This is a genomic window from Methanobrevibacter millerae, from assembly GCF_900103415.1.
GTDB lineage: Archaea > Methanobacteriota > Methanobacteria > Methanobacteriales > Methanobacteriaceae > Methanocatella > Methanocatella millerae.
Window position 1 is genome coordinate 1 of sequence record NZ_FMXB01000006.1, and the last position, 57,671, is coordinate 57,671.

Sequence of the window (57,671 nt, forward strand, 5' to 3'; positions counted from 1 at the left end):
TTTAAAAAGAATAAAACAAAAATAAAGGACAACTTGATAATTAAATAGAAAAAATAAGTAAAATAATCAAATTATGGATTTATTGACAAACCCCTTAAAATTTGCAACTTTTTAAATAGTTTATTGACATTTATATTGCCATTAATATTTTATTAAATTATACTATTTAAATTAATATCAGATAGCATTTAAAAAGAAAAAATTATATTAAAAAAATCATTGAACATTCAAAAATTGTGAAATTCATCTCCTGCATTAAGACACAGGAGCATTATTTCACATCTCAGACAGATTTATGCATGAATGGTAAAGCCGTATTGGACGAAAACATCCTTAGCTTCTTTTGTTTGCAGGAAGTCCAGGAATGCTTGTGCAGCATCAGGATGTTCTGAACCGTTTACCATAGCTACAGGATAGATTACAGGAGTTTTTAAAGCACCATCAGGAGCTTCACAAACTACTTTAACACCATCATTGGATTTTGCATCAGTGGAGTATACAATACCACAATCAGCGGATCCTTGAGCCACTTGGTTCAATACAGCAGTTACATCAGTACCAAGAGACAATTTTCCTTGAATTGCATCCCAAATGCCAAGGTTGGTTAGCGCTTCTTTAGCGTATTGACCTGCAGGTACGGATTCGGGATCACCAATAGCAATAGTGCCGTTTACATTTTTCAAGTCATCAAATGAAGATATGTTGGCGGTTGAGTCTTTAGGCACAATCAATACAACTTTGTTTTCTAATAATTGAACGTTAGTCTTGTTATCAACCAAACTTTCATTAATCAAAGCATTCATCTGTTTATTAGCAGCAGACATGAATACATCTGCTTTTAAACCGTTTTCAATCTGAGATTGCAAATCTCCACTTGAAGCATAAGTAGGAACAACTTTTACTCCAGGATATTGTTTTTCAAACATTGGAATTAAATCTTTATCAAATGCATTTTTTAAACTAGCTGCAGCAGCCAGATCAACTTCTTGTCCATTTAAGCTACTGTTGGTAGCAGTGCTGTTAGAGCCACCGCCAAGGAAGTCAAATAAACCTGCGGAACAGGTACCTACACCAACAATTACTACTAACGCCAAAATAGCGGCGAATAACAATTTTTTTGTAGATTTCATAGTTTTTCTCCTTTTGAAAAATTTTAACAAATAACACAATCAAACATCAAAAGCAATATCGAAGATTAATAAAAAGATACGAATGATTCTATACTACACATCAACTGAAAAAGATTTTTTCTCTCTTCGTTTCTCAATATTAAATCATAATCGAATTATCTTGATGAGTGATTATAATTTATATTTAATATGATATATAAACTTATTCATATTGAATTTTTATATTCTTTAAAAAAATCGTTGAATTTATTTATTATTAATTATTATATCTTAATAATATAAATTTAAAATAATTATAATTTAAAAATCTTATTGATTAATTTATTATCATTTTTATATACTTTAAAAATATTTTATTGAAGATAAATAATTTTCTATTGATACGATATTCATGCTTTCATGACGATTCATTAATTAATTTGAAGTAAGAAAAGACACGTTTCAAACAAATTAAAATAAAGTTACTTATTGTCAATCACTTCACATCGCAATTTATCCATAAAAACAAAATTTATATTAATTATTAAGTCATTATAATTTAAATGATGGTGATATAATGTCAGACATTCAAAAAGTAGATGATTTCATAACTGAAGCAGGAGTATTCTTCCTTGCCAGCGTAGATGGCGACCAGCCAAAATGCAGACCATTAGGTTTCCACATGATTGTTGAAGACAAAATATACTTTGGAGTAGGAACATTCAAAGAAGTCTGGAAACAGATGCAGGAAAATCCTAAAATAGAAATTGTAGCATTAAGCCCTGAAAAAGATAAATTCCTAAGATATTACGGAACTGCAACAGCAGACGACAACCCAGAACTTGTCGAAAAGACCTTTGAAATAATGCCCGAAATCGGTGCGGCCTACAAAGAAAACGGCTGGGAAATGGGAATGTTCTATCTGGATGATGCTACAGCAGAATTCAGAAACATGTTCGCAGTCGAAGAAACATTAAAATTTAAATATTAATGCTTTTAAGCATTAATATTCATTTATTATCGCCAACGCATTCAGCGTTCTTGGAAAGCCTATATACGGCAAGAGAATGGTTAATGCATCAATCAATACCTCTTTATCATTGCCGACATTTAAATTGGCCGCAACATGAGCTCTCAACTGATTTTCACAACCGCCCAACGTAGCCAAAACGCAGAAGGTAATCATTTCACGGTCCTTATCATCCAGAGCGTCTCTTGTGTAGAAATCACCGAAACAGTAACCTGAAAGGAAATCATTGAACCTTTCCTGGCCTTCAGGAGCATTATCAATCATTGACTGAATAACCTCATCGCCAAAATACCTTTTCTGAATCTCCAAACCCTTTTCATGACGGTTTTCCTTATTTACGGTCGATATGCTTTTTAAAGGCAATTCAACACCATTTTTAGCCAGAACATCATTGGTGACTTCAAAGAGTTCGAATGTCTTTCCAATGCCGACATATGCAACTGACTGATAGAGCACTTCCTTGATTTCAATCGGACTCATTACCTCAAGTGCGTCACGAACTGCAATTGCATATTTCTCTTTAGACGTGTTGGCAATCAATGTGGCCAGAGTGATTATGAATCTGGTCCTTTTTGATATTGATACGTATTCCAGAATTTCTCTGTTGTTGAAACTGTTGAAAATTTCAAAAAAATCAGGATCGTTTTTTCTTAACTTCAAAATCATTCCCCCTTGTTAACATTTTACTTTCTCAATGCATAAATACAAATCGGTAGGGCAAGCAGCGTGATGAATGAAGCCACGTAATATAACGGAGCATATCCCGTTGATGCGGAAACGAACATGCCCAGTAATGCAGGCCCAAAGCCTATTGTGGCGTCACAGAAAATAAAGAAGGTTGAAAGGGCATATGGGCGTCTGGTTTCTGAGGAATTTCTCGTTACGATTGTAGTGCAGGCAGAATTCAACGTACCGAAACCCAATGAAAGACATATTGCGCAGATGAATATCGTGACATATGAAGGTGCAATAGCTATTAGAAAAATACCTGCACTTTGTGCGATGATTCCTGTTACGCAGATTATCATGTCTCCATGATTGTCCTGGATTTTGCCTGCAAGAGGTCTTGTCAATACAAGACAGATTGAATATATTATAAAGAACCAGGAAAATGCCTGAGTCAAGTTGATTTCAGCGGCATAGAGCCTGTAAAATGAGAGAATTGAAACATATCCTAAAGCTGTCAATGCAGTAAAAAGGGAAACCGGAATAGCCTTTATCTCAAAGACCTTTTCAATTAATGAATAGCTGTCCTTTTCAGATTTATTATTATTCGGATTGTTCTTGCTCGGATCATACTTGTTGATATCAATTAATGACATGCAGACAAGGGCGATTCCGCAAAAAAGGGTTGCGGCCGCAAAACAGCCGAAAGATGAGAAATTGTCATAAAGGAATCCTCCGATATAGGGCCCCAGACCGACAGCTATCGTTGTTCCGAGCATAAAGTAGCCGAAAGCTTCACCGAATCGTTTTTTGGGAAGTATTGCTGAAGCTATTGTAACGATTGCATTTGCCGATGCGCCGAAGCCGATACCATGTATGAAGCGGACAATCAAAAGAAAAGTCACGTCATTTACAAAGAAATATAAAAAACAGGCAAAAAAGTGAATGCTCATGAAAGTAAGGGCGATTTTTCTCCAGCCTACCCTGTCCAAAGCATTTCCGGAGTATATTCTTGAGCATAACCCGCCAAATACATATATTCCAGATACAAGCCCTGCAATGGTGGCTGTGGAGCCCATGGCTGTAGCATGCTCAGTTACCGTTGACATGAGCGCATACATTACCAGAGCAGTGAACAATAACGCCCCGAATATTAAGAAAAAGGATTTTGTAAATATCTTTTCGTTTTCATCAGCGTTCATTAATTATATACTTTAACATTAATGATATTTAATATTTAATTGAAAAAAAAGAAAAATAAATAAAGAAGAGTTCAATCTCCTTTATTCCAGTTTACAATACCATAAACAACACATAAGAGCGTGGATAAGATAATTCCAACGTATACTCCCCAAATCCATGGGTCTTCAATTCCAAAAACCATCATTATGCTTCACTCCCCTTATTGTCAATGTCCTTGAATGCTTCGTTAATGACTTCCTCTGCAGGAGGTTTGGTAAGTAAACTTACGACAATAGTAAATAATGCGGATACAGGAACTGCAATCAGCATAACGTCAATGAACGGCCATGGTGCAGCAGGTAGGATTGTTTCAGTGCCCAGTAATGCCATACATATTCCGAGACCCTTTGCGGTTTTTGCAAATACGAATATTAACCAGAACAGGCTTACAATGGTTCCGGATACAATTCCTGCAATAGCTCCAAGTCTTGTAGTTCCTTTCCAGTAAAGAGCACCTAAAAATACCGGCAGGAAGGCTGCAGCACAGATTTCAAAGAAGAGGCTTGTTCCGAGCGCAACCACACTTCCCGGAAGTGAAAAAGCCATAACCAATGCCAGTATGATAGCTAGTAGGATACCGACTCTTGAAATCGTGACCTGATCCATTTTCTGTTTGGTTTTATTCCTGATTGTACCGTAGATGTCCACACCGAATGCTGTTCCCTGCGTATGGAGCTGGGAGGATATCGTAGACATTGCTGCTGCAATCAATGATAATAAAAAGATGTATACGAACCATTCAGGCAATGCTGAGGTAATGAATGTCGGAATAATCTTGTCGATGTTTCCTCCGACGACATCAACTGCAATCTTTCCTAACGTATTGTAGAAATAGACGTTTGAAAGGGATCCTACGATATAGGCGGTTGTAGGCATGATTGCGATGAATATACCACCAATCAATACTGACCTGTTAAGTTCCTTATCGGATTTTACGGTCATGAACCTTACAATCAATGAAGGCTGTGCCAGCACACCGATACCCACTCCGATAAGGGTTGATGATACTAAAGACCACCAGAATGGCGTTCCCAACGTTGGGAAGCTCGTCCATCCCGTTCCCCCTGTCGCTATGGCATCTGCAGGATACAGATTAACCATACCAGAAAGTGCTGAATTTGCAGTATCAATACCGCCAAGCAGCCAATATACGAACACAAGCAAGAATACCATAGCTACAACCATAATGGTACCCTGCAATGCGTCGGTATACATTACACCACGGATTCCTCCGAACAGCACGTAAAACGTGATAATTATTGATAAGATTAAAAGCGCAATGCTGAAATCAATTAACAGTGAAGATTCCAAAAATCTTGCAGCTCCGATTAATACAACCGCAGCATATAAAGGCATTGCACAGAAAATGATTAATCCTGAGAAATAATGAATAAATTTGGAGTCAAATCTTTTGCCCAGAAACTCCGGAAATGTCAAGGAGCCCAAGGCGTGACCCATTCTACGAGTTCTTTTTCCTAAAAATACAAATGCGATGAATACTCCGATAATGATGTTCAAAAATGCCAGCCATAAGACACTCATACCATATTCACCTGCAACTCCGCCGAAACCTACGATAGCTGCCGTTGAAATGAAAGTAGCTCCATAACTCATTGCCATGATAAATGGATGCGTATCCTTACCAGCTATCATAAAGTCTTCAGAGGATTTAGTTTTCTTGTATGCATAATAACCTACAAAAACCAGTGCAAATATGTAGATTATAAATACAATAGCTAAAATCATTACGTCCATAATTAAAACCTCTAAATAATAAAAAATATTATATAATATTATTTATCATACACTTTATTTAAAGATTATCATTAAAAATACATTAATGTACAAAAAAGTACAATGATTAAAAGGTATGGAAAATACATTTATTTAATTAAAGGTAATGATTATGTAATTAATTGTTCATTTAAACATTGCACACAATTGTACTATTAAAAAAAGCTTATAATATATGAAAAACTAATAATTAAACGAGAAAAAATTAAAAATAGGGATAAATATGTATTGGGATGAAAAAGCCGAATGTATGACAAAGGAAGAGAAAGAAAAGGTTCAGCTTGAAAGACTTAAAAAAACCGTTAAGCTGGCCTATGAAAACGTGGAATTCTATAAAAAGAGATTTGATGAAATAGGATTGAAACCTGAGGACATAAAAACCTTAAAGGACATTGAAAAAATACCGTTCACGACAAAAAGCGACCTGAGACAGGCCTACCCTCTCGGACTTCTGGCCGTTCCCAGAGAGGAGATTGTTGAAATCCACGCGTCATCCGGAACAACCGGAAAGCCTACCGTGACCGCATACACCCAAAACGACCTTGAAATATGGGGAGAATGCATTGCGCGAGGATTGAAAATGGCCGGTGCCGAAAAGGACTACATCATTCAAAACGCATACGGATATGGACTCTTCACAGGAGGATTCGGAATTCACCATGGCGGAAACAAGATGGGTGCAATTACAATACCGATTTCAGCCGGAAACACCCAAAGGCAGCTGGATACCATGGTTGACTTTCAAAGCGACATATTGACATGTACCCCATCTTACGCAATGTATCTGGGCGAATCCAGAGAAAAGGCCGGAATCGCTTTGGAAGACATTAATTTAAAAATTGGAATCCACGGAGCCGAAATGTGGACAAATGAAATGAGAAAAAGAATCGAAGCATCCCTTGGAATCAAAACCCACAACATCTATGGATTGACTGAAGTAATGGGGCCTGGAGTTGCACAGGAATGCGATGAACAGAACGGAATGCACATCCAGGACGATCATTTTTATCCTGAAATCATAAATCCCGACACCGGAGAAACCCTGGAAGCCGGCGAAAGCGGCGAACTGGTATTGACATCCCTTACGAAAACTGGAATGCCAATCTTAAGATTCAGAACTAAGGATTTGACATCATTGATTGATGAAAAATGTGAATGCGGAAGGACAACCGTCAGAATGACAAGAATCACTGGAAGAAGCGATGACATGCTCAAAATCAAAGGAGTTATGGTTTTCCCATCACAAATCGAAAAGGCATTGCTTAAGGTTAGTGGAATCAGCCCAAACTACCTGATACACGTCACAAGACCAGACATTCTTGATGAAGTGGAAGTTAAAGTCGAGGCGTCAAAGGAACTGTTCTCAGACGAAATAAGAAAAATGGAACAAGTGGAAAAGCAGATTCAGGCATCAATCAGATCAGAAACCGGATTGAGAGTGGATGTTACATTATGTGAACCTGAATCCCTCCCAAGAAGTGAAGGAAAAGCTGTTCGTGTAATCGATGAAAGAGAGTTATAAGGTGATAAAATGGCAATTCAAATTTCAGTATTTATCGAAAACAAGGAAGGAAGAATAAGAAAAGCTATCGATACGTTGGCAAAAGCCGGCATTAACATACGCGCATTATCCGTTGCGGACACATCAAAATACGGAATTCTAAGATTGATAGTGTCCGATAACGAAAAAGCAACAAAGGCACTTGAAAAAGACGGATTTATCGTTAAGGAAAACGAAGTTATTGTAGTGACCGTTCCGGACGAACCAAACGGACTGAACTCAACTCTGACAGTATTGGATGACGCCGACATCAATATAGAATACATTTACGCATTTGTAGGCAACGAGCCTGGCGAAGCAATTGTTGCCATAAAAGTAGAAGATACTCAAAAGGCAATTGAAGTGTTTGAAAAAAATAATGCGAAAATACTTAAAAAAGAAGATATAGAAAAGATTTAATTCTTTTCTACTAATTTTTTATTAAAAAACAAAATCATTTAGAATTCTTTCAATAATTTAGCTATATCCTCTTTAGAATAACCTAAACGAGGAAGCAAAGATTTAATAGGTTCCGTTTCCGGAATAACACCAAGTTCTCTCCAACTTTTAAAATCATTATTCATGATACTGTTAATTAAAAGTTGAATCGTAATCAAATCATCACTTTTAACTGCAATGAATGCATCTTCATCTTGAAAATTGCCTTCCGGGTCAATTAATGTTAATTTCCCAGTCCTATCCTTTTTTACTATAGCGTTGTCTATTTGGTAAGCCATAAAATCCCCACTATTATAATCTAATTAATGATTTACTCTTAATGATATTTAAATTTTTAACCCTTGATTGATTTATATCCATTCTCAATAGCTTTTAGATTCAAATCATGGAACCTTTCATGCAGATTGTTTTTCATTGCATCGATGACCGCATCTTTGGATAACGGGAATTTGTCATCTGCAGTTACCGCTCCCAAAAGAACCATGTTCAATGACAGGATATTTCCAGCATCCAAGGCCAGTTTCGTAGCATCAATAGGTAAAACATGAGTAAAGTTCTCTTTCAAGGCACTTGTAATGCCTGAAATGCTCGGATAGCTCATGTCACTTGAAGACGGCACAATCGGATGAGTATTGTAAACGATTTTGCTGTCCTTATTAACCTTGTGCAATCCCCTTATCGTTTCGATAGGTTCAAAGGACAATAGCATGTCTGCGGTTGTGTCCGGAATGATTGAACTGTTGAATTCACCTATCTTTAACTCGGTTGAAACGGATCCGCCTCTCTGGGACATTCCGTGAATTTCACTCATTACCACATCTAAACCCTGATTCATTGCGGCTTCTCCGATAATTACTGAGGTTTTAATAATTCCCTGGCCTCCTACGCCACAGATGTAAATAGTATAGCTCATTTTCCCACCTCCAGTGCACCATATTTACAGACCTGAATACATACTCCGCATCCGTCACACATTGACTCATCAATTTGGATTTTGCCGTCCATTTTTGAAATTGCAGGACATGCAAGTTCGCTTACGCATTTATCACAGTGATTGCAGTTTGATTCAACCAGTTTAACCGGAGGCTTTTTGGTCAGTCCCTTAATTAATGTACATGGAGCTTTTGAAATGATTACTGCAGTGTCATCACGTTCAAATGCTTCCTTATATGTTTTGACAACCTGGTCCAGGTTGAACGGATTGATAACGCGCACATAATCAACTCCGCAGGCCAATGCCAACTTACGGATTGATATTTCAGGGGCTTCATCGCCCATTCCGTCAACTGGAATGCCCGGATTCGGCTGACCGCCCGTCATGGCCGTAATCCTGTTGTCAAGAACAGTTAATACGAAATTATGCTTATTGTGAACTGCATTAATCAATGGAGAAATTCCGCTGTGGAAAAACGTTGAATCACCGATGAAGCTTGCCACTTTCTGGTCTGTGGAAACTGAAAATCCGCAGCCGTCCCCAACGCTTGAACCCATTGACAATAGATAATCGGCAGCATTGTACGGCGGATTGATACCTAAAGTATAGCATCCGATATCTGATGCGAATACAACGTCTGAAGTCTTTAAGCCTAATTCTGCGATAGCTATGTTTATTCCGTAATACATTGCCCTGTGAGGACATCCAGCACACAATACGGGAGCCCTTGAAGGTATCTTTTCTGCCAATCCATTTAAGCTGTCAGTAAAGGTAATTTCATCTTTATTAAGGAAGTCCAATACCTTATCAAAGCCTTCGGCAACAATGTCTGAGTTGAATTCATAGCATTCAGGCAATGTTCCGTCCAGTTTTCCGTGAACGGTAACGTTTAAGTTTTCACGCCCGATTAAAGCCAGCACCTCTTTTTCCATTATAGGGTCGACCTCTTCAACGATGAAAACCTCATCCAAGTCATTTAAAAATTCAATGACTTTTTTATCAGGGAATGGATATGAAAATGCGATTTTTAAAATGTCCATGTCCAAGTCATTGTATTTTATGACATCAAAGGCATAGTTGAATGCGCTTCCGGATGAAATCACACCGTATTTCTTTTCATCTGAAAATGAAGTAATCCTATTAAATTCTGATTTGTTCGTTAAATCATTTATTTTAGAAATTTTATCGCACAGCCTTTCATGCATCTTGCCTGCAAAGACGGGAACAGGCACGTATTTTGAAGGGTCTTTGTCAAAATGTCCTCTCTTCCAGTGATTATCGTTATTTGATGAGTTGTCATTAACGTCACCGAATTCCACAACGCCCCTCATGTGGGATACACGAGTGGTTGTTCTAACGATGACAGGCAGTTTATACTCTTGTGAAACTTCAAAGGCATATTTGACCATGTCCTTTACTTCCTGACAGTTTGAAGGTTCAAAAACGGGAACGTTAGCCAGGCGTGCATAATTACGCGTATCCTGCTCATTCTGTGATGAAAAGAGTGAAGGATCGTCAGCGACCAGTATAACCATTCCTCCATTTACGCCGGTATATGCGGTTGTCATGAATGAGTCGCTGGCCACATTCATGCCGACATGCTTCATGAAAGTAAATGAACGAAGTCCTGAAGCGGCAGCCGTTGCTGCAACCTCCATTGCGACCTTTTCATTGGTTGAAAATTCAAAATAAATGTTTGCATCCTTAGCAAGGACAGATAATATATTTCCAATCTCTGATGAAGGAGTTCCAGGGTATGTTGCAGCTATGGAGACACCTGCCTCTATTACGCCTCTTACCGCCGCTTCATTACCTAGCAAAAACCCTTTTTCACCAGACTTTCCAGTAACTAATTCTTTTAGATTCATTATTTTTATTCCTTAAAGATTATTTATAAATAGATAATATATTATAATAATAAGTTCAAAATATAATATAAATTTATAGATATTTTGACTTAGTTTAAAAAAGAGGGATGATGATGATTAAGGTTTATGTCTCCAGGTTCGACGCAAAAAAGGATAGCGAACCTCACATGGAGTGTTATGAAATTGAAAAAACCCCACAGATGAAGGTTTTGGATGCACTGCAGGCAATCAACGACAAGTATGATGCCGACATCAGCTTCAGAAGTTCCTGTAGGGCAGGACAATGCGGATCCTGTGGAATACTGTTTAACGGCAATGGCGCTCTTGCATGTCAAAAGGAAATAAAGGACAATGCAAGAATAGAGCCTTTAAGAATGCCCGTTATCAAGGATTTGATTGTCGAGAGAAGCGAAATAGAAAATAAGGTTAAAGACCTGGAATTAAATTTGCACGCTAAAGACAATGACGAACTGGACGAAAGCATAACGAAAGCAGAAACCGCCGATACCAAAAAGCTTAGAAGCTGCATTGAGTGCTATTCATGTCTTTCAAGCTGTCCTGTCGTTAACTTTGCAACTGCCGAGTTTGGCGGACCATACATAATGAGATACATATCCAAATTTGAATCAGACCCTCGTGAAGACTTTAATCGCTTGAAAGAAAGTTTGGATGAAGGATTATACAACTGTACCAGCTGCGGAAAATGTCTGGCGGTTTGTCCTAAAAACATTAATACCTTCGGCGATGCAATCGAAAAGATGAGAGCTATTGCATGCTCCCAAAATCAGGGCCCTCTGCCTGAACACGTTGCATTCCATGACAATATCAAGGAAACCGGAAGGTCCGTTTCAGTTGACGGTGAAAGCTTCATAAGTCAGGTTGACAACTACAACGGCTCGAAGGTTGCTTTGTTTACCGGCTGTATGCTGGATAATAAACTGCAGAAAATCGGCCACAGTTTACTGAAAGTTCTTGAAGCAAATGACATTAAAATTGATATTCCCGAAGGCCAGGTCTGCTGCGGTTCTCCGCTTTTAAGGACCGGACAGACTGAGCTTGTTCAGGGTTTGGTTGACAAAAACAAGGAAGTATTTAAAGATTATGATGCCGTTATCACCTTATGTTCCGGCTGCGGAGCAACCCTCAAGAACAATCATCCTCAATTCGGTTCAAAGCTCAACGTGATGGACATAAGCGAATTCCTTGTTGATAAGCTTGATACCGAGAAAATGAAAGACGTTAATATCAAGGTTACCTACCATGACCCATGTCACTTGGCAAGAGGCCAGGGAATTAAGGATGAACCCCGTGAAATCATCGAGATGGTTCCAGGCGTTGAATTCGAGGAAATGCTTTATCCATGCCAGTGCTGCGGTGCAGGAGGCGGAATAAAATCCGGAAGACCTGAAATCGCAATGGAGCTTTCAAAGGCAAAGGCCGAAATGATTAAAGACACCGGCGCCGATGCAGTAGTTACAATCTGTCCGTTCTGTGAAAGAAACCTTCAGGACGGCCTGGATGATATGGGCGAAGAGAACGTTAAGGTAATGCACATTTTAGAGTTATTGGAAAAAGCTTATGAATAATATTTAAAGGAGTTGATTTTGAATGGGAGATGCTGCGGTAAGTGAGGAAAAGGTAGTTGAAGCCACCCCTATCGCCCAACCTGAAAAAGAAGAAAAAACCGAGAAAAAATCAACTTCAACAAAAAAGGCAAAGTCCAGAGGCCAATCTTTAGCAATAAAAGAGCTTCAGCAAACCAAAAGCGATTCCGAAGAGGAACTGGACTTGTTCAAAAATAACATTTATATTGTCTTTGTGGAGTGTGAAACTCCTGGAAATATAGGGTTTCTCGCAAGAACAATGGCAAACTTCGGATTGAGAAATCTGGTATTGATCAATCCCCCAACCCTTACGCCTGAAGCATATTATCAGGCAACGCATGGAAAATACATTGTGGAAAACGCCTTGGTTTATCCTAATTTAAATGATTTTTATCAGTCAAAAAGGATTGACTTTAAAATCGCATCAACCGGAATTGCCGGAGGCAGCTACAACCTATCAAGAATTCCATTAAAACCGGAAGATTTAGCTAAAAGCATTAACGTCAACAATAAAATCGCAATACTGTTTGGAAGAGAAGGGGACGGCCTTTCAAATAAGGAAATTGAAGACTGCGATATCTGCGTGTCCATTCCAACTGATCCCACCTATCCGATTCTCAACATTTCCCATGCGGCAGCAATAATATTCTATGAGCTGTTTAAAAACAAGCATGAATTTCCGGTTGAAGGACTTGAAGAGAGTTCTCATTTGGAAAAGGAATATCTTGTAAAGGACATGACCGATCTGATAAACAGCCTGGACATTCCGGAGCATAAAAAGAAAAATGGTTTAAAGACCTTTAGAAATATAATTAATAGGGCTTTCATTACAGGCAGGGAAGCTCATACTTTTAAAGGTATTTTAAGAAGATTGAAAAATAAGATAGGTGAACAATGAGAAGACCGAGATTTGTGGACTTAAGCCGTTTTACCCTTAAGTACATATTCAATTGGAGATTCAGGATTGCAGAGTTTACAAAAAAATCCGAATTATACAAGAAGGCAGTGGAAAAGTTCCTCTTTGAAGATGACGAGATAATCGTTATACCCAATACGATTAGCGTCAATAAGAAAATAGAATCTGAAGGGTCTGAATTTTTACCTACAGAAATCATTAAGGAAGTCATTAAACGCTGCGATGATATTGTTATAATGAATTCCTGCCTTTGCAGAACCTCAAATAACTGCCAGGATTATCCTCAAGACATAGGATGTATTTTCCTCGGTCCGACATCAAAAAGAATACCTGAACATATTGGAAAAAAGGCAAGCGTTGAAGAAGCCCTGGAGCAGGTTGACAGGGCAGATGAAGCAGGTTTAAGCCACATTATAGGCAGGAACAAAATCGATACCGTCTGGATGAATGTGCGTCCGGGAAAAGGCCTGTTGACAATATGTCATTGCTGTCCATGCTGCTGTCTGTGGAAGGTATATCCCAATTTGGATGATGACATTACCGATAAACTGGAAAGACTTGACGGAGTCACTGTCAGTCTCAGCGAAGAGAACTGCAGAATGTGTAAGAAATGTTTGGATGAAGTCTGCATGTTCAATGCCATCGGCCTGAAAGACAATAAAATTACAATCGATCATGATACTTGCAGAGGCTGCGGCCTTTGCGCAAATACATGCAAATTCGGTGCAATCAATATTGACTACACTGAAGAGGCGGTTGACAATATAGTTAACAGATTAGAAGATTTAATTGAAATAAAAGAATTATAAAATTACCTATGTGATAAAATGGCTATTTTAAGTGATAAAGACATAATAAAATATTTGGAAGAAGGCAAAATTGAAATTGACCCTATTCTGGATGAAAAGCAAATACAGCCATCTTCAGTTGACATGAGATTGGGAGATGAGTTTAAGGTATTTAAAGTAATTAGAAAGGCGTATATCGATCCTAAAGATGAAGATGACATTTCCTCATACATGGAGGAAATTACGGTTCCCAAAGGAGAAGCATTCATTATTCATCCCAACGAATTTGCGCTGGCCACAACAGCAGAATACGTTAAAATTCCCGATGACCTTGTGGCTCGTGTTGAAGGCCGTTCCAGCATGGGAAGACTTGGAGTTACCATGCACGTGACCGCAGGCTTCATCGACCCGGGCTTTGAAGGAAACATTACCCTTGAAATCTCAAATATCGGCGCAATGCCTGTTGCCCTTTATCCCGGCCAGAGAGTATGTCAGATTGTTTTTGAAACAATGACATCACCTGCAGAAGTGCCTTACGGCCATCCAAGCAGGAACAGTAAATATATGGGACAGACCAGTCCTGAAAGCAGTAGAGTTAAACTTGATTACGAATTAAAAAAATGAATGGAAGTTAATATTTATGAATCATGACAAAATGACAAATATAAGTGCGAAAAGAGGATTTTTATGGCCATCATTTGAAATATATTCCGGAGTATCCGGATTCACGGATTATGGCCCATTAGGAGCAAGCTTAAAAAATAACATCATGCAGAAATGGAGAAAGCAGTACGTTTCAGGAGAAGGATTCTATGAAATAGAAGGGCCTACCGTAATGCCGAAGGAAGTCCTTAAGGCATCAGGACACGTCGACAACTTCACCGATCCGATGACAAAATGTGAAAGCTGCGGAGAAGTCTTCAGGGCAGATCATATCATCGAAGAGGCAATAGGCGTTGACGTGGAAAGCCTTGAAAACAGCGAAATGGATAAAATCGTTTTAGAAAACAACATCAAGTGTCCTGAATGTGGAGGAGACCTTGCAAACATTTGGGACTACAATCTGATGTTTAAAACCCAAATCGGTGCCAAGGGAAACAAGGTAGGATACATGAGGCCTGAAACGGCACAGGGAATATTCATCCTTTTCAAACGTCTTGAAAGATTCTTCAGAGGAAAACTTCCTTTCGGAGTTGTCCAATTGGGAAAAGCCTACAGAAACGAGATTTCCCCAAGGCAGGGCGTAATCAGGCTCAGGGAATTCACTCAAGCCGAAGCCGAAATCTTTCTGGACCCTACCGACAAGACAACCCCTAAATTCGCACAGATTGAAAATGAAATCCTGAGGCTCAATTCACAGGAAGTTCAGGAAAATGACCTGGAGCCATTGGAAATCACCGCACGCGAAGCCTTGGACAAGGGAATCGTTGCCAATGAAATGTTAATCTATCAATTATACTTAGCACGTAAGTTCCTAAATGAAATCGGAATACCTAATGACGTTTTAAGGTTCCGCCAGCACCTGGCAGGGGAAATGGCTCACTACGCCCTTGACTGCTGGGACGTTGAAGTAAAAACCGACAAGTACGGATGGGTTGAAATCATCGGAATAGCGGACAGGGGAGACTATGACCTCTCTTCACACTCCGAGTTCAGTAATGACGAGCTTAACGTGTTCAAGGAATACGATGAACCTAAAAAAGTGAAAAAGACGGTCATTAAGCCAAACCTCTCAAAATTCGGACCTGTCTTTAAGGGAGATTCACCTAAAGTGAAACAGGCAATTGAAGACGCCGACCCACAGGAAATCATCTCCGCAATCGAAAGCGACGGCAAATACGTTGTCCAACTGGATGACAGCTATGAAGTGGATAAGGACCTTCTCATCATAGAGGAAGTGGAAGCCGACGTTACCGGAGAAAAGATAATTCCTCACGTAATCGAGCCTTCATTCGGTATCGACCGTATCCTCTACTCCGTCTTATTGCATTCATTTGAAGAAACCGACGAAAAGGACTATTTCAAGTTCGCCAAATGCGTCGCGCCGGTACAGGTTGGAGTTTATCCTCTCGTTAAAAAGGACGGGCTTCCTGAAATAGCTACCGAAATTAAGGACAGTTTAAGGCTGGCCGGTTTCACCGTCGAATATGATGAAAGCGGAACTATAGGAAGAAGATATGCAAGGGCTGACGAAATCGGTATCCCTCTTGCAGTAACCGTTGATTACGAGTCAAAAGACGACAACATGGTTACCGTAAGAGACAGGGACACTGAAGCCCAAAAAAGAATTCCGATAAGTGAAATACCTGAATATCTAGAAAATTATTACAAATGAGTTTAATGACTCATTTTAATATTTTCCTTTTTGAAGTTTTTAAAAAGCTCATTGCCCCAGATGATGCAGTCATCATCCTCGGAGGTCAGTAAGCGATTCTGATCGTAAGTGCCGTCATCCTTAAAGAAACCTAAAATCACCTTTTCATCAGTGCAGATCAACAGAAACGGAGCTGCCTCGTCGCCATTGAAATAACCGATTCTCAAATTGCTTTTGGAGGTGTCCAGATTCCTTAAAAGGATGTCCTTGATATCTTCAGGAATCAGCAAATCTATATCTATCCTTTTTGAGAGCCTGTTGAAAAGCATGTTGAATTCATTGTATGAGAAAGGCAAAATCGCATTGACGCTTTTCGCCTTCAAGAGAGATTTTTCAATGAATTCATAAGCCTTATAAACATCAAAGCCACTGGATTCTATCAGTTCGATGTTGTCCAGATAATGGATGTTTTCAACGCAATCCCTAGGAATTGACATGACCTTATGGCCCTGCAGGATAGGAGATATGATTTCCAGAAGGTTCATCAGGTTATTTATTTTCAGCAGATTATCCATCTGAAGCTTCATTGAGTTGGACAGGAAATACCGATTGTTTTCCTTATATACCTGACCGTTTAATTCAAGGCCATGAATATGAGTCGATATTGCACTGTAATGGAATTTTGTTTCATGATTCATTTCCTTCATATCCCTTGGATAATCATATAGCATTTTTAGTATTCTAAGTCTTATTAAAGATTTTGGCAGGAATTTAACGTCTTTTTCGATTGTTTCATAGTTTTTTACTGTTTTTAATGTTTCAATCATATTTTCACCACAGGTATTGCTTAGCCTAATATCTATAATGTTGCGAATATAAAATCTAAGGAAGTGCGACAAAGCATAAAGTCGCACTTGCAAAAGACTTAAATAAAATGTGTCAAGTCAGGAAAATTTTTTCAACGAAAAGCAATATAATAAAAAACAGGTAAAAATTTTTAGAAGTGATTGAAATGATAGACACACATATACATGGGGATTCAAGAAACGGTGAAGATTTTGATAAGATGTATTTATCTGGCATAGACGTTGCAGTAGCATGTGCCTATTACCCGTACAATCAATATGATGATGCGATTCTTTTAAATCATTTGATGAGAATTCTGAACTATGACACGAAAAGGGCAGCCGAATACGGACTCGATTTAAAAGTGGCCTTAGGCATTCATCCAACCAATACAAATCTTGACGGTGAATTGATATTTGAAAATCTCTACAAATGGATAGAAAACGAAGATATAATAGCCATTGGTGAAATCGGCCTTGAAGACTTGAGCGATAACGAATACGGGATTTTCAAAAGGCAGCTGGATATAGCTGAAGAGACAAAAACCAATGTCATCATCCACACCCCAAGGAAAAACAAGGCTGAAGTCCTTGATGAGATACTGGAGATACTGCCCCAGCACATTTCACCGGAATATGTTGTCATTGACCACATCAATCCGGATGTCGTTGAAAAGGTGATTGGAACAGATTATACCTTAGGCCTGACGGTTCAGCCACAGAAAATGGATAAATATGATGCCGTTTCAATTCTGGATGAATACGGATTTGATAAATTTCTATTAAACAGTGACTGCAGCTACAAGCCATCAGATCCGCTGTCCGTTCCCAAAACGATTCGCGAACTTAAAAAGCAGGGCTTCAATCAGAAGGATATCGATAAAATTGCCTTTGGAAATGCTCGAAAGTTCTTCAGGTTCTGAAAATTTTAATGCTTGAATATTTCATTTGAAAAGAATCGTTTGAATAATGGCTCAATTAATATTCAATTCAAACGTGCTGTTAAAAGATCATTATTCATAATCTTTACAAAACCTTCCGGGGGATGGAGAATGGCCTAAATCACAATAATATTCAACATTACCTCCATCACAATAATCGCTAACTATCGCACCGCCACTATCTAAAAATTCTTCACGATAATGTATGCAGCTCAAACCACAATAACCTCCATCATTGGATTTGCCTTTACTTTCAGATTCCCGGTAATGAAAAGTCTTATTGGTTGATGCAGTTCTTTTTGAACTGGAATCAGCTTTATTGAGAATAGTTTCACCACCCCCACAACAGCATGCAGAAACAATTAAAAAGAAAAAAATTACCGCAAGAATTGTTATAATCATATTTAATTATTATAATATTATTGCATATAAACTTTTTAATTTTAAAAAAAGAGAGATGTAAGGTGTTTATTCATAAAGTAAATATTTATCTTAACATGAATTAAAAAAAAGCTATCAAAAACACTCATTTTTTATTTAATCATAATATTAAATAAAAAACTAGTTTGAATAAATGATTCAATGTCTACAACATGCAGGGCATGTTGGAACAATTAGACATTGAATAATCGTTGCAAAATAGAATTTAATTCTATCCAAATGAAGGAATCCTTAAACTCCATGAAAAAATTTGATTTAAATAATATATAAACATATCTTTTTAAAAATAAATGATAAAAACATAAGAAAAATAGCTTGACTAAAAAATTGTGAATCAAAAGATTCACAAATAGTCAATCCAACATCTACAACATGCCAAGGCACATTGGAACAATTAGACATTGGAAAAATATTACCCTTAATAGAATTTAATTCCTCCAAAAGAGGGAATCCTTAAACTCTATGAAATAATATGAATAGAATCATATATAAACTTTATTATTTTTAAAAAAAGAGAGATGTAAGGTGTTTATTCGCACGTAAACACCTTGTGGTTTGGAAAAATTTTGGCAGAAAAATTTTCCGATGTTTTGAATTAGAAAATTGTGAGAAAACTAATTCAAACAAATTTAATTTTGGAGATTGTATTATTTTCGACTAATAATGTTTGAAGCAATGTGATTTTTTAGGTTGTCCTAAACTTTACATCGCTAGTTATAATGTAGTTTGAACTAGTATATAAATGTTTCTATTTTTTTTAGGTGTGCCTAAAAATTAGTAAAAAATTAGATAATGAATAATGCGAATGCATTATCCAAAGACAGTTTAACCTTTCTTAATTAACTTTACTTTCTTAGGAGCAATGATAATTAAGTTTTTCTCGCTCGTACGTGAAAGCAATAATGCCTGAGCGCCGTAACGTGCTCTCATCTGTTTAATCTTTTCACCAGCCAGCTTGAAATTGGCCGGACTTTCACTTTCAAGAAAAGACAAATCCAAAATAACGGGATTTCTCTCTTCAATTACCTGATCAACAACATAATTAACGTCATCAATAGTTTTTGGCCTGATTAAAACAATTTCATAGAAAGGGGTTTCCGGAATAATTGTTTCAATATCATCAAAATCCGGTCTAGGACGAGGTTTAGCGCCATAACTAGGATTTTGTCTAGGACTAACAGTTTTAGGAGAACGAGGCCTTTGAGCAGTACTTCTAGGTTGTTGTCTGGATGCTTGTTCGTCTATTTCAAATCCCAAACTTTTTTTAACCGTATCCATAAAAGTCATTGTAATTACTCCTCTAAATAATCTAAAATTGCGTCTAATAATTTTGAAGCTCCATTAGTGTAAACATCTTCAACAGGCAAATCAAATTGGGATTCGAAGTAATCAACGTCAACATCCAATTCAGCATTTCTTAAATTGATTGATAAACCAACGACTTTGGTCGGTTCAAGAGATTCAATAGCTTTGATTTCTTCATCTATTCCTCTAGGTTCCCTGTATGGATGATTTGGTCTGTGTCCAACAATAACCGCATCAGGAGCAGCACCGATTAGAATGGCTGCGGACAGGCCTCTTGGATGAGGGTTTCCTTTCTCGGTTAAACTGGATTGACCTTCAATAAAGATAATATCCGGGCTTTTTTCCTCTTCAACATATTTGATGGCTGCCAGGATAGCTGCAGGGACATCCATTGCAGATAAACTTCCTGCCCTGAAATTAAAGTCAGTAGGCTCTTCAAGACCCATTTCATCAGTGGAGATGATTGCAGGAGTTAATCCACGTTCCATTGCAGCAATGCCCAATTTCTTGGTGGTCGTTCTTTTACCGCATTCCTGGGAAGTTCCTCCAACGAAAATAACAGGAGCCCTTGGAGTGTAGGAAATCTTAGGTAAAATTTCACAGGACTTTTCAGGAGCTATGCCTGCAAATTTCTCGACGACATCAAGTCTTGGACTGATTTCTTTAATAACGACATTCTTGTTTTCAGCAAATTTTATCAAAGAAGGGTTATCTGTAACAGACAGGGAGCGGAATGATGTAACGACATTCAAACCGGAATCAATGGCCTGAACAGCATATTTCAAAGCTGTTCCCTCAGCACCGATAGGCAGCATTATCACCAGGGACTTTGCAGAAGTCTGTGCCAAACACTTATCCAGACTATCGGAAATTATATGTCCGCAAAACTGTTTTCCCTGCTTTCTTTCGTCATCGTCAATGAATCCAACTGCTTCAACTCCTTCAAGATTGGAGAATTTCTCTCCTCCGCCTCCACAACCGACAACTATGAAGGGATTTAAATCCTGAATTTCCTTAACTGAATTTACTGAATACAAAACTATCTCTCCTATAACTTATAATTTATAACTCACATTTATAATCATAAAATAATCTTGAAAAAAAATTTTTCAAAAAAAATTATATACTAATTATAATTATTATATTTTCTAATATTAAAATATATGTTTTAAATAGAAAAATCTTTTTAATAAGTAATACAAAAATTATTAAAAAAGAGGATGTGGAGTGTCAAAGATGAGAAAACCTTATGTTATATTAATTGGAAGTGCATCAGGCATTGGAAAATCAACGATTGCATCTGAACTAGCTAAACAATTGAATATAAAGCATTTAATAGAAAGTGACTTCATTAGAGCGGTAGTGCGGGGCATAATTGGAAAAGAATATGCGCCGGCATTGCACAGTTCATCTTATGATGCCTACAAAAACCTGAGAAACAAGGCCAATTACTCAAGCTATGAGGAACTGGTTTCAGCAGGATTTGACGAGCACGCCTCCTATGTGATCCCAGGTCTTGAAAAGATAATTCAAAGGGCCATTACTGATTTTGACGACATAATCATCGAAGGAGTTCATCTGGTTCCCGGACTGATAGACGTTGAACAGTTCAAGGATTTTGCCGAAATATACTTCTTTGTTCTAAGCTCAGACGAGGAATCACACAAGGAACGCTTCGTAAAAAGAGCTATACAAATTCACAGAGGCGGAAAACAGCTTGATTTCTTTACCGAAAACAGGATAATCCACAATCACCTTTTGCATCAGGCTGAAAAGAACAACGTTGCAATAATCAAAACCGAAACCATTGAAAAGAGCCTTGAACAGATACTGACGATTATCAACAAGTCATGCACAACCATTAAATTAACCAACAGCGTTGAGGAACTGAAGGATGTCGTTGACATAATCATAAACGACAACAACGGAAAGATTGAAAGGATTACGTACAGTCTGAAGGGATTCAAGGATCCTCTCATCAGGGACGTTAACGTTTCCGATTCAGATTCCGCCAACAGGTTTATTGAAAACATCGAGAAAAATGAAAGCGTGAAAGAGGATTTGAATAATCTTTACAGCCTCTCAAAATACAGGGAACTGTTAATATGCGCTGCAAACAGCGAAACCATTGAAAAGATTGAAAAAGAGTTAAAAGAGAAAGGATTTGTTTACAATGAGTGAAGAGGAAACCACCAATATTAATGAAAGCATTATCAAATGCCCCGCATGCGGCATTGAAGGCATTGCAAAATCAATAATGAAGGAAATTGAAATTCCACACTTCGGTAATGTTTTGGAAACCACAATCCTGTGTGAAAACTGCGGCTTTAAGCACAGCGACATCATTTCACTTGAACAAAACGATCCGGCCAGATACACACTGGAAATCTGTAAGGATACATTGTCCACAAGAGTAGTGCGTTCACAGTCCGCTACGGTTAGCATTCCCGAAATCGGAGTTAAAGTCGAACCTGGCCCAAAGTCAGAAGGCTACGTAACCAACGTCGAGGGGATTCTAACCAGATTTGAAGGTGCCGTAAAAACTGCTCTGAAAATGTTTGAAGATGCGCAATCACAAAAGAACGCCAAAGCCACATTAGCTGAAATTCAGGAGTTAATTAAGGGCAACGGAACGGCCACATTAATAATTGATGATCCTTTCGGCCAGAGCAATATCGTAAGTGATGATGTAATAATATCTGAAATTCCCTCAGAGGAACTGAAAGATTTGAAAACCGGATTTTCCCATATAGAGGACAGATCCTAAAAAAAATAAGTAAATGGAAGAAATTTATTCTTCTTCCTCTTCGTCATCGGCTGAGAAGTCAGCAAATGTGTCTTCTTCCATGACGTCTTTTAATTTTAATGTTTTTTGTACATCCATAGCTAAAGCGTTACAGTCAGCTTTGATAGCTTCCAAATGCAAAAGAATTCTTTCTTTTTCCTGGTTAATTCTTTCGATGTTTGTGTATGGGTAAGTTGATTCCTTAAGCATTTCGTATTCGATTGTAGTGTAAGGATATTCGTTTAACTGCTTACATACGTTTTTCAATACTTCACCTAAGAACTTGTTCATTTCAACCTTTACCCTTTCCCTGATCATTTTGTCGTCGTCGAGGTTTTCCTTCATTAAACGGACAACTTCAGCTTTAGCGAAAGGTAATTTTTCTTCTTCTTCATCAGTGTATTCTTCGGTTTGTTCTATAATTTCTTCTTCTGACATAATAAATCACTTCATTTTTTAAAAAACATATTGTGCAAAAATTAACGAGTTTACAAAAAACTTCTCATTACACCAATATCAATTATTATATTTGATTGAAGTTGTATTTAAAACTATGCATTATTTTACATTTGCGAATAAAAATTCATATAGTTACAAAGACAAGTACATGAATAATCAATCATAAAATCAATAATTTTGATACTTTAAAAATTTGAAAAAATCGTTTGAAAAAAATAAGAAAGAGTAGCTTAAAAGCTACTTTAAACTACCTTTTCTTTAAAATATTTAAATTTGAAAATGCAATGGAAATCAATGAAATGACAATCAGCAATCCTAATGGAATTCCTGTCTTTTTCATTTCCACTTTCACGCAAGCATCGGATTTGGTATCTGACGGCTCAGTACTGCTTTCATCCGGAACAGATGGATTGACAACACTATCAGTAACATTTAAAATGACTTCTGCGAAATTGTTTCCTGAGTCATAATCGAAAGTGTCTGAAGTTACTGAAACCCTGTTGGCAATTGAACCTTCTTTTGCGGCACGTGCGGTGATATTGAGAATTGCCTTTTCACCGTTTTTCAGGTAATCAATATGCCATATGTTGTTTTCAACATCATATTCTCCTGCAGTAAGTGAATAAGATTCGAAATCGAGGGAATCGTCCATGATTTCACTTACAAGGATGTTTCTGGCAGTGTCCGGACCGTTATTTATGACCACAATTGAAAATGTAATCAAATCACCGACATTATAGTTTGTCTTTGGGGAAGTCTTTATAATGGATAAATCGCTTGCAGGAGCTACGTTAACTGATTTTTCAGCCTTATTGTTTGAAGGCTTGTAATCGTACTGGTCTCCCTTAACGACTGCAACATTATTGAATTCACCGGTTTTATCTGCACGGGATATGATTTTTAACTCCTTGCTTTGACCAGAAGCAAGACTTCCAACATTCCACAATCCTCCAGCAGAATAGCTTCCATCGCCTTTGGATGAGACATATGTCAGTCCTTCAGGCAACAAATCATTAACAACGACACCTGTTGCGTCACTTGGACCGTTGTTTTTAACGATTAATGCCCATTCCACAAGATCGTGGTAATTAATGTCCGTATCGTTAACTGATTTGATTATTTCCAAATCGCATGCTTTTGCAACGTTTATTATAGCATTGTCATGATTATTATCCGGATTGTAATCATATTCTGTTGCATTTGCACTTGCGACGTTTTCAATTTTGCCGATGCCCACTACTCTCGTAACAATTTCCAAAGTGGCTACCTCATTGGCTTCAAGACAGCAGAATTTCCATATTCCATCCTCATAATAACCTTTGCTAGCATCATAACTTATTAATTTAAGGTTATTTGGAATGACATCAGTTATTTCTATTCCGTTTGCCTTGTCTGGACCATTGTTCCTGATTGTTACCGTCCATTTGACTAAATCATTGTAATTCGGTGCTGTAGCATTTACCTTCTTGTTAATTTCCAAATCAACTGCAGGATCAACGATAATTGACTTATTGGCGTCATTGTTGGATTTATTGTAATCGTGCTGATTTCCAGTAACGATCGCTACATTCGTGAAATTGCCCGTTTTAATGATTTTAGTAACAATTTCCAATGTAACTTCTTCACCATTATCCAGATTACCGATAACCCATGTTCCGTTAATGTAATGTCCTTTAGTTGCAGTTGAACTGATTAACTCGAATTCTTCGCCTAACACTTCGCTTACGTTGACATCCGTAGCCTCATCAGGGCCTTTGTTTTTAACAACCAAAATCCAAGTGATAATTTCACCGTATTTAGGATTTGAATCGTTTACGAGTTTTATGATTTCCAAATCTGCAGATGCAGGAACATCAACGGATTCGGAAGCGTTGTTATTGGACTTGTTGTAATCGTATTCATCGCCTGAAACATTAGCATCGTTAATTAATACACCGGTTGCATTAATATAAGTTATAATTTCCAGCAGCTTTGATGAATAAGGATTCAAGGTTCCAATAACCCAGTTTCCATTACTGTAATTTCCATCTTCACTCTCAATTATCAGGCCTTCAGGCAATAAGTCATTAACGACCACATTATGGGCAGCATCAGGACCATGATTGTTAACGATTAATGTCCACAATACGGAGTCGTGATAATGAGGATTGGAGTTGTTTACAACCTTGATTATCTCCAAATCACATGCCAGAGCAACATCAACGCTTTGATTGACGACATTGTTTGTTTTGTTGATGTCATACTCATTTCCGCTTACGTTAGCCACGTTGTTGATTAGGCCTGTTTCAATTACTTTTGTTATTATTCTTAAACTGGCTGATTCGCCGCTGGCTAAAGTGCAAATAGACCAAATTCCATCTGAATAACTGCCAAGAGATGCGTTATGGGATATGTAAGCCAGTGCATCCGGCAGGATATCACTCACATTAACGTCAGTTGCATTATCCGGACCGTTATTCATAACAGTTAATGTCCACTCTATTTCATCCAAGTAATTAGGAGAGATATTGTTAACTGCCTTGATAACTGATAAATCGGCCGCTTTTGGCACGTCAATTGTCTTGGACGCATTATTGTTAGTCGGATCATAATCAAATTCATCACCAGTGACGTTAGCCACGTTAATTAATGAGCCGGTTGTGTTCACCAAAGTAATGATTTCGAATGATTTTAACTCGCCTGCATCCAGGGAACCGATAACCCATTTACCGTCGGAATAATTGCCTGTAACAGATTTGATAACCAGACCTGAAGGCAATACATCACTTAAAGTAATATTATGAGCAATGTCAGGACCAATGTTCGCAACAATTAATGTCCATTTGATGACGTCGCCGAAATTAGGAGCCGTCACGTTAACGGCCTTAATTACAGATAAATCAGCAGCATTTGGAACATTAATGTCTTCGGATGCATTATTGTTGCTTGAGTCATAATCATATTCTTTAGCTGTAACATTAGCCATATTAGTTAATGAACCTGTAGCATTAACTAAAGTAATGATTCTTAAAGTTACTGATTTACCACTAGCCAAACTGCCAATGCTCCAGACACCATCAGAATAACTGCCGACAGACGCATTATGAGATACATAAACCAATGATTCAGGCAATACATCACTCACATTAACGTCATTAGCCATGTCAGGACCGTTATTCCAAACGGTTAAAGTCCACTCAACAAATTCTAAGTAATTAGGGTTAGTATTGTTAACACTCTTAATAACTGATAAATCAGCTGATTTTGGAACATTAATGGCTTCAGAAGCGTTATTGTTAGCTAAATCATAATCGAATTCATTAGCAGTAACGTTAGCTGCATTAATTAATAAACCAGTCTTATTAACTAAAGTAATTATCTTTAATGTTTCAGATTTACCGCTTGCCAGACCGCCAACAGACCAAATGCCGTTTGAATAACTACCAACAGACGCATTATGGGACACATAAACCAATGATTCAGGCAATGCATCACTTACATTAACGTCATTAGCCATATCCGGACCGTTATTAACAACAGTTAATGTCCACTCCACACAATCTAAATAATTAGGAACATTATTGTTAACGGCCTTATTAATTGACAAATCAGCCGCATCAGGAACATTAATAGTTTCAGATGCATTGTTGTTTGCATAGTCCGGATCAAATTCCCTTGCCATAGTTGATACCTTATTGGCAATTGAACCTGTCTTATTGACTAATGTAGTGATTTCAAATGTTCTTGATTCACCTACAATCAATGATGAGATTATCCAGCTGCCGTCAATATAATTTCCGGTTGTTGATTTTAAAACCAGACCTGCAGGCAACATCTCATTTAATACAATGCCGTTTGCAACGTCCGGACCATTATTAATAACAGTTACAGTCCATTTTACGATTTCACCATAATTAGGACTGGTATTGTTAACCGTCTTAGTCACTTCCAGATCAGCTGCCTTTGGAACGGTAATTGAAGCGTCATCCACATTGTTTATCTCATTAATGTCGAATTCGTTTGCGTTAACGACTGCAACATTCCTTATAGTGCCTGTTTTATTTACTTTGGAAATAATAGTCAGAGTTTCTGTGTGAACGCTTGCTAAAGTGCCGATATTCCAGACCCCATCAGCGTAACTGCCAACAGAAGCATTGGAAGATATATAAATAAGGCCTTTTGGCAACACATCACTGACATTAACGCCGGTTGCAGCGTCAGGACCATTATTAACAAGAGTTAATGTCCAGAGCACATAATCGCCGTAATTAGTTGCCGTTACGTTAACTGCCTTATCAATTGATAAATCAGCTGCCTTTGGAACATCAATGGCTTTAGAAGCATTATTGTTGCTTAAATCGCAATCCACTTCATCACTTGTTACATTAGCTACGTTAATTAATGAACCGGTTTTATTAACTGAAGTAATGATTTCAAATGACTTGGATTCGCCTGCATTCAATGATTTGATAACAAATTTGCCATCGGCATAATCGCCAGAGACTGACTTGACAATCAAACCTGAAGGCAATACATCGCTTAAAACAACATTATTTGCCTTATCCGGACCGTTATTGCTGACAATTAATGTCCACTTAATTAGATCCATGTAATTTGGAGCAGTATTGTTGACAAGCTTAATGACTGATAAATCAACCGTATCAGGAACATTAATGGCTTTAGAAGCGTTATTGTTGCTTAAATCACGATCGAATTCATTTCCAGTAACATTAGCTGTGTTAATTAATGAACCAGTTTTATTCACCAAAGTAATTATTTTTAAGGTTGCGGATTTGCCGCTTGCTAAACTGCCAATGTACCATTTGCCGTTTGAATAATCACCTGAAACTGATTTAATAACCAAACCGGAAGGCAATACGTCACTTACAGTAACTTCCGTTGCGGTATCAGGACCGTTATTAACAACAGTTAATGTCCACCAGATTTCGTCAAGATAATTAGGAGCAGTATTGTTAACGTCCTTGTTAATTGACAAATCGGCTGCTTTTGCTACATTAACCGTTTTGGAAGCGTTGTTGTTTGAAGGATTATGGTCGTATTCACGTCCGTAGACTGAAACGGAATTGGTAATTGAACCTGTCTTATTAACCAATGTGGTGATTTCAAAGCTTCTTGATTCACCTGAAGTTAATGATGAGATAGTCCATTTGCCGTTCATATAGTTTCCATTTGTTGATTTTAAAACCAAGCCGGCAGGCAATAAATCATTTAAAACAATGTCATTTGCCATGTCCGGACCGTTATTCTTAACCGTTACTGTCCATTTAATGACATCACCGAAATTAGGATTAGTCTTGTTAACGTCCTTAGTTACTTCCAGATCAGCCGCATTCGGAACGGTGATTGAAGCATCGTCCCTATTGTTTGATTCATCGATATCCACTTCATTTCCCTTAACGCCGGCGATATTTTTAATATTGCCGGTTTTATTGACTTTTGTAACGATATTTAATGTTGCTGTTTCGCCGCTTGCCAAATCACCGATATTCCAGAGACCATTAGCATAACTGCCAATAGAAGCACTGGATGAGCGATAAATTAAGCCTTGTGGCAAAACATCACTGACATTAACGCCAGTTGCAGCATCAGGACCATTATTAACAATCGTTAATGTCCATGAAATCAGATTGGCGAAATGAGGAGTGGTATCGTTAACCGTTTTAGTTATGGATAAGTCACTTGCCTTTGCGGCATTGATAGTGGCGTCATCCACATTATTTGACTTATCAACATCGTATTCATTACCAAACACACTTGCAACATTTTTAAAGCTGCCGGTTTTATTTACTTTTGAAACAATAATTAATCTGGCGGATTTTCCACTATCTAAATTGCCGACATTCCAAACTCCGTTGGAATAGCTTCCTACAGACGGAACGGATGACTGATAAACTAATCCTTCAGGCAAAATATCGCTGACATTAACGCCGGTTGCAGCGTCAGGACCGTTATTCTTAACTGTTATCGTCCATCTCACCACATCTCCATAATTTGGAGCGGTATTGTCTACATCCTTTGAAACTGACAGGTCTGTAGCTTTTGCAACATTAACTGATTCATCATCCCTATTGTTTGATTCATCAATGTCATATTCATTGCCGGAAACAGAAGCAACATTTTCGATAGTGCCAGTTTTGGCAACTTTAGAAATGATATTTAATGTTGCTCTCTGGCCGCTTGCCAAATCACGGATATTCCAGATACCATTAGCATAACTGCCAACGGATGATGTGTATGACTGGTAAATCAAGTCTTCAGGCAAAACATCATTGACATTAACGCCGGTTGCAGCGTCAGGACCCTTATTAACAACAGTTAATGTCCACATTATCACATCCCCATAATTAGGAGCAGACTCGTTAACTGCCTTGTTAATTGATAAATCGGCTGCTTTTGCTACATCAATAACTTTAGAAGCGTTGTTATTTGCCGGACTAGGATCGTATTCTCGTCCGTGTGCTGAAATCTGATTTGTTATAGTTCCGGTCTTATTAACTAATGTTGTGATTTCAAAGCTTCTTGATTCGCCGACAATTAATGATGCGATTACCCAACTACCGTCCACATAATTTCCGGTTGTTGATTTTAAAACCAAACCGGCAGGCAATACGTCATATAAAACAATACCGTTTGCAGCGTCAGGACCATTATTCTTAACCGTTACGGTCCAAGTTACGACATCTCCGTAATTAGGAGCTGTATTGTTAACGTCCTTGATTACTTCCAAATCGGCCGCATTCGGAACGGTGATTGAAGCATCGTCCCTGTTATTTGATTTGTCGATGTCGTATTCGTTTGAGCTTACGCTTGCAACATTTTTGATAGTGCCTGTTTTGGCAACTTTTGAAATGATATTCAAGGTTGCTGTCTGACCGCTTGCCAAATTACTGATAGTCCAAACCCCGTTAGCATAACTGCCAACGGATGGAGTTGAGAACTGATAAATCAAGCCTTCAGGCAAAACATCACTGACATTAACGCCAGTTGCAGCGTCTGGACCCTTATTAACAACAGTTAATGTCCAGACTACAGAATCACCATAATTAGGAGCAGATACGTTAACGACCTTTGAAATAGCTAAATCCACAGCATTTTCAATATTAATGGCTTTTGATACATTATTATTTGCCATATTGTAATCATATTCATTACCCTTGACACCAGCAGTGTTAATTACATCATCAGTCGTATTAACCAATGTAACGATTTCCAAATTAACTGACTGGCCAGCATTTAAAGTTCCTATTGTCCACATACCGTTACTGTAATCACCAGTTGTGCTTTTTACTATCAAGCCGGAAGGAATGACATCATTTACCACAACTCCGGTTGCAGCATCCGGCCCGTTATTTTTAACCGTCAATATCCACCTGATATAATCCCCATAATTAGGATTAGTGTTATTTACGCTTTTGGAGATTTCCAAATCAGCTGCATCAGCAACAGTGATTGAAGCATCATCCATGTTATTGCTTTCATCAATATCATATTCATCACCTTTAACGCTTGCAGTATTTTTGATTGTGCCTGTTTTAGCAACTTTTGAAATGATATTTAAAGTTACTGAGTCTCCATTGGTTAAGTAACCGATAGCCCACACTCCATTGGAATAAGTGCCAACGGAAGCTGAATAGGACTGGTAAACTAAACCATCAGGCAGAATGTCATTAACGTTAACGCCGCTGGCATCATTAGGACCATTATTTTTAACCGTTATTGTCCATTTTACAATAGTTCCATAATTAGGAGCAGTATTATTGGCTGTTTTAATTATGGATAGGTCACTGGCTTTAGCCACATTAATGGTCTTGGATGCATCATTATTTTCTGGATTAGGATCGTGTTCCCTACCATATGCGGAAGCCTTATTGGTAATGGAACCTGTCTTATTAACCAACGTAGTGATTTCAAAGATTCTTGATTCACCTACGGTTAATGATGCGATAGTCCATTTACCGTTCATATAGTTTCCGGTTGTTGATTTTAAAACCAGGCCTTCAGGCAAAATGTCAGTTAAAACAATGTCATTTGCCATGTCCGGACCGTTATTTTTAACGGTTACAGTCCATTTTATTTCATCTCCAAGATTAGGATTGGCATTGTTAACGTCCTTAGTTACTTCCAAATCAGCCGCATCACGAACATTTATTGCTGCTTCGTCCCGGTTATTGCTTTCATCAATATCATGTTCAACTGCTGAAACGACAGCGACATTCCTGATAGTGCCGGTTTTATCGACTTTCGTAACGACATTTAAAGTTACCGTTTGTCCACTGGCCAAACCTCCAATATTCCAAATTCCATTGGCGTAACTGCCGATAGATGGAGTGGAAGACTTGTAAATCAGACCTGAAGGCAGAACGTCATTGACATTAACGCCGGTAGCATCGCTAGGGCCGTTGTTCCTGACAGTTAATGTCCAGGTAACGGAATCTCCGTAATCAGGATTTGCATTATTTACTGTCTTGGATACGACGAGATCAACGGATTTTTCACATGAAACGCCTTTTGAAGCGTTGTTGTTTGCCATATTATAATCATGTTCATTGCCATGAACATTAGCAGTGTTTACAACAGTGCCGACAGTATTAACCAAGGTAATTATTTCCAGACTGACTGATTGGTCAACGCCTAAACTTCCGATTGTCCATTTTCCATTGCTGTAATCTCCAGTAGTGCTTTTTACTATCAAGCCGGAAGGAATGACATCATTTACTACAACTCCGGTTGCAGCATCCGGCCCGTTATTTCTAACCGCCAATACCCATTTAATGTTCTCACCATAATTAGGATTCGTATTGTTTACGCTTTTGGAGATTTCCAAATCGGCTGCATTTCTCACATTGATTGTAGCGTCAGCACGGTTATTGCTTTCATCAATATCCGGTTCATTTCCTGAAACGACAGCGGCATTTTTAATGGTACCGGTTTTACTGACTTTTGTAACAATATTTAACGTTGCCGTTTGACCGGAAGCCAATCCACCAACAGTCCAAACCCCATTGGCGTAACTGCCGACAGATGGAGTGCAAGACTGATAAGCTAAGCCGTCAGGCAATGCATCGTTAACATTAACGCCGGTAGCGTCGCTAGGACCGTTGTTCCTGACAGTTAACGTCCAGGTTATAGTATCATCATAATCAGGATTGGCGTTATTAACCGTTTTAGATATTGTCAGATCAACTGAATTTTCACCAGAAATGCTTTTTGACGCATTGTTATTTGCCATATTATAATCATGCTCGTTACCTTTAACGCTGGCAGTATTTACAACAGTGCCGACAGTATTAACCAAAGTTACGATTTCAAGTGTTTTTGACTGGCCAACGCCTAAAGTTCCAACAGTCCACTCGCCATTGCTATAATCGCCTGGGGTACTTTGAACAACCAATCCTGAAGGAAGGACATCACTTACAACAACGCCTGATGCGTCGTCAGGACCGTTATTAGTAACTGTCAAGGTCCATTTGACTTGAGATCCGTAATCCGGATTGGTATTGTTAACGTTTTTTGAAATGGCCAGGTCCGCAGCGTTCGGAACCGTAATCTTGTGTGAATCCTGATTGTTTGTCATGTCAGTATCCTTTTCGGTTGAAACGACGTTTGCAGTGTTTGTTATTTCACCGGTTTTCGTTACCTGAGTCGTAATCTGAAGGCTTGCTGATGCGCCACTTGCCAAATCACCGATAGTCCAAACCCCACCGGAATAACTTCCGACAGATGGAGTTGAATACTTTAAGACCAGCCCGTCAGGCAAAACATCCGTAACATTAACGCCGCTTGCGTCGTTAGGCCCGTTATTTTTAACGTTCAATGTCCAAACGACCATATCGTTGTAATTGACATTGGATTTGTCGATTGTTTTTGTAATTGACAAGTCCACTTTAGGCAATACCGTGAAAGTCGTCTGATTCCTGATTGCCTTGTAATATGTATCTTCAAAGTGGTTTGCGGTTACTATGTATTTTCCAGGTTTTAAATCGTTTAATACATCATTTACTTCACCCAAATAGCTTGAGCGTAAGGATCCTGAATAAACTACGGTACCGTCCTCATGAACTACCGTCAGGAATACTTCAATATTGTATTCGCGAGAATCCTGATAGATTTTACCGTCATTCGTTGCTCCCAAATGAGGAACCTCGTCATTTACAAATATATTAGTATTCGGAGCAGCATTATAGATTGCGTTTGAAACAATTAGATTTCCATAATCCCCTATATTGTTTCCACCAATGATTACAGCACCGAATTCTTCGCTTTCACCATAATAAATGTCTTTTGCATAAACAGGCAGAGCATATACCCAAGCCTGATTTTCAACCATCGTATTGTTCTTGATATTCAGATAAGTGCTCGTTTTACTGTAGTAAACTGCACTTCCGTTTCTTGCTACATTATACTTGAACAGGTTGCCTTGCACAGTATCCCAGGAACCGTTGATATAAATAGCTCCTCCCAATCCGTCATCATTGACTTTTGGATTTGCAATAGCAACGTTTGAGATGAATTTTGATTTAAGGACACTTGTAAAGCTTCCGTTTGAATAGATTGCACCACCATTGTGTTCAGCACGATTATTCGAGAAGTCTGATCCGTAAATATTCAGGAAATTTGCTTCAACAAATGCTGCACCGCCGTCAATTGATGCGTAATTGTTGGTGAAATTTGAATAATAAATTGAAATTTCGGTACCTTCCAGTTTTACTGCACCGCCGTAAGGAGCGGAATTTGAATCAAACTTACAGTTATTAATCATTAAATGCATTGCAGTTACGTCCATATTGGTTATTGCACCGCCGTAGTCATTTGCAGTGTTTCTGATGAATGTACAGTTATTTATTGAACCTGAACAATGAGAAGTCAAGGCTCCTCCGAAATCTGCTGAATTGCCTTCAAACAGACAGTTGTCATAAGTAACTCCATCCCTAAGACAGCTTGCACCACCGTGAGACAGTTGTGTGCCTGTAGCTGAAATTGCCTTATTGTTCAAGAATTTACAGTCCTTAATTAAGGAATCTGCAATAATATTTTTCTTTCCTACCTGCATAGCACCTCCAAATGTACTTCCACCGGATTTGTCGTAAACCCAATTCGATTCGAATATACAATTAATTATCCGGTTATTATACCCGTAAGCTCCGATGGCTCCAGCGGCGGTTGTTGCATGATTTCTCGTAAAGTTACAATTTTCAATCAAAAGATTGCGTCCGCGAGACGGGAAATCATCCGAATAATAATCCGTGTAGATTGCACCACCACCTGCCGTGGCATAATTGTCTTCAAACAGACAGTTCGATATGGTCACGTTTTCACCATAAATGTAAATCGCTCCACCGTAATGTCCATTACCGTTCTTAAATACCAGATTCGAAAAGCTTGAGCCAGCTCCGGTTCCTTCAACAACGAAAATGCTTGACAGATTCTTTCCATTAAGTATTCCATTGGATGTTGAAGTGAAAGTTATCTTTTTATTTACTAAAATTTGAGTTTCTGCACGGTCAGTCGTGAACTCGCCGTTGAGATAAAGCGTGTCTCCGGATTCCAACTCATATAGGATACATGATTGAATATCTGAAAAAGTTCCTCCAGATAACGTTTTACTATTTCCAGCCGAAAGTACGTCTTGTTGTTGAGAATTTCCTAGTTTATCTTCATCAATTGCATTAATGCCATAGTTACCGTTGTCAATTGTGTCGATGCCACAATTTCCATTGCTTTCATCCATTTCCATTGCAGGAACAGCATTCACTGCAAATAGAAGCAATAGAATGAAGCAAAGGGTAACTAAAAAGTTTTTTCTAATAGCTATCTTATTTTTAAACATTTTTTGTCTCCTTGTCGAGGACATTGATAACCACCATTAATTAACAAAAAGCTATTAATAAGCAATTAACCTTTTTATTTTAACCTAAATCTTGAAAATAATCATCATAATTTAAAATTTATGCTAAATTCGATGAATTAAAAGCCGACTGTCTATGCAGCCGGCCTACACCTCATAGTTTAGGATAAATACAAGATCATAATTCAACAATTTAGGACAATTTTACCTCTTGACAACAATTTTATCAAAACCTCGTAATATTGTACCAAAATAAAAGATAATCTTATAAATCCTCTAAAATCTTGTAATAACGAAGGTATATTTATAGTTTTGCTCTAAACTGATTATAATTTTACATTATCATGAAATATTACTTCTCCTTTAGAATTTCACTCAGTTATATGAAAACTTTAATAAGCGAGTAAAAATATAACTAGAAAGTAATTATTGAGGGGAAAGATTTCATGAAAAATAAAGGAATAATAATCGCTCTGATATTTTTATTGCTTTTATCCTGTGTCAGTGAGGTAACAGCAGCAAAGACCGTGTTTTTAACATCAGATAACATTATAGGTCAAAAAGAGGATGTTGACATGTTGAACTCCATTAAAAATTACATAGAGGGGATGAGCAACGGCGATATTAAGGTGATTGTTGACAGCGAATCGCCAAGTCCTGGAGAGGGGACAAGGGCCGGTGAAAGCAGTGCAGATATAAAAGTGGTCCTTGCAGCGGCCGATCCAGGAAACTTCCTCCTGCTCGCCAAGTATGCCGTCAATACCGACAGGCAGATAATCTTTGTAAACACCGGAGACTTCGATTTGAATAATGCCGATACGATTAGAAGGGCCTGGGACGACAACTACTCCTCAAAAATATTTGCGGGAATAAATTCCCCAGGCAAATTCCTGAATGATGCAGGCATAGTCTATATTCAGCCACTGCAGGAGTACCCGCAAGCAGGACCCAAGGGCTACCTGACAGAATATAACGAGGATGTGAATAAATACATCGCAAAGAAAATAGTTGAAAATGTCGGTAATAACGATTCTGATTACTACAATAACGATTTGGTGATTACTCATAAGATGTATCCTGAAAAGATGGCCAAGGCAAGCCATTCATTAATCGAAAGCAATGACAAAACAATGAACGGAACATACGCTTCATATACGGCTCCACAGATACTGTACATGACAAGCTCCTATCTGAACGGCAATGGCCTCGAGGCCCCTAAGGATTACGGCCAGCCGACCGATCCGCAAGAATACTCAACATTTGCGAAAAACAGCTATTCCGTTTACGACTACTTCAAGATGGGAGGTATTGTGAAATCATTTATGGATGAGAACGGAAGGGCACCGAATTACATCGAATACGACGGTGCCAAAATCGGCTATTACGATTTAGTATACAATTTCGCCAAAATAACGCAAAATCACAACGATACATCAAATATGGATTTTGCAAGAGAATATCACTTCGACAAGGTTAACGAATCAGTGCTTTTAACCGCATTGCCATATGTTTTAGCAATAGTCGTTATAATGTTGGCCTGCGTTGTATTTAGAAGAATAAGGCGAAAGTAAATATACAATTACTTACAAATTATACTAAAAGGTGAATTTATGAAAAGATATATATGTGAATTAATTGGAACTATGGTTCTAGTATTATTCGGATGTGGAAGTGCGGCGATTGCCGGAGCTGCGCTCGGTAACTTGGGAATTGCGATGGCATTCGGTTTGTCCATTGTCGCAATGGCTTACGTTATTGGAGACATCTCAGGGTGCCACATCAATCCGGCAGTATCAATCGGAATGTGGATAGACGGAAGAATGGAATTGAAAGACCTGGTTATGTACATTATTTTCCAATGTATCGGAGCGATAATAGGTACTGCACTTCTTGCAATATTGATTAACAGTGCACCAAGCCTTGGAGGATACATGGCAACAGGATTGGGTCAAAACGGATTTGGCGCAGCTTCAAGCGTTGGAATTAACCTGTACGGCGCATTGATAACCGAAATCATTTTAACATTCGTATTTGTATTTACGGTTCTCGGAGTTACCAGAAGCGAAAAAACCAGCGCAATAGCCGGAATCGTTATCGGTTTAACCCTTGCATTCGTGCACATTATGGGAATCCCATTGACCGGAACCTCCGTTAACCCAGCACGTAGTTTAGCTCCTGCATTATTCATGGGAGGAGTTGCTCTCCAACAGGTTTGGGTATTCATTGTAGCCCCTGTTGTCGGTGCAATCATTGCCGGTTTAACTCACAAAACATTATACAATGAGGAATAAAATTTTCCTCAAAACTTTTTCTTTTTTTAGCGACTTTTTTTAAAATTTAAATATTATAGAATTGATACTTAATATATAAGGTGAATATATGAAAATTGTTGTTGCAATTGGCGGATCAATTCTATTGAAAGACTACGATAGTACAAGATTCAAACAATACAGTAAAATTTTAAAGGATTTAACCAAAGAACATGAAATATTTGTTGTAGTTGGCGGAGGAAAACCAGCCAGAGAATATATTGGCGTTGTACGTGACCTGGGAGCCGGCGAAGCTCAATGCGATGATATTGGAATTGAAGTTACAAGAATCAACGCCAAACTGATGTTATCAGCACTTGGAGACGCAGCCTACCAGAGAGTTCCACACAACTTCCAGGAAGCTTTGGAATTTTCATCAAGTGGAAAAATAATCGTTATGGGTGGAACAGAACCTGCACACAGTACTGATGCAGTATCTGCAATACTGGCAGAATACGTTCATGCAGACAAGCTCATTAATTTAACTTCAGTTGACGGAATGTATACCAAAGACCCTAACAAATACGATGATGCAGAGCTTGTTAAAGAAATTACCGCTACCGACCTTCTTGACTTTTTAAACGGCAAGGACATGAAAGCGGGAACCTATGAATTCTTCGATACTACTGCAGTTCAAATGATTAAAAGATCAGATTTGGAAACTGTAATAGCAAACGGTTTTGAGCCTGAAAATCTTATAAAAGCCGTTAACGGCGAAGATATAGGAACCAGAGTTATCAATGAATAATAAGGTGATTAGGTGGATAATCTTATCGATATCGGTTTGAATCTGATGCATTCCTCATTCAGAAAGGACAGGGTTGAAATAATCGAAGAGGCAAAGAAAGCAGGCGTCAATAAATTCATCATTACAGGTACGAACGTTCATTCAAGCCACATGGCCCGTGAATACGCATCAAAGTATCCTGACACGCTATTTTCAACCTCAGGAGTTCATCCCCATGATGCCAAAACCTGCAACGGACATACCATTTTCGAACTTGAAAAAATAGCCAAGGACGACTGCGTTGTAGCTATCGGCGAATGCGGCCTTGACTACAACAGAAACTTTTCCCCGCAGGATATGCAGAGAAAATGGTTTGAAGCACAGGTGGAACTTGCAGAAAAGATTGACATGCCCCTCTTTTTACATGAAAGGGAAGCTCATGAAGATTTATACAAAATATTAAGCAAATATGACGTTGCCCACAGGTCAGTTGTCCACTGCTTTACCGGGACAAAAGAGGAAGCCCAAAATTATGTTGATTTAGGCTGTTATATCGGAGTTACCGGATGGATTTGCGACATGAAAAGAGGAAGGGACCTGCAGGAAGCTGTCAGCGTGATTCCTCCAGAAAAACTTATGATAGAAACCGACGCTCCATTCCTGATACCTAAAAACTTTGATAAAAAACCTAAAAAGAATAGAAATGAACCTAAATATTTGCCTCATATATTAAATACAATTGCAATTTGCATGGGTATTGACGCAGAAGAGCTTGCGCTGCAGGTGACTGCAAATACCAAAGATTTCTTTAAAATAAAATGAAATGGTGATAAATATGGCAGTAGACCCACATAAACATTGTCCGATATGCGGAACCCCCATACCTTTAAATGAGCTTGTATGCTCACCGGATTGTCAGAAAGTATGGGATGCAAGATTAAACCAACAGAAAAGAAGCAGACTCATTTTATATGTTGTCATAATAATCTTTTTAGTAATCTGGGCAGTTATGACATTTGTAAAATAGACTTGTGATAAAAATGATATTGACTTCGGCTAACACTCTTCAAGATAAAACAATAGTAGAATATAAGGGCCTTGTAACCGGAGAATCACTTATCGGCTCAAATATCTACAAGGATCTCTTTTCAGGTGTCCGTGACGTTGTAGGAGGCAGAACTTCACAGTATGAAATAGAAATTAAAAAGGCGCGTGACATAAGCCTGAACAGCATGATTGAAAAAGCTGAAAGTTTAGACGCAAATGGAATAATCGGACTTAGGATTTCCTACGATAACCTTGGCGGCACCATGGGAAATACTATCCTTGTAACCGCTTATGGAACGGCCGTCAAATATGAATAAAAAATGAAAATCAGAGATAAAGAAATTAATAAAAGAGAAATATTATACGGCATCCTTGCCGTTGCCATAGGCACTGCAGCAGGGCTTATAGTATATGCAATTTTCCTGTATTTCAACATAGCCATTTTCGGATGGAATTTAGGCCTGATATTCGCTCCGTTGGCTGCAGGATATGTGGAAACAGTAATAGCAAATAGAACTATCGGCGAAAACATAGGAGCCATAAGCGCTTTCATTCTTTTCATCGATACGACATATTACAGCTTCATTTTGAAAAATCCGACTTTAGGATGGAATTTAATTACAGCAGGTTCAATAGTTGTCATTTTGCAGGCGGCATTTCCAACGCTCATCAATTACCTCCTTTTAGTAGTTATTGGCGGAACTCTTTCATTTTTCTATAAACACTTAAAAAAAATTGGTGGAAAAATTAAAAGAGCAGTTAAAAATCAGAAAGTCGTTAGCTGGGAAGGCTCAAATGAGGAATTGGAAACGGATGTTGCTCTCTACTTTGATGAAAAAGAAAGCAATGAAAGAATAAACGAATTGGATTTTTACTTTTTAACAAACAGCGACATGGGTGGCCAGAAGCATGAAGTCATAGGTGTTTTCAACAGCGACGTCTTCATTGAAAAAGACCGCAACTTCGTAAGAGACCCTGAATTATACGAAAAGAATACCTTAGTTAATTTAAAACAGGGAAAGGATGAATGTCTAATTAGACTGGCTAAAAGGATTAAGGATAACGGTGGAAATGGAGTTGTGGATTTATCCATGAATTATGCCCTGACAGGAATGGGCGGAGACCATATCCAAGTCTCAGCAACGGGAATTGGAATTTACATTGATTAAGGCAAAACACCAAGCATCTTAAGGGCAATATACAAAACAACCACACCAAACACTTGTTTTAAACGTTTTTCAGGCAGTTTATGAGCATATTTAGCACCGACCTGCGCCAGCGGCACTGAAAAACATGCGATCAAAAGGAAATTAATAATACTGACATAACCCAAAGAGTACGGGAATGTATTGACTCTCCATCCGGATATGATATATGATATTGTTCCTCCAATAGCCGTAAGGGAAATGAACACAGAAGAGGTTCCTATAGCCCGAATCATTGAGAATCCCAATATCGTAGTCAATATAACTATCAGGAATATTCCTCCGCCGATTCCCAATAAACCCGAGGAGAATCCTACAAACAAACCTGTTACAGCAATAGTTATCAAATTAAAGTCGAATTTGGCTTCCTTTTCTTTGGTATCCCTTGAAAGAATGTTTCTGATTGCAATAAAGAGCAATAATAATCCGAAGATTATTTCCAAAATTCTTGAAGGCAAAGCTGAGGCGACAAATCCTCCAATGAAGCTTCCTATAATGCCGAAAATTCCCAATTTTATTCCTGGTTCGATTATATTGTCCAGCTTCTGGGAATGCTTATACGCTCCGCTTGAAGCGGTCGGGATGATAATAGCCAGGCTTGTTCCAAATGAAATCAGCATTGCAAGGCCAGGTTCAACTCCAATATACTTTAAAAGGAAGTATTGGAAAGGAACGATTAAGAATCCTCCGCCGACACCCAAAAGGCCTGAAGCAAAGCCTGCAACGATTCCGATTAATATCAAGCCAATATAATATCCTATTGCAAACATCTTAAAATCCTTTTTTCACTAAATATTTAAGTCATTAATTTAAATAGTTATTCTTAATGAAGATAAACAAGACTATATTTGTTGGTATTCTATTTATAATAATTGCCGGTGCACTTTTTGTAACTAATGTTTTAAACCCCATAGTTCACCCGATAACACACTTATTTTTAATGGGATCCTCAAAAGGAAAGGACATAATATTCTTTGGACTTATGGGAGTCTTTTTGATATCCAGTCAATTGTTCAAGGATTTTAACGTCGATTCCGGGAAGTTTCTGAAAATCTCAATAATCCTGGGTTCGATTACACTGATTGCAGGAATACTTCTTGAAGTCCTCTTCAGATGGCAGATGGGAATCAGCCTCAACACAATTTTCATGACCGCACAGAATACGATTTCATCTACAAGCATTCTGCATACCCACCTGCTGAAGTCCATTTTCGGAGAGCTTTTAAGCAAGATAATGGGAGGCCTTATTGAAAGCTCAATCAATACCGGCGCCGGCCTATATGCATATGTTCCGCAAGTCGCAAAAATAGTGATTATCCTCCTGCCGATACTGCTTATCACATTACTGCTTGCCGTAAGAAAAAGGAGATTTGTCCAGACATTCCTATTAGCGTTTTTTGCATCCTGCCTTTTAATCGGAGCGCTTGACGGAGGACTCTTTTCAACCCCTGCAATAACGGGAATATGCGGAATATTTCTGATTCAGAGAAACGGCAAATGCATAGAGCGAATCATTGATATCATTATTGGAGCGAAAAAGGGAATTTGCGACGAATGCAGGATAATACCGCATTACAAAAGCTTAACGGATTTTATCGCCAAACTAATCAGGAGATACGCCCCATATATCGCAGCGGCACTGATAATATTTTTAAGGTTTACGATAGCGTTTTTCGGAGCGAATACCGAACACTATGAAGTTGACGTTATTAATCCTTCAGACAATATCGAATTAAACGGCATCCCGATTGAAAACATAAGCGTAAGCGACAATAAAACCGTTTACATAATCGATTCCAGCTATAATGAGATGGAGCTTCTAAACGACATAAAAATACCTCTGACCAACAGATGCGACTACTTCAGCGAAACATGGAACTCATTTTCATATCTGGACCAGAACAGTCCGGTAACTGCTTTTCTTTATGATTTGAAATCAAAATTCTAAAAGCCAATTTATTTAAACGTTGAAAATAAATTAATATACAGTATGATTTTAAGTATTATTATCCCCACATATAATGAAGAGGAATATTTGCCTCTCCTTTTAGACAGCATCAAGATGCAGAAATTCGACGATTACGAAATAATTGTCGCCGATGCCAATTCAACAGACAGAACCCGTGAAATTGCTGAAGAATACGGCTGTATCGTGATTGACGGAGGCCTGCCTGCTGTCGGAAGAAACAACGGCGCTGAAGTGGCGAAAGGCGAATATCTATTATTTTTGGATTCCGATTTAATACTTACGGAAGATTATTTGAGGGATACTATATACGAGTTTCAAATGGAAAGGCTTGGAATAGCAATTACCCAAATGGAGCCATTATCCAAAAAGAGCGAAGACAAGCTATTGCACAAGCTGGCTAACCTCTTCATGGTAAGCGTTGAGAAAATCAAGCCACACGGCGCAGGATGCTATGGGATAATAGCCAAAAAGGAACTCCATGACAAATGCGGAGGATTTGACGAAAGCCTGACTTTTGGAGAGGACAGCGATTACATCAAGCGCCTTGGAAAAACCGAACGCTTTAAAGTATTGAGAACTCCAAAAATCGGCGTTTCAACAAGAAGACTTGAAGAGGAAGGAATCGAAACGTTAATAAAACAATACGGTAAAAGCACATTGAATGACTTTACGGGCAAAAAAACCGATGCCGAAGATTTGAACTATAATTTCGGGCATGATGTGGAGAATATGAGCAAGGACAATCTTGACCGCTTTGCAGAGGAGTCAGAAAAAATCAGCAGAATGTTTGAAAAGTACGATAATTCGGTTGAAAAAATCAATACCGCCAAATCCTACTTTAAAAAGTCAAAGGCATTGAAAAACAGGCCTCGCAAAAGGGTTTTCTACTGTGTCTGCGGTGAGGGAATGGGTCATGCGATAAGATCAGCCGTCATAATTGAGAGAATTAAGGAGAAATATGACGTTTACGTATTTTCACATGACCGGGCATATAAATACCTGAATGAAAAGTTCGATAACGTGTATGAAATCGGCGGATTCAACACAGTTTACATCAACAACAAGGTAAACAATACAAAAACGTTAATCAGTGCCATAAAAAGAAATCCAACCAACATCAAGGTGGGATATCAGGAACTGTACAAAAAGGCGAGAAGCCTGTCACCGGACGTTATCGTTACCGATTTTGAGATTTATGCGACAATGGTATCCAAGCTTCTTCAGATTCCTTTGATAAGTCTGGACAATATCCATATGATTACCCAGGCTCAAATTGACTATCCTCCACACCACATGACTGAAATGCTTAAGGCCAAGGGAGTAATCAAGAGCTATGTCGTAAGGCCGAAATTCCACATCATGACCAGCTTTTTCTTCCCGAAAGTAAGGTCCAAAAAGAATGCTGTGATTTATCCGCCCGTAATCCGTGAAGAGATTTTGAAATTAAAGCCGACCATTGAAGATCATATCGTTGTCTATCAGACGAGCAAGGAAAGCGTAAAGCTCGTTGAACGCCTCAAGACCCTTGACGAGAACTTCATTGTATACGGATTCAACATGGACAAGGTTGACGGTAACCTAAGGTATAAAATGTTTAACGAAGATGAATTCTATGACGATTTAGCCAGCGCAAAGGCAGTTGTCTGCAATGGAGGATTCACGTTCATATCCGAAGCAATTACCCTTAAAAAACCTATCTACAGTGTTCCAGCCATCGGAAACTTTGAACAGACCCTGAACGGATTTTACGTTAAGAAACTGGGTTACGGCGAATATCATGAAAACATGAGCGCCAAAAAACTTAAACTCTTTTTAAGCAGGCTTGACAAATATCAAAACAAGTTAAACAACGTTAAAAAGTATAATAATGACGGTATTGTTCGAGAACTGGAATATCGTATCGAAAAGTACTCCAGACACTAAAAAAAATAAGTTAAAGGTGGAACTATAAAGTTACACCCATATCCAACTGTTCGGTTAATTCCTTATATCTGTTTCTGATAGTTACTTCAGTGACGCCTGCAATGTCTGCAACGTCCCTTTGGGTTTGCCGCCCACCGAGAAGAACTGATGCAATGTATAATGCAGCAGCCGCTACACCGGTAGGTCCCCTTCCTGAAGTCAATCCTTTTTCCATTGCCTTTTCAATGATTTCAATAGCTTTGGATTGAGCTTCACCGGACAGTCCCAGTTCACTTGCGAATCTTGGAACATAGTCAACCGGAGAGGTTGGAGGCAATTTGATGTTGAGTTCCCTTGTAAGGAACCTATAGGTTCTGCCTACTTCCTTTTTGGTAACTCTTGAAACCTCAGCGATTTCATCCAGGGTACGAGGTACGTTGCACTGTCTGCATGCTGCATATAATGAAGCTGCAACTACACCCTCAATACTTCTTCCACGGATGAGCTTATTGTCTACAGCGCTTCTGTAAATGACAGATGCGGCTTCCCTTACGCTTCTTGGAAGTCCTAATCTTGAAGAATCCCTGTCCAGTTCGGACAATGCGAACGCAAGGTTACGTTCGGTTGCACCGGAAATTCTGATTTTCCTTTGCCATTTTCTTAGTCTGTACCATTGTGCACGGTTTCTTGCAGGAATATCACGACCGTAAATATCCTTATTCCTCCAATCGATCATGGTACTTAAACCTTTATCGTGAATAGTATATGTAATCGGAGCGCCGACCCTTGTACGTTTATCTCTCTGCTCGTGGTCGAATGCCCTCCATTCAGGACCCATATCCACCAGGTTCTCATCAATAACTAATCCGCAATGAGAACAAACAACTTCCGCTCTTTCATAATCTCCTATTAATTCTGTGGAACCACATTCCGGGCAAACCGCTTTTTTACTTTCATCTGCTTCTTCTTTTTTAGCCCTATCTGACCTTCTTCTACGTTTTGGAGCTTGATTCATTTCTTCTGACGTGGTTTCATCCTCCTTTTTTTATTTTTTCTTGATTTTGGTTTTGATACAAATAGTTTTTCGCCATAATTTCTTTTAATCCGTTCTATATCCGCTGACTTGAATAATCGGATTGAAATGTATGGCTGTTTGGTAGGTCCGAAAACATAGCTCACCTTACCTATTTTGTTTTTATTGCTGTCAAAAACAAGACCGCCTGCTGATGGCGTCTGCGAGGATCTTGCTATCAATTTACCGGAGTTTGCTATATGTAACGAATTTCCTAAAAACTTCATAAAATCAAACTAAAAATTAAATCTGTATCGTTTATATATTTAGAATATGCTACTATATAAAGGTATCGATATATTTATATATAAAATAATTTTATTATTTAAATAATTTTATATTTTTATCTGAGACCGACAATTTCCGACAGGGATTTGCCTGAGTTCAGCATGTCGACGATATTCCTCTCCCCGATTTTAATCTGCAGTGTCTGAAGGATAACCTCTGTGAAAAACTCCTTCGGTATTACAACAACACCACTTTCATCGCCGAATAAAAAGTCACCGGGAGCTATTTTAACGGATTCGAGTTCCAAATCTATGTTTATTTCACCCATACCCAAAGCCTTGCCTGCATTTGGACGGAAACCGCAAGCGAAAATCGGATAATCCATGGTTAAAAGGGCATCCATATCACGCACGCAGCCATAAATCAGCGTGGCCTTAACGTTGTTGTTCTTGGCGCAGGTTGAAGCAAGCTCGCCCCAAATGGCTGCGTCCATACCGCTTGTTTCAACAAGCAGAACGTTGTCTTTAGCCTCATCAATGGCCAATGTGATGGTTCCCCAGTCGTCACTGCCAGTTTTGGAAGTAGTTATTCTACCCCAGGCCTTTAAATTGTTAATTGACTTCAAATTATAAATAACACCTGATCGATGAGCGATTTCATTGAATGCGTCTGAAATCTGGCAGGTGGAAACCTGATTTAAAAATGAATTCAGATTAATGTATTTTTTGTAGTTATCACCGTTATAAGTCAAATCATCTATTGTAATGCCGTCCAATGTAATATCTTCAAATTTAATCTGTTTATTTAAGTCTTTTTTATTTTTTAACAAATCCTGAGGTTTTATTGACATTAAATCACCTATTCTAATAATCACTATAATATTATGTTGACGATTAAATAAAAAAATTTCTATGGAGAAAGAACTGAAGTAAAAACAAGTCAACATCAATGTTTTATTTGTGAGAAAAACTCACAAATCCCAAAAAAAACATTGATTCACCAACTTAAAAATGAATTTTAAAAATAAAATTCAGTGGAGATAAACTATCTCTATTTCATGGTTCTATTTTTCTACTTATTTAAATTTTTTGTTGAGCACGGATGCAATTACCAAGTTAGCTTTTCAAGACCATTACCTACTCATAAACTAATTTTGGGATTAATTTAACGGCTATCATTAAAGTTTCACTCGATATCTGCCCGCGCTTTAAAAATAGAGGTGGTTAATGGATTAGTTCTGCATCAGGATTTTAATAATCCAGAAGCATATAAAAACCAATGCCTTCAAAGAAACATTGATTTTCACTTCAAATGATGCTCTGAAATCCATAGGTGACCTCCCTTTAAGTTGGTGATTATTGGCAGACATTCAGACGCTATTTTTAAAAACTCTAAACGTTTCATATTAACATCCTAATATCTTTCAATAATAATCGAGTAGGATTTACATATATTTTTATTTCAAAGCATATAAACCTTTTATTTTTGATATAAAGTTCAAATTACTCGTTGAAATCAATATTGCCTCAGGAGAGTAATTTTTCACGACAAAGTAATTTCAACCCAAGAAAGTAAAAATCAACATCAGCCCAAAAATAGCAAATAAAAAACCGGATTAACTGTTATGATAATATCAAAGGAAACTTTACCAACAATAAACTAATTCAATAGAATACAGCAATCATCAATTGATAATGCCATCATTCTAATCATTAATTAATATCGCCAAAACAATATAACACATTTTATATATTAGTTTTTTCATAATATTAATTGTAGTATTTAAGAAAATACTAAATTATTATATACTTAAGAGTTCATTTATTCATTATTATCAATTTATATCAACATTTGATTATTAAAAAAAGGAGAAAATTTAATTACAAAAGGGATTTAGAGAAAAAAGAAAGGAAATTAAATTAAATAACCATTTAATAATTTAAACCCATAATTAGATTTTCATTGTACTTCGGCTCTTTTTAGTGTATAATAGGATTAAATAAAAGGAATGTTTATCGTATAATTTATTTATTTGCCTAAAAATCACGTTAATTTTTAGAAAAATATAAATTAGCCCGATTAATAAGCTAGGAGGCTTAAATATGGGAAAAGGCGAAGAATTAACTACAACAAAATATTTAATCCATGCGCAAATTACTGCAAATGGAATTGTAGAAAAACCTGACGTTGTCGGAGCTGTATTTGGACAAACCGAAGGTTTATTAAGTAATGATTTAGATTTAAGAGAACTGCAGAGAACTGGAAGAATTGGAAGAATCCAAGTCAATATTCATTCTAACAGCGGAAGAGCTAAAGGTGAAATTGTAATCCCATCTAGTTTGGACAGAGTTGAAACCGCCATTCTCGCAGCATCCCTCGAAACAATCAACCGTGTCGGACCTTGTGAAGCCGAAATCCAGACTTTAAAAGTTGAAGATGTTCGTGCCGTCAAAAGAGAGCAGGTTGTTAACCGTGCAAAAGAAATCTACAAAAACATGGTTGAAAGCGTCGGTCCGGCAAGCATGAAAATGATCGAGGAAGTCAGAGAAGCAATGCGCGTTCACGAAATCTCCGAATATGGTGACGACAGGTTGCCTGCAGGCCCTAGCATCCACACTTCCGATGCAATAATTGTTGTTGAAGGACGTAGCGATGTCTTGAACTTACTTAAATACGGCATTAAAAATACCGTTGCTGTTGAAGGAGTAAGCGTTCCACAATCCATTGGAGAGTTAAGTAAAAAAAGAACCACAACCGCATTTGTTGACGGCGACCGTGGCGGAGAACTGATCTTAAAAGAACTCCTGCAAATCGGTGACGTGGACTACATTACCCGCGCTCCTCAAGGAAAAGAAGTGGAAGACCTGGAAAAGGACGAAGTGCTCATTGCGCTTAGAGACAAAGTCCCTACTGCACAATTTTTAGCTAATCACAACATTCTTTCAGACAATGACGATAATAATTCAAGAAGACGTGACAGACATCATTCCAGAAGATCCAACAACAGATACAACAAACAGCAGCCTGCTGTAGAAGAGGTTGAGGATGACGAAGTCACTTTAATGAAGGATATGTTAAAGGAATTTGAAGGCACCGGTAACGGAGCCATCCTGGACGAAGCATTGAATGTGACAAAAGAGGTTTCAATAGAAGATATCTATGAAGAAATCAAAAACATTGAAGGCAATGCAGATACAGTCATATTTGACGGCATCATAAGTCAGAGAATGGTTGATGTTGCATCCAAAAAAGGAATCAAAAAATTGGTTGCATTCAAATCCAACATAGTTAAAAAACCTCACAACTTGAAAATCATTACAATAGAATAATACTATTGTTTTTAGAGGATAAAACCATATCCTCACTTTTTTTATATTTTTAACCCCCATAACACCGGAAAAATAATTGCTGTAAATTATTTATATTAATAAGAACAAATATTATTAAGGAAACAAATTTAGGAGGGAAATTAATGAACATTAATATTGAAAATTATTATTCAACCAGAAAAACAGCTTTTGAAAGATTTCAAGAGTCCAGTACACTTACAAAAGTAGTGATGTCCTTTTTCATGGCATGCATTACTGGTTTAATGGCTCAAATCATTATTCCTCTTCCATGGACCCCCGTTCCAATTACCGCACAAACCTTTGCAGTATTATGCTCAGGCCTGTTTCTCGGTAAAAAATATGGCTGCTTAAGTCAGATAATTTACATTGTTTTAGGAATTGCATTCATCCCATGGTTTGGAGGAATGACCGGCGGGTTGGATATGGTTCTTGGATCCACAGGAGGATATTTCCTTGGATTTTTAATTGCATCCTACTTTGTAGGATACATTGCTGAAAAATACACACATTCACGCAGCTTTACCAAAATGCTCGCAGTTATTGGCGTTGCCAACTTTGCATGCATCTACATTCCTGGACTTTTAGGATTAGCCTTATGGTTCTATTTAACACAAGGCACCGTATTGGGAATTGCAGATTTATTAATAATGGGTCTTGTTCCATTTATCTTTGGAGACCTCATTAAAATAGTCGGTACTGCCGGTGTATCAAAAGTATTTTTACCAAAAGAATAAAAGGTTAAGATTTTAACCTTTTTTACTATTTTTTAAGATTATTATGAAGATTAAGTTAAGAGGCCATCATTTGCTGTGCCTTCAGGGATTTCAGGGCTACGGCTACAGTGAGGATTTCATATCAAACATGACCTGCATCAATGAATTAAGAAAATATGAGGATTGTGTAATTACCTTAACGGATAAAACAGACGATATTTGTACTTTCTGTCCGAATTTAAACGATGATATTTGTGAAAACAAAAAACAGAACGAAATGATTGAGAGAATGGACAGGGAAGTCCTTCAAAAACTTGATTCAAAAAAAGAATATAACGCCATCGAATTATTTGAAGATGCGTCAGAGAAATTCAATACCATTAAAAGCGTTGAAAATATCTGTTTAGGGTGCAAATGGAGAGAAGAATGCTTATTTTACAAAAAATTGATATGAAAACGATACATTTAAATACTACCTAACATAGAAATTAATATGTTGTTATGTTACAACATAGTCCCGTAGGGTAGTGGTAATCCTTCTAGGCTTTGGACCCGGAGACGGCGGTTCGACTCCGCTCGGGACTATTCAAATAACTTTTTTTACGAGATTTTTTATGGAAAAGCTATTGCTTATTGGAATTAATACAAGAAGTATGCTTAAAAGCGCGTTAAAACTGGATTATGACATTTATTCCACCAGCTATTTTTCAACTTCAGACACGCCTCAGATTAAAAACCAAAAAATCATTCTTCAGGAAAAAGACAATGAAAGCTGCGGCATATTTGAAGACAATTTCAAAAGTGAAAATGTTTTGGAGATTTCAAAGGACTTCATTGACGAAGTTGACTACATAATACCTATTTCCGGAATCTCTCCAATCGAGTTTTCAAAAAGTGATCAAAAAAAGATTCTGGGAACGAGAGACGTTTCAAACATTGAGGACAAATACAAGTTTTACAGGAAAATCAAGGATGAATTTAAAACACCCAAAACTTTTTTAATAAGAGATGTAGATGAAGCCATCGAAATCAGCAAAAATAATCCTGAAGTTAAATATATTATAAAACCCGTTAAAGGATCCGGTGGTTATGACATAAATCTTTTAAATAATGATAGCTACATTCAATTAAACGATGGTGAAAATTATATGCTCCAGGAATACGTAGAAGGGATAACATTAAGCTCATCGGTTCTTGCAAGCAAGGACTGCAAAAGGACGATTATGAACTCAAGGCTTCTTACGGAGAATGATTTCGAAAAAAATGACAGCTTTATCTATATAGGAAACATTCTACCCCTTACAAATGAAAGCATAATGGCTAATGTTAAAAACATCGATGATATAAACAGGAATATGATTGAAACATCCGAGAATCTGGCCCGCAAATTCAATCTGATGGGGTCCAACGGAGTGGACTATATACTTAATGAAAAGGGGCTTTACGTGATTGAGATAAATCCGAGGATTCAGGGAACCTTCGAATGCGTAGAGCAGTCACTTCAAATCAACATGCTGGACGCCCACATAAAATCAAGCCTTAATGAGGAAGTTGAAATTCCCGAAGCAAAGTACTACAGCTATAAAAGGATAATCTATTCGCCATGTCGAAACATATATTCAAAAATAAATCTGGACAATATCTACGACATGCCGCATATCGGCTCAATTACCGAAAAATCAGAACCATTGCTGACGGTTATAGATAAAAACAGCGATTTTAAAAAACTATATAGTGATGTTGAAAAAAGCTCTGAAATAGTCAATCAGATATCTAGAAAAAACCGACAAGATGCAAAATAAAAATCAGGCATCCTATAGTGATTAAAAAAGTAGTTGCAATCATGCCGTAAGTCATCCAAACAAACAATTTCGCCTTATTATCAGGATCCTTAAAATATTGTTCTATTGGATTTCTTCTCATATTAACACCGAAATTATTATAAAAAATTTTAAAAAAAAGAAAATGAAAGAATAAGAAATAATCTTATTCTATAGTCTCTTCAGCTGCCTCATCGGCGGCCTCGTTTTTCTCCATGACAGACCTAATCATTTTCAAACGAACAAAGTTTTCCCTTTCCATTTCTTGGAGTCTCATATCAATATACTTTTCAGTATTTTGGAATCTTGGAATCATAATGTGTTCTAAAGCATTAACCCTACGTTTGGTGGATTCGATTTCCTCAGCTAAAAGGAAAATGGTCTTTTCCACTTCACCAAGTTCAATTAAATACTTAAGAGATTCCTCGAATTTTTTAGCAGCTTCGTCTAACTGAATGGTAGTGTCTGAAAAACCGTAACCCCTGTCAATGATGGATCTTTCCTCCATCTTGATGTTGGTTACAGGCACAGCCACACCCATAACGCTTCTTGAAGTGATATCAACGTCAATGGATTCCTTGACTGAAAGTGATGCTTTCCTAACAGCCAGGTCTCCCATTGCAATTTGAGCTTCAAGCAATGCGTCATTAGCTTCCTGTAAACTTCTTTCTGCGTCTTCACGAATACCTTTAACACGATCCAAGATATCAAAAAATTCTTTGATTAAAGCATCCCTTTTTTCCTTAAGCAAACCGTGCCCTTTAACGGCCAGTTTGGTTCTGTTTTTAAGAGATAATAACTCCATCCTTGTTGGATTAATTCCATCAATAATATCTTGTGCCATTTAATCACCTGTTTTAAACAAATGAATTTAATCTTTTGGAAGGTATTGTTCGACAAATTCTTCTTTAACCCTTTTGAGTTCTGCTTTAGGCAAGATTTTAAGTAAATCCCAACCGAGATCCAAGGTTTCAAAGATAGTTCTGTCTTCATCTTTGCTTTGAGTGATGAATCTATCTTCAAATGCTTGAGCGAATTCAAGGAACTTTTGGTCCCTTTCCGTAAGAGCTTCTTCCCCTACAACCGCAACCAGGTCTCTTAATTCACGACCTTCTGCATAAGCGGAATAAAGCTGGTCGGATACACCACTGTGGTCATCACGAGTCTTGTCTCCACCGATACCACCACTCATCAGACGTGAGAGTGATGGAAGTACGTCTACAGGAGGATAAATACCTTTCCTGGAGATTTCCCTGCTTAATACAATCTGTCCTTCGGTAATATAACCGGTCAGGTCAGGAATTGGGTGGGTAATATCGTCCTGAGGCATAACCAAGATAGGCATCTGAGTGATTGAACCTTCTTTGCCGTCAATACGTCCTGCTCTTTCATAGATACCTGCAAGGTCAGTGTACATGTATCCAGGATAACCTCTTCTTCCAGGTACTTCTTCCCTAGCTGCTGAAATTTCCCTTAATGCTTCACAGTAGTTGGTCATATCTGTTAAGATAACCAGTACCTGCATTCCTAAGGTAAATGCGTAGTATTCAGCAGTGGTCAAAGCCATTTTTGGAGTCAAGATCCTTTCGATAGCCGGGTCGTCAGCCAAGTTCATGAATACTGTTAATTTTTCTAAAGCTCCAGTACGTTCGAAGTCTCTCATAAAGAAGTTTGCTTCTTCGTTTGTAATACCCATTGCTGCGAAAATTACTGCGAACTCGTCGTCAGCACCTAATACTTTAGCCTGTCTTGCAATCTGTACAGCTAAATCGTTGTGAGGTAAACCAGATCCTGAGAAAATAGGAAGTTTTTGTCCCCTTACTAAAGTGTTCATTCCGTCAATGGTAGAGATACCAGTTTGAATAAATTCTTCAGGGAATTCACGGGAAGCCGGGTTCATTGGAGCACCGTTAATATCCAGTTCTTCGTCAGGAATGATTTCAGGTCCGCCGTCAATAGGTTTACCGATACCGTTGAAGATACGTCCCATCATGTCTCTGGAAACACCGATTTTTGCGGTTTGACCAGTGAATCTGGTTTTTGTATCTTTGGTGTTCAAATCATTTGTTCCTTCGAAAACCTGAATAACAGCAACGTCTTTAGTTACTTCAAGAACTTGACCACTTCTTTTTTCACCAGTAGGTGTTTCAATATCTACAATTTCATTGTAACCAACGCCTTCTACTCCTTCAACAATCATCAAAGGACCGGAGACTTCAGATACAGTAGTATATTCTCTAGTTTTAATATTTGTATTCATTTTTAAGCCTCACTGCATTGTTTAGTAATTGCTGCTTGAATTTCTTCAATTTTAGCATCAAAAACATCCTGTGGGATGTATTTCATTTTACCAATTTCTTCTTTTACAGGTAATGCTACAATATTTGCAATTGGAACACCTCTTTGAACTGCTGCAAGAGATTCATCGTAGAACTTAAGGATGGTTTTCAACATCTTATATTGTTTGTCTGGAGCACAATATGTGTCTACGTCATCAAATGCGTTTTGTTGCAAGAAGTCTTCTCTTAACATACGTGTAGTTTCTAAAGTAGCTTGGTCTGTTTCAGGTAAAGCGTCAGGACCGACCAATTGAACAATCTCTTGAAGTTCTGATTCTTTTTGTAAAAGACTCATTGCTTCGTCACGAGTAGCTCTCCAATCGGCTGCTACGTTTTCAGCCCACCAGCCTTCAATGCTGTCTACATACAATGAATAGCTTTGCAGCCAGTCAATTGAAGGGAAGTGACGTTTATCTGCAAGGGATGCGTCCAAAGCCCAGAACACTTTACAGATACGCAATGTGTTCTGTGTAACAGGTTCGGACAAGTCCCCACCAGGAGGTGATACTGCACCAACTACTGAAATGGAAGCAACATTTGATTCGGTACCGATAGTTTCTACCCTTCCAGCCCTTTCATAGAACTGTGCCAATCTGGATGCCAGATATGCTGGGTAACCTTCTTCCCCTGGCATTTCTTCTAATCTTCCTGAAATTTCCCTCATAGCTTCAGCCCATCTTGAGGTTGAATCTGCCATGAGCGCTACATCGTAACCTTGGTCACGGTAGTATTCAGCGATTGTAATACCTGTGTATACACATGCTTCACGAGCTGCTACCGGCATGTTTGAAGTGTTTGCAATAAGAACAGTTCTGTCCATCAGTGGGTTACCGGTTTTAGGGTCGTCAAGGAATGGGAACTCGGTAAGTACCTCAGTCATTTCGTTTCCACGTTCTCCACAACCGATGTAAACAACGATGTCTGCGTCTGCCCATTTAGCCAGTTGCTGCTGTGTAACAGTCTTACCTGATCCGAAAGGACCTGGAATGGCTGCTGCACCACCTTTAGCTACTGAGAAGAAAGTGTCCTGTGCTCTTTGACCAGTGACTAATGGAATGTCTGGGTCTAATTTTCTTACATAAGGACGACTTCTCTTTACAGGCCATTTCTGGAGCATTTGAACAGCTTCGCCATCAATTTCTGCAATATCTTCGAGTACAGTATATTCGCCTTCGGATGCAATACTGGTTACTTCCCCTTCCATGGTTGGTGGGACCAATATCTTGTGCAAAACAGCGGTGGTTTCCTGTACTTCACCAAGAACGTCTCCTCCGGTTACTTTGTCACCGACTTTAGCAACAGGTTTGAATTCCCATTTTTTCTCTTTGTTAACGGAATCTACGTCAATACCTCTTGCAATAAAGTCACCAGATTCTTCTCTGATAATTCTTAAAGGCCTTTGAATACCGTCGAAAATAGAACTCATTACGCCCGGACCGAGTTCTACGGACAAAGGACCTCCTGTACATTCTACTACTTCACCCGGTTGAATACCGGCTGTTTCTTCATATACTTGGATAGTTGCGGTGTCGCCTTCTAACTCGATGATTTCTCCGATAAGCTTTTGGTCACCTACCCTAACCATCTCAAGCATCTGGGCTCCTCTCATACCATCTGCGACAATAACAGGCCCAGCAATTTTAATAATTTTTCCTTCAATAATCATTTAACCATCTCTACCCCGATAACTCTTTTAATAAGATCGTTCATTTGATCAGATGACCCTTCGGAGGACCCATCTTTATCAGGTATCTCAATTATCATTGGTAATACATCAGAACCAATTTTCCTGTTTATATGTTCTCTAATTTCATTAGCTAACACTTGTGTAATGATAATAATTGAAATCTCTTCCTCTAAAAATTTGTCAAAAGCAACAATTGCTTCATCGGCAGTGTTTACAACCTCTGCCTTTTTAACTCCACCAAGTCTAAATCCAGATACAGTATCTATATCACCAATAATAGCTACAGAACTCATATTAACATCTCCATGATTTTAGAATTAGGGAAATCAGCTTCTCTTTTTGCTCTTGCAATAATTTTCAAGTTTTTAATTTCAGCTTCTTTTTGACTTAAATAACCAATAATCGGACCAATACCTAATGGTTTTTTAGAAGATAATGACTTTGCATGTTCTGTGACATACACATCCAATGCCCTTTCAAACACAGCAACTGAACCAGTTTCATTGTACTGCGGAACGACATCGGTTAAAGCTTCAGCGTATTTTGTACCTTCTAATCCAGAAATTACGTTAGTAACGTCTGGTGAATCCATTAAATCTTTAAGTTTCCATTCACGTAATTGATAACCGTCGGCCAAGATATAACTGGAAATATCATCGTATGATAAACCATCTTCTTTAGCCCTTAAAATTAATTTAAGGTTATCAGCATCGACTTGAGTTCCTATGTATGAATACAGGATTTGCCTATTTTCATCGGAAGGAACGTCAGGAGAATGTAATAATTTGCCTAAGTAATATTTATCTAAAGCAGATTCTAACGGAAGAATCATATGATTTTCCTCATATTCAGGAAGAGCGTCTTCTAATACGGTAGCATATTCGGTACCGTCCAGACTTGTGACAATATCTGTAACATTATCCGCATCAACCAAAGAATTTAACTCTTTATATAGTGATCCGCTAGGGATTAATAAATCTTTAGTTTCTTCAGGACTGAGACCTACTTCCTTAGCAGTTAAAAGACTTTTGATATTGTTAATATCCGTTTTCTTGGACATTACAACAAATGAGTCTTTTACTTCCTTAGGAGCGAGCCTTGCGATAAAGTCATAGGTGTCTGCACGATGAATGTCCAATGCTTTATCAAGAGGATAGTCCTCTAATACATCTGCGTATTCAGGAACGCCTTTGAGATAGTTTTCTACCTCTTCGACATTGTTAGCTTCAACCATTTCGGAAATCTGTTTCTCATCAAAGAGTCTTCCTTTTCTAGCTCTTACTCTTGCACTAGGATTGAGATAAGGATAAATATCCAGTATTGGTCTAGATGTAATGATTACAACTACAGCACCCACAACAAGAATTGCAAGAACACAAACTGCAATAAATGTTTCCGGTGAAAGTCCGATTGAACTCATTAATGTAGCAATTTCATCAGCCATAATTTCTCCCTCCTAATTTTATTTAAATAATACATTTGCAACTTCACTACGTAAAATACTTTTAAATCTTTCCAATCTAGATTCAATAGTATTATTCACTTCAATATCTCCGCTTTTGGTTTTAACAATAGCTCCACCAATAGTATCAATAGGTTCTCCTAATTGGAAATTTACATCGTCAATTTGGAAAGTAGAGACATTATCGCCCAATTGACTCTTGAACTTTTGGGTGTCCTTTTCGTTTAATTGAATAATTAAATCCTTGGCACCGAGTTCGTCAACTGCTTCTTTTATCATTTTAGTTAATGAATCATCATATTCTTCGCTGTCTGAAGAAGCTACGTCTTTCAACTGAGCAGTTGCTTTTGTGAAAGCAGCTTCAATTACTTCTTCTTTAGCGCCTAATTCTGCTCTACGAGCATTCATCTTAGCTTCAGAGATAATTTGCTGATATCTCATATCAGATTGTTTTTTACCATTTTCTAGAATTTTATTTTTTTCTGCGGCTGCAGTTTTCTCAGCATCAGCGTTGATTGCTGCGATTTCTGCATTTGCTTCCTGCATGATTATATCAGCTTTCCCTTGGGCTTCAGACATAATGCTTGAAACAATTTTATCTGTGCCTGAGCTCATATAAATTGCCTCCTTAACCTAAGATTCCACCGAATACCATGAGTAAAATAGCAATCAAGAAACCGTAAATAGCCTGAGTCTCTGGTAATGCAGAGAAAATAATACCACGTGCAAACATGTCGTTGTCTTCTACAATTGCACCAACAGATGATGATGCTGCAAGACCTTGTCCCATACCGGAACCTAATCCAGCGAAACCGATGGATGCGCCTACACCAATAGCTACAATACCTGCTTCAGTTGATAAACCTGATCCTCCACCTAATAAACCGGAGAATACAAGTAATAAGATTGCAATCAAGAAACCGTAAATAGCCTGAGTCTCTGGTAATGCAGAGAAA

The 57,671-nt window shown here is 38.0% G+C and carries 50 protein-coding genes and 1 tRNA gene (1 of these 51 running past the window's edge); 25 read left to right on the forward strand and 26 right to left on the reverse strand.

Features of this window, described 5'->3' with window-relative positions:
* Window positions 1-293: 293 nt before the first annotated feature.
* Window positions 294-1,130: a molybdate ABC transporter substrate-binding protein gene (gene modA / locus F3G70_RS04465; RefSeq protein ID WP_149731503.1), complete on the reverse strand. Its 837-nt coding sequence runs from the start codon at window positions 1,128-1,130 to the stop codon at window positions 294-296.
* A 556-nt stretch (window positions 1,131-1,686) separates the two neighbouring features.
* Between modA and F3G70_RS04470 the strand changes: the two genes are divergently transcribed.
* Window positions 1,687-2,100: a pyridoxamine 5'-phosphate oxidase family protein gene (locus F3G70_RS04470; protein WP_149731504.1), complete on the forward strand. Its 414-nt coding sequence runs from the start codon at window positions 1,687-1,689 to the stop codon at window positions 2,098-2,100.
* Window positions 2,101-2,112: 12 nt separating this feature from the next.
* Here F3G70_RS04470 and F3G70_RS04475 read toward each other — a convergent pair whose 3' ends face one another.
* The 4 genes from F3G70_RS04475 to F3G70_RS04485 form a co-directional block, all read right to left on the reverse strand.
* Window positions 2,113-2,799 carry a carboxymuconolactone decarboxylase family protein gene (locus F3G70_RS04475; RefSeq protein ID WP_188118081.1) on the reverse strand — a complete coding sequence of 229 codons (687 nt, stop codon included), beginning with the start codon at window positions 2,797-2,799 and terminating at the stop codon, window positions 2,113-2,115.
* A gap of 23 nt (window positions 2,800-2,822) precedes the next feature.
* Complete coding sequence (locus tag F3G70_RS04480) at window positions 2,823-4,007, reverse strand: MFS transporter (protein ID WP_149731506.1); 1,185 nt, start codon at window positions 4,005-4,007, stop codon at window positions 2,823-2,825.
* A gap of 71 nt (window positions 4,008-4,078) precedes the next feature.
* On the reverse strand, window positions 4,079-4,192 hold the full coding sequence (locus tag F3G70_RS12495; protein ID WP_394349322.1) for a symporter small accessory protein: 114 nt from the start codon (window positions 4,190-4,192) through the stop codon (window positions 4,079-4,081).
* Window positions 4,192-5,802, reverse strand: coding sequence for a sodium:solute symporter family protein (locus tag F3G70_RS04485; RefSeq protein WP_149731507.1), 1,611 nt, complete (start codon window positions 5,800-5,802; stop codon window positions 4,192-4,194). The genes F3G70_RS12495 and F3G70_RS04485 overlap by 1 nt, the downstream gene beginning before the upstream one ends.
* A gap of 262 nt (window positions 5,803-6,064) precedes the next feature.
* Here F3G70_RS04485 and F3G70_RS04490 point away from each other — a divergent pair, with 262 nt between their 5' ends.
* Together F3G70_RS04490 and F3G70_RS04495 are read left to right on the forward strand one after the other, a co-directional pair.
* Complete coding sequence (locus F3G70_RS04490; RefSeq protein WP_149731508.1) at window positions 6,065-7,363, forward strand: phenylacetate--CoA ligase family protein; 1,299 nt, start codon at window positions 6,065-6,067, stop codon at window positions 7,361-7,363.
* A 9-nt stretch (window positions 7,364-7,372) separates the two neighbouring features.
* Window positions 7,373-7,801: an amino acid-binding protein gene (locus F3G70_RS04495; protein ID WP_149731509.1), complete on the forward strand. Its 429-nt coding sequence runs from the start codon at window positions 7,373-7,375 to the stop codon at window positions 7,799-7,801.
* Window positions 7,802-7,839: 38 nt separating this feature from the next.
* Here F3G70_RS04495 and F3G70_RS04500 read toward each other — a convergent pair whose 3' ends face one another.
* The 3 genes from F3G70_RS04500 to iorA are packed head-to-tail and all read right to left on the reverse strand — an operon-like array spanning window position 7,840 to window position 10,642.
* On the reverse strand, window positions 7,840-8,118 hold the full coding sequence (locus F3G70_RS04500; protein ID WP_149731510.1) for a hypothetical protein: 279 nt from the start codon (window positions 8,116-8,118) through the stop codon (window positions 7,840-7,842).
* A gap of 56 nt (window positions 8,119-8,174) precedes the next feature.
* The gene (locus F3G70_RS04505; RefSeq protein ID WP_149731511.1) at window positions 8,175-8,753 is read right to left on the reverse strand and encodes an indolepyruvate oxidoreductase subunit beta; all 579 of its coding nucleotides are present in this window, start codon (window positions 8,751-8,753) and stop codon (window positions 8,175-8,177) included.
* Entirely contained in the window at window positions 8,750-10,642 is a 1,893-nt protein-coding gene (iorA, locus tag F3G70_RS04510; protein ID WP_149731512.1) for an indolepyruvate ferredoxin oxidoreductase subunit alpha, read from the reverse strand. The genes F3G70_RS04505 and iorA overlap by 4 nt, the downstream gene beginning before the upstream one ends.
* Window positions 10,643-10,755: 113 nt before the next feature.
* Between iorA and tfrB the strand changes: the two genes are divergently transcribed.
* Genes tfrB through glyS form a run of 5 tightly spaced genes read left to right on the forward strand, consistent with a single transcriptional unit; the run spans window position 10,756 to window position 16,285 of the window.
* Complete coding sequence (tfrB, locus tag F3G70_RS04515) at window positions 10,756-12,228, forward strand: fumarate reductase (CoM/CoB) subunit TfrB (RefSeq protein ID WP_149731513.1); 1,473 nt, start codon at window positions 10,756-10,758, stop codon at window positions 12,226-12,228.
* A gap of 22 nt (window positions 12,229-12,250) precedes the next feature.
* Window positions 12,251-13,144 (forward strand): TrmJ/YjtD family RNA methyltransferase, encoded by an 894-nt coding sequence (locus F3G70_RS04520; RefSeq protein ID WP_149731514.1) that lies wholly within the window; start codon window positions 12,251-12,253, stop codon window positions 13,142-13,144.
* Window positions 13,141-13,971: a DUF362 domain-containing protein gene (locus tag F3G70_RS04525; RefSeq protein WP_149731515.1), complete on the forward strand. Its 831-nt coding sequence runs from the start codon at window positions 13,141-13,143 to the stop codon at window positions 13,969-13,971. Before F3G70_RS04520 ends, F3G70_RS04525 begins: the two co-directional genes overlap by 4 nt.
* 18 nt (window positions 13,972-13,989) lie before the next feature.
* Window positions 13,990-14,574 carry a dCTP deaminase gene (gene dcd, locus F3G70_RS04530; RefSeq protein ID WP_149731516.1) on the forward strand — a complete coding sequence of 195 codons (585 nt, stop codon included), beginning with the start codon at window positions 13,990-13,992 and terminating at the stop codon, window positions 14,572-14,574.
* A gap of 16 nt (window positions 14,575-14,590) precedes the next feature.
* On the forward strand, window positions 14,591-16,285 hold the full coding sequence (gene glyS, locus F3G70_RS04535) for a glycine--tRNA ligase (protein WP_149731517.1): 1,695 nt from the start codon (window positions 14,591-14,593) through the stop codon (window positions 16,283-16,285).
* A gap of 2 nt (window positions 16,286-16,287) precedes the next feature.
* Here the strand turns inward: glyS and F3G70_RS04540 are convergent, their stop codons facing one another.
* Window positions 16,288-17,091 carry a helix-turn-helix transcriptional regulator gene (locus F3G70_RS04540; protein WP_149731518.1) on the reverse strand — a complete coding sequence of 268 codons (804 nt, stop codon included), beginning with the start codon at window positions 17,089-17,091 and terminating at the stop codon, window positions 16,288-16,290.
* Between the two features lie 185 nt (window positions 17,092-17,276).
* Here F3G70_RS04540 and F3G70_RS04545 point away from each other — a divergent pair, with 185 nt between their 5' ends.
* The gene (locus tag F3G70_RS04545) at window positions 17,277-18,032 is read left to right on the forward strand and encodes a TatD family hydrolase (protein WP_149731519.1); all 756 of its coding nucleotides are present in this window, start codon (window positions 17,277-17,279) and stop codon (window positions 18,030-18,032) included.
* A 90-nt stretch (window positions 18,033-18,122) separates the two neighbouring features.
* Here the strand turns inward: F3G70_RS04545 and F3G70_RS04550 are convergent, their stop codons facing one another.
* The 3 genes from F3G70_RS04550 to F3G70_RS04560 all read right to left on the reverse strand — a co-directional run bounded on the left by F3G70_RS04550 (window position 18,123) and on the right by F3G70_RS04560 (window position 20,833).
* Window positions 18,123-18,452 carry a hypothetical protein gene (locus tag F3G70_RS04550; RefSeq protein WP_149731520.1) on the reverse strand — a complete coding sequence of 110 codons (330 nt, stop codon included), beginning with the start codon at window positions 18,450-18,452 and terminating at the stop codon, window positions 18,123-18,125.
* 864 nt (window positions 18,453-19,316) lie between these two features.
* Window positions 19,317-19,778 (reverse strand): cell division protein SepF, encoded by a 462-nt coding sequence (locus F3G70_RS04555; RefSeq protein WP_149731521.1) that lies wholly within the window; start codon window positions 19,776-19,778, stop codon window positions 19,317-19,319.
* 5 nt (window positions 19,779-19,783) lie between these two features.
* Window positions 19,784-20,833, reverse strand: coding sequence for a DUF1611 domain-containing protein (locus tag F3G70_RS04560; protein ID WP_149731522.1), 1,050 nt, complete (start codon window positions 20,831-20,833; stop codon window positions 19,784-19,786).
* A gap of 199 nt (window positions 20,834-21,032) precedes the next feature.
* Here F3G70_RS04560 and F3G70_RS04565 point away from each other — a divergent pair, with 199 nt between their 5' ends.
* Together F3G70_RS04565 and F3G70_RS04570 are read left to right on the forward strand one after the other, a co-directional pair.
* A complete protein-coding gene (locus F3G70_RS04565; RefSeq protein WP_149731523.1) occupies window positions 21,033-21,977 on the forward strand; it encodes a 3H domain-containing protein in 945 nt (314 codons plus the stop codon).
* The gene (locus F3G70_RS04570) at window positions 21,970-22,563 is read left to right on the forward strand and encodes a ZPR1 zinc finger domain-containing protein (protein ID WP_149731637.1); all 594 of its coding nucleotides are present in this window, start codon (window positions 21,970-21,972) and stop codon (window positions 22,561-22,563) included. Before F3G70_RS04565 ends, F3G70_RS04570 begins: the two co-directional genes overlap by 8 nt.
* 24 nt (window positions 22,564-22,587) lie before the next feature.
* Here the strand turns inward: F3G70_RS04570 and F3G70_RS04575 are convergent, their stop codons facing one another.
* Window positions 22,588-23,019, reverse strand: a complete 432-nt coding sequence (locus tag F3G70_RS04575) for a hypothetical protein (RefSeq protein ID WP_149731524.1) — start codon at window positions 23,017-23,019, stop codon at window positions 22,588-22,590.
* Window positions 23,020-23,287: 268 nt separating this feature from the next.
* Window positions 23,288-34,891 (reverse strand): DUF11 domain-containing protein, encoded by an 11,604-nt coding sequence (locus tag F3G70_RS04580; protein WP_149731525.1) that lies wholly within the window; start codon window positions 34,889-34,891, stop codon window positions 23,288-23,290.
* 440 nt (window positions 34,892-35,331) lie between these two features.
* On the opposite strand from F3G70_RS04580, the gene F3G70_RS04585 reads away from it, so the two are divergent.
* From F3G70_RS04585 to F3G70_RS04615, 7 genes are all read left to right on the forward strand, one after another.
* Window positions 35,332-36,456 carry an adhesin gene (locus F3G70_RS04585; protein WP_149731526.1) on the forward strand — a complete coding sequence of 375 codons (1,125 nt, stop codon included), beginning with the start codon at window positions 35,332-35,334 and terminating at the stop codon, window positions 36,454-36,456.
* A gap of 39 nt (window positions 36,457-36,495) precedes the next feature.
* A complete protein-coding gene (locus F3G70_RS04590) occupies window positions 36,496-37,176 on the forward strand; it encodes an MIP family channel protein (protein ID WP_149731527.1) in 681 nt (226 codons plus the stop codon).
* Window positions 37,177-37,264: 88 nt separating this feature from the next.
* Window positions 37,265-37,942, forward strand: coding sequence for a UMP kinase (gene pyrH / locus F3G70_RS04595; protein ID WP_149731528.1), 678 nt, complete (start codon window positions 37,265-37,267; stop codon window positions 37,940-37,942).
* Between the two features lie 12 nt (window positions 37,943-37,954).
* Window positions 37,955-38,743, forward strand: coding sequence for a TatD family hydrolase (locus tag F3G70_RS04600; RefSeq protein WP_149731529.1), 789 nt, complete (start codon window positions 37,955-37,957; stop codon window positions 38,741-38,743).
* A gap of 13 nt (window positions 38,744-38,756) precedes the next feature.
* Window positions 38,757-38,948 (forward strand): DUF2116 family Zn-ribbon domain-containing protein, encoded by a 192-nt coding sequence (locus F3G70_RS04605; protein WP_149731530.1) that lies wholly within the window; start codon window positions 38,757-38,759, stop codon window positions 38,946-38,948.
* Window positions 38,949-38,961: 13 nt separating this feature from the next.
* On the forward strand, window positions 38,962-39,285 hold the full coding sequence (locus tag F3G70_RS04610) for a YbjQ family protein (RefSeq protein ID WP_149731531.1): 324 nt from the start codon (window positions 38,962-38,964) through the stop codon (window positions 39,283-39,285).
* Between the two features lie 3 nt (window positions 39,286-39,288).
* Window positions 39,289-40,137 carry a hypothetical protein gene (locus F3G70_RS04615; RefSeq protein WP_223166008.1) on the forward strand — a complete coding sequence of 283 codons (849 nt, stop codon included), beginning with the start codon at window positions 39,289-39,291 and terminating at the stop codon, window positions 40,135-40,137.
* Here the strand turns inward: F3G70_RS04615 and F3G70_RS04620 are convergent.
* Entirely contained in the window at window positions 40,134-40,943 is an 810-nt protein-coding gene (locus F3G70_RS04620; RefSeq protein ID WP_149731532.1) for a sulfite exporter TauE/SafE family protein, read from the reverse strand. The two genes, F3G70_RS04615 and F3G70_RS04620, sit on opposite strands and share 4 nt — an antisense overlap.
* Window positions 40,944-40,999: 56 nt before the next feature.
* Between F3G70_RS04620 and F3G70_RS04625 the strand changes: the two genes are divergently transcribed.
* Both F3G70_RS04625 and F3G70_RS04630 read left to right on the forward strand, forming a co-directional pair.
* Window positions 41,000-42,121, forward strand: a complete 1,122-nt coding sequence (locus tag F3G70_RS04625; protein WP_223166009.1) for a hypothetical protein — start codon at window positions 41,000-41,002, stop codon at window positions 42,119-42,121.
* A 42-nt stretch (window positions 42,122-42,163) separates the two neighbouring features.
* Entirely contained in the window at window positions 42,164-44,065 is a 1,902-nt protein-coding gene (locus tag F3G70_RS04630; RefSeq protein ID WP_149731533.1) for an MJ1255/VC2487 family glycosyltransferase, read from the forward strand.
* Window positions 44,066-44,087: 22 nt separating this feature from the next.
* On the opposite strand, the gene F3G70_RS04635 is transcribed toward F3G70_RS04630, so the two are convergent.
* The 3 genes from F3G70_RS04635 to F3G70_RS04645 form a co-directional block, all read right to left on the reverse strand.
* Window positions 44,088-45,059, reverse strand: coding sequence for a transcription initiation factor IIB (locus F3G70_RS04635; RefSeq protein ID WP_149731534.1), 972 nt, complete (start codon window positions 45,057-45,059; stop codon window positions 44,088-44,090).
* Entirely contained in the window at window positions 45,056-45,343 is a 288-nt protein-coding gene (locus F3G70_RS04640; protein WP_149731535.1) for a Gar1/Naf1 family protein, read from the reverse strand. Before F3G70_RS04640 ends, F3G70_RS04635 begins: the two co-directional genes overlap by 4 nt.
* Window positions 45,344-45,459: 116 nt before the next feature.
* The gene (locus F3G70_RS04645) at window positions 45,460-46,194 is read right to left on the reverse strand and encodes an RraA family protein (RefSeq protein ID WP_149731536.1); all 735 of its coding nucleotides are present in this window, start codon (window positions 46,192-46,194) and stop codon (window positions 45,460-45,462) included.
* 1,252 nt (window positions 46,195-47,446) lie between these two features.
* Between F3G70_RS04645 and dnaG the strand changes: the two genes are divergently transcribed.
* The 5 genes from dnaG (at window position 47,447) to F3G70_RS04670 (ending at window position 51,209) form a co-directional block, all read left to right on the forward strand.
* Complete coding sequence (gene dnaG / locus F3G70_RS04650; RefSeq protein ID WP_149731537.1) at window positions 47,447-48,673, forward strand: DNA primase DnaG; 1,227 nt, start codon at window positions 47,447-47,449, stop codon at window positions 48,671-48,673.
* A 149-nt stretch (window positions 48,674-48,822) separates the two neighbouring features.
* The gene (locus F3G70_RS04655; protein ID WP_149731640.1) at window positions 48,823-49,428 is read left to right on the forward strand and encodes a biotin transporter BioY; all 606 of its coding nucleotides are present in this window, start codon (window positions 48,823-48,825) and stop codon (window positions 49,426-49,428) included.
* Between the two features lie 43 nt (window positions 49,429-49,471).
* Window positions 49,472-49,861 carry a DUF1284 domain-containing protein gene (locus F3G70_RS04660; protein WP_149731538.1) on the forward strand — a complete coding sequence of 130 codons (390 nt, stop codon included), beginning with the start codon at window positions 49,472-49,474 and terminating at the stop codon, window positions 49,859-49,861.
* Between the two features lie 59 nt (window positions 49,862-49,920).
* Window positions 49,921-49,992, forward strand: a tRNA-Gln gene (locus tag F3G70_RS04665).
* 29 nt (window positions 49,993-50,021) lie between these two features.
* Window positions 50,022-51,209, forward strand: coding sequence for an ATP-grasp domain-containing protein (locus tag F3G70_RS04670; RefSeq protein WP_149731539.1), 1,188 nt, complete (start codon window positions 50,022-50,024; stop codon window positions 51,207-51,209).
* Here F3G70_RS04670 and F3G70_RS12250 read toward each other — a convergent pair.
* The 8 genes from F3G70_RS12250 to F3G70_RS04705 all read right to left on the reverse strand — a co-directional run.
* A complete protein-coding gene (locus F3G70_RS12250; RefSeq protein ID WP_223166010.1) occupies window positions 51,181-51,330 on the reverse strand; it encodes a hypothetical protein in 150 nt (49 codons plus the stop codon). The two genes, F3G70_RS04670 and F3G70_RS12250, sit on opposite strands and share 29 nt — an antisense overlap.
* A 63-nt stretch (window positions 51,331-51,393) precedes the next feature.
* Window positions 51,394-52,071 (reverse strand): V-type ATP synthase subunit D, encoded by a 678-nt coding sequence (locus F3G70_RS04675; protein WP_149731540.1) that lies wholly within the window; start codon window positions 52,069-52,071, stop codon window positions 51,394-51,396.
* Window positions 52,072-52,098: 27 nt separating this feature from the next.
* Window positions 52,099-53,487, reverse strand: a complete 1,389-nt coding sequence (locus F3G70_RS04680; protein WP_149731541.1) for a V-type ATP synthase subunit B — start codon at window positions 53,485-53,487, stop codon at window positions 52,099-52,101.
* Between the two features lie 2 nt (window positions 53,488-53,489).
* On the reverse strand, window positions 53,490-55,232 hold the full coding sequence (locus F3G70_RS04685) for an ATP synthase subunit A (protein ID WP_149731542.1): 1,743 nt from the start codon (window positions 55,230-55,232) through the stop codon (window positions 53,490-53,492).
* Window positions 55,229-55,546, reverse strand: coding sequence for a V-type ATP synthase subunit F (locus tag F3G70_RS04690; protein ID WP_149731543.1), 318 nt, complete (start codon window positions 55,544-55,546; stop codon window positions 55,229-55,231). Before F3G70_RS04690 ends, F3G70_RS04685 begins: the two co-directional genes overlap by 4 nt.
* Window positions 55,543-56,697 carry a V-type ATP synthase subunit C gene (locus F3G70_RS04695; protein ID WP_149731544.1) on the reverse strand — a complete coding sequence of 385 codons (1,155 nt, stop codon included), beginning with the start codon at window positions 56,695-56,697 and terminating at the stop codon, window positions 55,543-55,545. The genes F3G70_RS04690 and F3G70_RS04695 overlap by 4 nt, the downstream gene beginning before the upstream one ends.
* 18 nt (window positions 56,698-56,715) lie before the next feature.
* Window positions 56,716-57,330, reverse strand: coding sequence for a V-type ATP synthase subunit E (locus F3G70_RS04700; protein WP_149731545.1), 615 nt, complete (start codon window positions 57,328-57,330; stop codon window positions 56,716-56,718).
* Window positions 57,331-57,343: 13 nt separating this feature from the next.
* Window positions 57,344-57,671 carry the 3' portion of a V-type ATP synthase subunit K gene (locus tag F3G70_RS04705; protein ID WP_149731546.1) on the reverse strand. Its footprint extends 158 nt past the window's final position, so the window shows 328 of its 486 coding nt (coding positions 159-486); its start codon lies beyond the right edge, outside the window — the gene reads right to left on this strand; its stop codon occupies window positions 57,344-57,346.

Excerpts from the sequence above, each read along its gene's own strand:
- modA (WP_149731503.1), bottom strand. The coding sequence starts at position 1,130 with ATGAAATCTACAAAAAAATTGTTATTCGCCGCTATTTTGGCGTTAGTA.
- F3G70_RS04470 (WP_149731504.1), top strand. The coding sequence starts at position 1,687 with ATGTCAGACATTCAAAAAGTAGATGATTTCATAACTGAAGCAGGAGTA.
- F3G70_RS04480 (WP_149731506.1), bottom strand. The coding sequence starts at position 4,007 with ATGAACGCTGATGAAAACGAAAAGATATTTACAAAATCCTTTTTCTTA.
- F3G70_RS12495 (WP_394349322.1), bottom strand. The coding sequence starts at position 4,192 with ATGATGGTTTTTGGAATTGAAGACCCATGGATTTGGGGAGTATACGTT.
- F3G70_RS04485 (WP_149731507.1), bottom strand. The coding sequence starts at position 5,802 with ATGGACGTAATGATTTTAGCTATTGTATTTATAATCTACATATTTGCA.
- F3G70_RS04490 (WP_149731508.1), top strand. The coding sequence starts at position 6,065 with ATGTATTGGGATGAAAAAGCCGAATGTATGACAAAGGAAGAGAAAGAA.
- F3G70_RS04495 (WP_149731509.1), top strand. The coding sequence starts at position 7,373 with ATGGCAATTCAAATTTCAGTATTTATCGAAAACAAGGAAGGAAGAATA.
- F3G70_RS04500 (WP_149731510.1), bottom strand. The coding sequence starts at position 8,118 with ATGGCTTACCAAATAGACAACGCTATAGTAAAAAAGGATAGGACTGGG.
- F3G70_RS04505 (WP_149731511.1), bottom strand. The coding sequence starts at position 8,753 with ATGAGCTATACTATTTACATCTGTGGCGTAGGAGGCCAGGGAATTATT.
- iorA (WP_149731512.1), bottom strand. The coding sequence starts at position 10,642 with ATGAATCTAAAAGAATTAGTTACTGGAAAGTCTGGTGAAAAAGGGTTT.
- tfrB (WP_149731513.1), top strand. The coding sequence starts at position 10,756 with ATGATTAAGGTTTATGTCTCCAGGTTCGACGCAAAAAAGGATAGCGAA.
- F3G70_RS04520 (WP_149731514.1), top strand. The coding sequence starts at position 12,251 with ATGGGAGATGCTGCGGTAAGTGAGGAAAAGGTAGTTGAAGCCACCCCT.
- F3G70_RS04525 (WP_149731515.1), top strand. The coding sequence starts at position 13,141 with ATGAGAAGACCGAGATTTGTGGACTTAAGCCGTTTTACCCTTAAGTAC.
- dcd (WP_149731516.1), top strand. The coding sequence starts at position 13,990 with ATGGCTATTTTAAGTGATAAAGACATAATAAAATATTTGGAAGAAGGC.
- glyS (WP_149731517.1), top strand. The coding sequence starts at position 14,591 with ATGAATCATGACAAAATGACAAATATAAGTGCGAAAAGAGGATTTTTA.
- F3G70_RS04540 (WP_149731518.1), bottom strand. The coding sequence starts at position 17,091 with ATGATTGAAACATTAAAAACAGTAAAAAACTATGAAACAATCGAAAAA.
- F3G70_RS04545 (WP_149731519.1), top strand. The coding sequence starts at position 17,277 with ATGATAGACACACATATACATGGGGATTCAAGAAACGGTGAAGATTTT.
- F3G70_RS04550 (WP_149731520.1), bottom strand. The coding sequence starts at position 18,452 with ATGATTATAACAATTCTTGCGGTAATTTTTTTCTTTTTAATTGTTTCT.
- F3G70_RS04555 (WP_149731521.1), bottom strand. The coding sequence starts at position 19,778 with ATGACTTTTATGGATACGGTTAAAAAAAGTTTGGGATTTGAAATAGAC.
- F3G70_RS04565 (WP_149731523.1), top strand. The coding sequence starts at position 21,033 with ATGAGAAAACCTTATGTTATATTAATTGGAAGTGCATCAGGCATTGGA.
- F3G70_RS04570 (WP_149731637.1), top strand. The coding sequence starts at position 21,970 with ATGAGTGAAGAGGAAACCACCAATATTAATGAAAGCATTATCAAATGC.
- F3G70_RS04575 (WP_149731524.1), bottom strand. The coding sequence starts at position 23,019 with ATGTCAGAAGAAGAAATTATAGAACAAACCGAAGAATACACTGATGAA.
- F3G70_RS04580 (WP_149731525.1), bottom strand. The coding sequence starts at position 34,891 with ATGTCCTCGACAAGGAGACAAAAAATGTTTAAAAATAAGATAGCTATT.
- F3G70_RS04585 (WP_149731526.1), top strand. The coding sequence starts at position 35,332 with ATGAAAAATAAAGGAATAATAATCGCTCTGATATTTTTATTGCTTTTA.
- F3G70_RS04590 (WP_149731527.1), top strand. The coding sequence starts at position 36,496 with ATGAAAAGATATATATGTGAATTAATTGGAACTATGGTTCTAGTATTA.
- pyrH (WP_149731528.1), top strand. The coding sequence starts at position 37,265 with ATGAAAATTGTTGTTGCAATTGGCGGATCAATTCTATTGAAAGACTAC.
- F3G70_RS04605 (WP_149731530.1), top strand. The coding sequence starts at position 38,757 with ATGGCAGTAGACCCACATAAACATTGTCCGATATGCGGAACCCCCATA.
- F3G70_RS04610 (WP_149731531.1), top strand. The coding sequence starts at position 38,962 with ATGATATTGACTTCGGCTAACACTCTTCAAGATAAAACAATAGTAGAA.
- F3G70_RS04615 (WP_223166008.1), top strand. The coding sequence starts at position 39,289 with ATGAAAATCAGAGATAAAGAAATTAATAAAAGAGAAATATTATACGGC.
- F3G70_RS04620 (WP_149731532.1), bottom strand. The coding sequence starts at position 40,943 with ATGTTTGCAATAGGATATTATATTGGCTTGATATTAATCGGAATCGTT.
- F3G70_RS04625 (WP_223166009.1), top strand. The coding sequence starts at position 41,000 with ATGAAGATAAACAAGACTATATTTGTTGGTATTCTATTTATAATAATT.
- F3G70_RS04630 (WP_149731533.1), top strand. The coding sequence starts at position 42,164 with ATGATTTTAAGTATTATTATCCCCACATATAATGAAGAGGAATATTTG.
- F3G70_RS04635 (WP_149731534.1), bottom strand. The coding sequence starts at position 45,059 with ATGAATCAAGCTCCAAAACGTAGAAGAAGGTCAGATAGGGCTAAAAAA.
- F3G70_RS04640 (WP_149731535.1), bottom strand. The coding sequence starts at position 45,343 with ATGAAGTTTTTAGGAAATTCGTTACATATAGCAAACTCCGGTAAATTG.
- F3G70_RS04645 (WP_149731536.1), bottom strand. The coding sequence starts at position 46,194 with ATGTCAATAAAACCTCAGGATTTGTTAAAAAATAAAAAAGACTTAAAT.
- dnaG (WP_149731537.1), top strand. The coding sequence starts at position 47,447 with ATGGGAAAAGGCGAAGAATTAACTACAACAAAATATTTAATCCATGCG.
- F3G70_RS04660 (WP_149731538.1), top strand. The coding sequence starts at position 49,472 with ATGAAGATTAAGTTAAGAGGCCATCATTTGCTGTGCCTTCAGGGATTT.
- F3G70_RS04670 (WP_149731539.1), top strand. The coding sequence starts at position 50,022 with ATGGAAAAGCTATTGCTTATTGGAATTAATACAAGAAGTATGCTTAAA.
- F3G70_RS12250 (WP_223166010.1), bottom strand. The coding sequence starts at position 51,330 with ATGAGAAGAAATCCAATAGAACAATATTTTAAGGATCCTGATAATAAG.
- F3G70_RS04675 (WP_149731540.1), bottom strand. The coding sequence starts at position 52,071 with ATGGCACAAGATATTATTGATGGAATTAATCCAACAAGGATGGAGTTA.
- F3G70_RS04680 (WP_149731541.1), bottom strand. The coding sequence starts at position 53,487 with ATGAATACAAATATTAAAACTAGAGAATATACTACTGTATCTGAAGTC.
- F3G70_RS04685 (WP_149731542.1), bottom strand. The coding sequence starts at position 55,232 with ATGATTATTGAAGGAAAAATTATTAAAATTGCTGGGCCTGTTATTGTC.
- F3G70_RS04690 (WP_149731543.1), bottom strand. The coding sequence starts at position 55,546 with ATGAGTTCTGTAGCTATTATTGGTGATATAGATACTGTATCTGGATTT.
- F3G70_RS04695 (WP_149731544.1), bottom strand. The coding sequence starts at position 56,697 with ATGGCTGATGAAATTGCTACATTAATGAGTTCAATCGGACTTTCACCG.
- F3G70_RS04700 (WP_149731545.1), bottom strand. The coding sequence starts at position 57,330 with ATGAGCTCAGGCACAGATAAAATTGTTTCAAGCATTATGTCTGAAGCC.